At 65.0% G+C, this 57,671-nt stretch carries 45 protein-coding genes (2 of these 45 cut by a window edge); 20 read left to right on the top strand and 25 right to left on the bottom strand.

The genetic code is table 11. The annotated features are described in order from the left end of the window. From AC1Q7F_RS15400 to AC1Q7F_RS15335, 14 genes are all read right to left on the bottom strand, one after another. On the bottom strand, positions 1–517 hold the 5' portion of the coding sequence (locus AC1Q7F_RS15400; RefSeq protein ID WP_492508337.1) for an aldo/keto reductase. 497 nt of this gene lie to the left of the window's left edge; only the first 517 of its 1,014 coding nucleotides appear in the window; its start codon is at positions 515–517; the stop codon falls past the left edge of the window. Positions 518–847: 330 nt separating this feature from the next. Then, a complete protein-coding gene (locus AC1Q7F_RS15395; RefSeq protein ID WP_492508336.1) occupies positions 848–2,935 on the bottom strand; it encodes a TonB-dependent receptor in 2,088 nt (695 codons plus the stop codon). A gap of 193 nt (positions 2,936–3,128) precedes the next feature. Beyond that, positions 3,129–4,229 carry an S-methyl thiohydantoin desulfurase family protein gene (locus tag AC1Q7F_RS15390; RefSeq protein WP_492508334.1) on the bottom strand — a complete coding sequence of 367 codons (1,101 nt, stop codon included), beginning with the start codon at positions 4,227–4,229 and terminating at the stop codon, positions 3,129–3,131. A gap of 12 nt (positions 4,230–4,241) precedes the next feature. Then, complete coding sequence (locus AC1Q7F_RS15385) at positions 4,242–5,801, bottom strand: hydantoinase/oxoprolinase N-terminal domain-containing protein (RefSeq protein ID WP_492508332.1); 1,560 nt, start codon at positions 5,799–5,801, stop codon at positions 4,242–4,244. A gap of 127 nt (positions 5,802–5,928) precedes the next feature. Next, positions 5,929–8,634, bottom strand: a complete 2,706-nt coding sequence (locus tag AC1Q7F_RS15380; RefSeq protein ID WP_492508329.1) for a winged helix-turn-helix domain-containing protein — start codon at positions 8,632–8,634, stop codon at positions 5,929–5,931. A 224-nt stretch (positions 8,635–8,858) separates the two neighbouring features. Next, positions 8,859–9,845, bottom strand: coding sequence for an acrylyl-CoA reductase (NADPH) (gene acuI / locus AC1Q7F_RS15375; protein WP_492508327.1), 987 nt, complete (start codon positions 9,843–9,845; stop codon positions 8,859–8,861). 32 nt (positions 9,846–9,877) lie between these two features. Continuing rightward, the gene (locus AC1Q7F_RS15370; protein WP_492508326.1) at positions 9,878–10,651 is read right to left on the bottom strand and encodes a DUF1295 domain-containing protein; all 774 of its coding nucleotides are present in this window, start codon (positions 10,649–10,651) and stop codon (positions 9,878–9,880) included. 17 nt (positions 10,652–10,668) lie between these two features. Further along, on the bottom strand, positions 10,669–11,142 hold the full coding sequence (locus AC1Q7F_RS15365) for a DUF3237 domain-containing protein (RefSeq protein ID WP_492508324.1): 474 nt from the start codon (positions 11,140–11,142) through the stop codon (positions 10,669–10,671). Between the two features lie 36 nt (positions 11,143–11,178). Then, entirely contained in the window at positions 11,179–11,952 is a 774-nt protein-coding gene (locus AC1Q7F_RS15360) for a glucose 1-dehydrogenase (RefSeq protein ID WP_492508322.1), read from the bottom strand. Between the two features lie 13 nt (positions 11,953–11,965). Then, positions 11,966–14,530: a TonB-dependent receptor gene (locus AC1Q7F_RS15355; RefSeq protein WP_492508320.1), complete on the bottom strand. Its 2,565-nt coding sequence runs from the start codon at positions 14,528–14,530 to the stop codon at positions 11,966–11,968. A 116-nt stretch (positions 14,531–14,646) separates the two neighbouring features. Next, positions 14,647–15,756, bottom strand: coding sequence for a saccharopine dehydrogenase family protein (locus AC1Q7F_RS15350; protein ID WP_492508318.1), 1,110 nt, complete (start codon positions 15,754–15,756; stop codon positions 14,647–14,649). After that, positions 15,753–17,375 carry an AMP-binding protein gene (locus AC1Q7F_RS15345; protein ID WP_492508316.1) on the bottom strand — a complete coding sequence of 541 codons (1,623 nt, stop codon included), beginning with the start codon at positions 17,373–17,375 and terminating at the stop codon, positions 15,753–15,755. Before AC1Q7F_RS15345 ends, AC1Q7F_RS15350 begins: the two co-directional genes overlap by 4 nt. After that, on the bottom strand, positions 17,372–18,595 hold the full coding sequence (locus AC1Q7F_RS15340; protein WP_492508314.1) for a thiolase family protein: 1,224 nt from the start codon (positions 18,593–18,595) through the stop codon (positions 17,372–17,374). Before AC1Q7F_RS15340 ends, AC1Q7F_RS15345 begins: the two co-directional genes overlap by 4 nt. Positions 18,596–18,744: 149 nt before the next feature. Next, complete coding sequence (locus tag AC1Q7F_RS15335; protein ID WP_492508312.1) at positions 18,745–20,070, bottom strand: acyl-CoA dehydrogenase family protein; 1,326 nt, start codon at positions 20,068–20,070, stop codon at positions 18,745–18,747. A gap of 146 nt (positions 20,071–20,216) precedes the next feature. Between AC1Q7F_RS15335 and AC1Q7F_RS15330 the strand changes: the two genes are divergently transcribed. The 3 genes from AC1Q7F_RS15330 (at position 20,217) to AC1Q7F_RS15320 (ending at position 22,879) form a co-directional block, all read left to right on the top strand. Continuing rightward, the gene (locus AC1Q7F_RS15330) at positions 20,217–21,260 is read left to right on the top strand and encodes an AraC family transcriptional regulator (protein WP_492508310.1); all 1,044 of its coding nucleotides are present in this window, start codon (positions 20,217–20,219) and stop codon (positions 21,258–21,260) included. Positions 21,261–21,320: 60 nt separating this feature from the next. Then, positions 21,321–21,443, top strand: a complete 123-nt coding sequence (locus AC1Q7F_RS15325; protein WP_492508307.1) for a hypothetical protein — start codon at positions 21,321–21,323, stop codon at positions 21,441–21,443. 137 nt (positions 21,444–21,580) lie between these two features. Further along, the gene (locus AC1Q7F_RS15320) at positions 21,581–22,879 is read left to right on the top strand and encodes a hypothetical protein (RefSeq protein ID WP_492508305.1); all 1,299 of its coding nucleotides are present in this window, start codon (positions 21,581–21,583) and stop codon (positions 22,877–22,879) included. A gap of 124 nt (positions 22,880–23,003) precedes the next feature. Here AC1Q7F_RS15320 and AC1Q7F_RS15315 read toward each other — a convergent pair whose 3' ends face one another. The 3 genes from AC1Q7F_RS15315 to AC1Q7F_RS15305 are packed head-to-tail and all read right to left on the bottom strand — an operon-like array spanning position 23,004 to position 27,066. Then, on the bottom strand, positions 23,004–25,370 hold the full coding sequence (locus AC1Q7F_RS15315; protein ID WP_492508303.1) for a beta-glucosidase H: 2,367 nt from the start codon (positions 25,368–25,370) through the stop codon (positions 23,004–23,006). 29 nt (positions 25,371–25,399) lie between these two features. Further along, positions 25,400–25,960, bottom strand: a complete 561-nt coding sequence (locus AC1Q7F_RS15310; RefSeq protein WP_492508301.1) for an NADPH-dependent FMN reductase — start codon at positions 25,958–25,960, stop codon at positions 25,400–25,402. Then, positions 25,960–27,066, bottom strand: a complete 1,107-nt coding sequence (locus tag AC1Q7F_RS15305) for an LLM class flavin-dependent oxidoreductase (protein ID WP_492508299.1) — start codon at positions 27,064–27,066, stop codon at positions 25,960–25,962. The genes AC1Q7F_RS15310 and AC1Q7F_RS15305 overlap by 1 nt, the downstream gene beginning before the upstream one ends. 284 nt (positions 27,067–27,350) lie before the next feature. On the opposite strand from AC1Q7F_RS15305, the gene AC1Q7F_RS15300 reads away from it, so the two are divergent. From AC1Q7F_RS15300 to AC1Q7F_RS15290, 3 genes are all read left to right on the top strand, one after another. Beyond that, the gene (locus AC1Q7F_RS15300; RefSeq protein WP_492508297.1) at positions 27,351–28,586 is read left to right on the top strand and encodes an MFS transporter; all 1,236 of its coding nucleotides are present in this window, start codon (positions 27,351–27,353) and stop codon (positions 28,584–28,586) included. Between the two features lie 111 nt (positions 28,587–28,697). After that, positions 28,698–29,465, top strand: coding sequence for a hydroxypyruvate isomerase family protein (locus tag AC1Q7F_RS15295; RefSeq protein WP_492508295.1), 768 nt, complete (start codon positions 28,698–28,700; stop codon positions 29,463–29,465). A gap of 20 nt (positions 29,466–29,485) precedes the next feature. Further along, complete coding sequence (locus AC1Q7F_RS15290; protein ID WP_492508293.1) at positions 29,486–30,805, top strand: MFS transporter; 1,320 nt, start codon at positions 29,486–29,488, stop codon at positions 30,803–30,805. Positions 30,806–30,882: 77 nt separating this feature from the next. Here the strand turns inward: AC1Q7F_RS15290 and AC1Q7F_RS15285 are convergent, their stop codons facing one another. From AC1Q7F_RS15285 to AC1Q7F_RS15260, 6 genes are all read right to left on the bottom strand, one after another. Continuing rightward, entirely contained in the window at positions 30,883–31,275 is a 393-nt protein-coding gene (locus AC1Q7F_RS15285) for a C-glycoside deglycosidase beta subunit domain-containing protein (protein WP_492508291.1), read from the bottom strand. 12 nt (positions 31,276–31,287) lie between these two features. Then, on the bottom strand, positions 31,288–32,292 hold the full coding sequence (locus AC1Q7F_RS15280; RefSeq protein WP_492508289.1) for a sugar phosphate isomerase/epimerase family protein: 1,005 nt from the start codon (positions 32,290–32,292) through the stop codon (positions 31,288–31,290). Positions 32,293–32,586: 294 nt separating this feature from the next. Then, positions 32,587–33,639, bottom strand: coding sequence for a sugar phosphate isomerase/epimerase family protein (locus tag AC1Q7F_RS15275; RefSeq protein WP_492508287.1), 1,053 nt, complete (start codon positions 33,637–33,639; stop codon positions 32,587–32,589). Positions 33,640–33,746: 107 nt separating this feature from the next. Continuing rightward, positions 33,747–34,898 carry a Gfo/Idh/MocA family protein gene (locus tag AC1Q7F_RS15270; protein ID WP_492508285.1) on the bottom strand — a complete coding sequence of 384 codons (1,152 nt, stop codon included), beginning with the start codon at positions 34,896–34,898 and terminating at the stop codon, positions 33,747–33,749. 12 nt (positions 34,899–34,910) lie between these two features. Beyond that, complete coding sequence (locus tag AC1Q7F_RS15265) at positions 34,911–36,377, bottom strand: MFS transporter (protein ID WP_492508283.1); 1,467 nt, start codon at positions 36,375–36,377, stop codon at positions 34,911–34,913. A 91-nt stretch (positions 36,378–36,468) separates the two neighbouring features. Next, complete coding sequence (locus tag AC1Q7F_RS15260) at positions 36,469–37,149, bottom strand: TetR/AcrR family transcriptional regulator (RefSeq protein ID WP_492508281.1); 681 nt, start codon at positions 37,147–37,149, stop codon at positions 36,469–36,471. Between the two features lie 284 nt (positions 37,150–37,433). Between AC1Q7F_RS15260 and AC1Q7F_RS15255 the strand changes: the two genes are divergently transcribed. The 10 genes from AC1Q7F_RS15255 to AC1Q7F_RS15210 all read left to right on the top strand — a co-directional run bounded on the left by AC1Q7F_RS15255 (position 37,434) and on the right by AC1Q7F_RS15210 (position 50,928). Further along, positions 37,434–39,716 (top strand): TonB-dependent receptor, encoded by a 2,283-nt coding sequence (locus AC1Q7F_RS15255; RefSeq protein ID WP_492508279.1) that lies wholly within the window; start codon positions 37,434–37,436, stop codon positions 39,714–39,716. Between the two features lie 100 nt (positions 39,717–39,816). Next, positions 39,817–41,379, top strand: a complete 1,563-nt coding sequence (locus tag AC1Q7F_RS15250) for a carboxylesterase/lipase family protein (RefSeq protein ID WP_492508278.1) — start codon at positions 39,817–39,819, stop codon at positions 41,377–41,379. A 26-nt stretch (positions 41,380–41,405) separates the two neighbouring features. Continuing rightward, entirely contained in the window at positions 41,406–42,017 is a 612-nt protein-coding gene (locus AC1Q7F_RS15245; protein ID WP_492508276.1) for a gluconate 2-dehydrogenase subunit 3 family protein, read from the top strand. Beyond that, a complete protein-coding gene (locus AC1Q7F_RS15240) occupies positions 42,014–43,699 on the top strand; it encodes a GMC oxidoreductase (RefSeq protein ID WP_492508274.1) in 1,686 nt (561 codons plus the stop codon). The genes AC1Q7F_RS15245 and AC1Q7F_RS15240 overlap by 4 nt, the downstream gene beginning before the upstream one ends. A gap of 4 nt (positions 43,700–43,703) precedes the next feature. Then, on the top strand, positions 43,704–44,147 hold the full coding sequence (locus tag AC1Q7F_RS15235; protein WP_492508272.1) for a nuclear transport factor 2 family protein: 444 nt from the start codon (positions 43,704–43,706) through the stop codon (positions 44,145–44,147). A gap of 333 nt (positions 44,148–44,480) precedes the next feature. Beyond that, positions 44,481–45,515, top strand: coding sequence for a magnesium chelatase ATPase subunit I (bchI, locus tag AC1Q7F_RS15230; protein ID WP_492508270.1), 1,035 nt, complete (start codon positions 44,481–44,483; stop codon positions 45,513–45,515). Then, the gene (locus AC1Q7F_RS15225) at positions 45,502–47,310 is read left to right on the top strand and encodes a VWA domain-containing protein (RefSeq protein WP_492508268.1); all 1,809 of its coding nucleotides are present in this window, start codon (positions 45,502–45,504) and stop codon (positions 47,308–47,310) included. The genes bchI and AC1Q7F_RS15225 overlap by 14 nt, the downstream gene beginning before the upstream one ends. Further along, the gene (gene bchO / locus AC1Q7F_RS15220; protein WP_492508266.1) at positions 47,307–48,215 is read left to right on the top strand and encodes an alpha/beta fold hydrolase BchO; all 909 of its coding nucleotides are present in this window, start codon (positions 47,307–47,309) and stop codon (positions 48,213–48,215) included. The genes AC1Q7F_RS15225 and bchO overlap by 4 nt, the downstream gene beginning before the upstream one ends. Next, the gene (locus AC1Q7F_RS15215) at positions 48,212–49,762 is read left to right on the top strand and encodes a phytoene desaturase (RefSeq protein WP_492508264.1); all 1,551 of its coding nucleotides are present in this window, start codon (positions 48,212–48,214) and stop codon (positions 49,760–49,762) included. The genes bchO and AC1Q7F_RS15215 overlap by 4 nt, the downstream gene beginning before the upstream one ends. Next, positions 49,762–50,928, top strand: coding sequence for a phytoene/squalene synthase family protein (locus tag AC1Q7F_RS15210; protein ID WP_492508262.1), 1,167 nt, complete (start codon positions 49,762–49,764; stop codon positions 50,926–50,928). Before AC1Q7F_RS15215 ends, AC1Q7F_RS15210 begins: the two co-directional genes overlap by 1 nt. Positions 50,929–51,060: 132 nt before the next feature. Here the strand turns inward: AC1Q7F_RS15210 and AC1Q7F_RS15205 are convergent, their stop codons facing one another. Both AC1Q7F_RS15205 and crtD read right to left on the bottom strand, forming a co-directional pair. Beyond that, on the bottom strand, positions 51,061–51,912 hold the full coding sequence (locus AC1Q7F_RS15205) for a carotenoid 1,2-hydratase (protein ID WP_492508359.1): 852 nt from the start codon (positions 51,910–51,912) through the stop codon (positions 51,061–51,063). Between the two features lie 14 nt (positions 51,913–51,926). Next, entirely contained in the window at positions 51,927–53,513 is a 1,587-nt protein-coding gene (gene crtD / locus AC1Q7F_RS15200) for a 1-hydroxycarotenoid 3,4-desaturase CrtD (RefSeq protein WP_492508260.1), read from the bottom strand. Between the two features lie 110 nt (positions 53,514–53,623). On the opposite strand from crtD, the gene AC1Q7F_RS15195 reads away from it, so the two are divergent. The 4 genes from AC1Q7F_RS15195 to AC1Q7F_RS15180 form a co-directional block, all read left to right on the top strand. Then, positions 53,624–54,493: a polyprenyl synthetase family protein gene (locus tag AC1Q7F_RS15195; protein ID WP_492508258.1), complete on the top strand. Its 870-nt coding sequence runs from the start codon at positions 53,624–53,626 to the stop codon at positions 54,491–54,493. Between the two features lie 44 nt (positions 54,494–54,537). Continuing rightward, positions 54,538–55,641, top strand: coding sequence for a methyltransferase (locus AC1Q7F_RS15190; protein ID WP_492508256.1), 1,104 nt, complete (start codon positions 54,538–54,540; stop codon positions 55,639–55,641). 108 nt (positions 55,642–55,749) lie between these two features. Beyond that, entirely contained in the window at positions 55,750–56,688 is a 939-nt protein-coding gene (gene bchC, locus AC1Q7F_RS15185; protein WP_492508254.1) for a chlorophyll synthesis pathway protein BchC, read from the top strand. Between the two features lie 35 nt (positions 56,689–56,723). Continuing rightward, positions 56,724–57,671: the 5' portion of a chlorophyllide a reductase iron protein subunit X gene (locus tag AC1Q7F_RS15180; RefSeq protein ID WP_492508357.1), read on the top strand. The gene runs 24 nt beyond the window's last position; only the first 948 of its 972 coding nucleotides appear in the window; the start codon lies at positions 56,724–56,726; its stop codon lies beyond the right edge, outside the window.

Genomic DNA, 57,671 nt, shown 5'->3' with positions numbered 1-57,671 from the left:
CCTCGTCACGCAACCGGTCCAGCACCGGAAAAGCACCCTTGCGCGCCGTCTCGAACACGCTCAGCCATTCATCGCCATAGAAATCCTGGGCCACGTCATGCACCCAGACGATGTCGATATGGTCGGTCTTCAGGCGCTTCAGACTGTCCTCGATCGACCGCAGGGTGGCGTCGGCGGAGTAATCATTGACGATCTTGTTGGGCAGGCCGTGCTTGAACACCTCGCCCTTTTCGCCCAGGTCACGGGCGCTGACATCCTCGACCTCGTCCAGGATCAGGCGGCCGACCTTGGTGGCGATGACATAGTCGCCGCGCGGACGGCCCGCCAGCGCCTCCCCCATGCGGATCTCCGCCAGGCCGGCGCCATAGAAAGGTGCATTGTCGAAGAAGCGGATGCCATCATTCCAGGCAGCATTCACGGTGGCGTGCGCTTCGCTTTCCGGGATATCCCGGAACATGTTGCCCAGCGGGGCTGCACCGAAGCCCAGACGGCTGGAAAGAATGTCTTGGAGCGCCATTGTCCTGTCCTCTCGCATTCGGCGGGGGACAAGGCATTCCTGACATTGCCGCCCCCTGATTGGATGAACAGATGATGCGCTCGGCGAATACATTCTTAAAATTTATTGTTTTGATTTTAGATATCACAATAGAATTATATCTAGAGCCGGCGCCAGTCGTGACATGGGGTGCGTTCCAGACGTCGGTTCGGTGTCCCTGCCGCACGCCGAACCGACGACAGCTCCGGGCGTGTTGAGGGCCTGCCCTGCTTGCATGCCTGTCCCGGCCCCAAATCGAAAAAACTCCCCGCCTACCGGGCGGGGAGATCAGTCAAAGCAGTCAACCCAAGATCAAAACCTGGCCTTGGCCGTGACGCCATAGGTACGCGGGCGGGACAGCTGGCCCAGGTCCTGGCCCGTGGCGGAGCCGGACCATTTGGCATCCGCATATTCGCTGAAATACTGCTTGTCCGTCAGGTTCTTGACATAGGCGGTCAGCGACCAGTCCTGATAGGTCAAACCAGCGCGCAGGTCGATCAGGGTGATCGACTTGCGGAAGTCGATATTGTCGGCCGTGTAATATTGCTTGCCACGATGATCGATATCGAAGCGCAACAGGCCGCCGACGCTATCGGTGATATCGAAACTGTACTGGCTGCCGGCATTCAGGGTCATCTTGGTGTTACTGGGAAGCTGGTTGCCCTTGTAGGCGGCGGTACCATCGAAATTCTTGATCTCGCTGTCGGTGATGCCCAGCCCACCGAACAGATCCCAGCCGAGGGCTAGGCGCGCCTGCATCTCCAGTTCCAGGCCGGTCAGGTTGGCGCGGCGGATATTGTCGATGATCTGGGCGCCGGCCACCAGATCGACCTTGAAGATCTGGGCATTCTTCAGCTTGGTGTGGAAGGCCGATCCGTTCAGCACGACCCGACCGTCCGCCATGGTGGCCTTGAACCCGGCCTCGTAATTGGTCGTGGTTTCCTTGGCGAAGATGGCCGGGTTGACGGTGGGCGCATTATACCCGCCCGACCGGAAGCCGGTGGACAGGGTGGCATAGGTCATCACCGCATCAGTCCATTTGTATTTGGCGGTGACTTTCGGCTGCCACTTCTTGAAGGTCCGCTCGCGCACAGCATTGTTGCGCAGCAGGTCGGTCTGCTCGCGCTGGTCGCTGTCGAAGCGCAGGGCGCCAGACAGTTCCAGCTTCTCCGTCAGGTCGACGGCACCCTGCCCGAACAGGGCATAGGCGTCGTTGGAATTGCTTTCGTTACCGAAGACGATCAGCGGGGCGAAACCGGGAATGGTGCCGTTGGTATCGGCAAACACCGTGGTGGTCAGGTCGCGGTTGGTATGCAGGTAATAGGCGCCGGCGATCCAGCGGAAGGGCTGGTCGTTGGGGGACGTCAGGCGCACCTCCTGGCTCAACATCTCCACATCCAGATCCTGGCCCTGGCCCACGGCCTGCGCGGAGGAGAAATCCAGGTCGCCGCGATAGATCTCCTCCACCGTGCTGTAGGCGGTGATGGCGGTCAGGGTGGCGGCCCCGAAATCCCAGTCGATCTTCAGCGACAGGTCATCCATGTCGCGCTGACTCTCACCCAGCACATTCTCATTGGGCTTGATATAGGTGGCGTTCGACAGGCCGGTGGTGCCGAACTGGCTATAGAGCACGGCCCCGCCCTCGGTGCGGGAGACGGACGCGCGGGCATCGACGGAGATGTTCTCCGTGGCCAGCCAGGTACCCTGCAGGCGACCCGTCTTGTCCTGGTAGAAATCGGCCTTGCGATCCAGGAAGGTGTTGGTGATCAGCCCGTCGCTGTCCTGATAGGAGGCGGCGGCGCGGAACAGCAGCTTGTCCTTCACCACCGGCCCGCCCACGGCCGCTATGGCCGACCAGGTATCGCCATTGCCGTACCCGATCTCGGCCGAGCCCTCCATCTTGTCCTTGGGCTGGCGGGTGATGATGTTGATGGCGCCGCCGATGGAATTACGGCCATAGAGCGCGCCCTGCGGGCCCTTCAGCACCTCGATCCGTTCGATATCGAAGAATTGCTGGGTCAACTGCTTCTGGTTGGACTGCGGCACGCCGTCAACCACGACCGCCACCGACGGGTCGTTATTGTTGATCTGGGAGATGCCGCGCACGGTGACGAAGCTGTTGCCCACCGTGAAGGACTGCACCATGCGGATATTGGGCGTCAGCGACAGAAAATCCTCCGCCGTCTTGATGCCCGCATCCTCGATGGCCGTGGCGGAGAAGGCGGTGACGGAGACCGGCACCTCCTGCAATTTTTCCGCACGCTTCTGTGCGGTGACGATGATTTCCTCCAGCACCAGCCCTTCCTGGGCCGCCGCCGGTATGGCCAGGGCCAGGCCCGCCACGGAGAGGGTGAGAAGCCGCCGCGCCGCCGCAGCCCGTCGATCAAGAAGCCGTCCCATGATGCATCCCCATTCCGATTGGTTTGTTTTGCGGCTTAACGATCATGGGCAATCCACATCTTAGCGTATGGCTTGCCTGGAAGCTTTTGATCTTGCCGCGTTCCACTATCATCTTCCTGAAACAACCGCCCGACCGTCAAAGCGGGGGGTGGGTAGCGGCCGGCGCGAAATCGGGTAGCGCCGGGTGGGTGGGTCATCCCGGCACCAGCCCCTCGATGGCCAGGTAATCGCTGTCGATGCCGAAGGCGCGCGGGCCGAAAATGGCCAATGCCGCGTCGGTGCGCATGACCGGTGGCACGCTGACCCCCACCACCTTCACCCGCGCGCCATATTTCAGCGTCTCGGTGGTGATGGGCTCCGCCGTCTCTGCATCCAGCACGCAGACCAGGTCCGGCACCATGGCCAGAAAGGCATCGCCCCGCTTCACGGTCAGATATTCGTTGCGGAAGACGATCTCCGCCGGGGTGGCCCCGGCATCGCCGAAGGGCTGCACCAGCACGCGGCCGAAATTGAAGCCGTCGCGCGTCTCCCGCTTGATGTCGGCCACCTTGCCCTCGGCCAGCACCACGGCATGGCGCGGTTCCTTCATGCAAGACAGAAAGTCCAGCAGGCCCTGTACCGGGTCGGCCCGGCCCCGCCGCGCCTGGGCGATGGCACGACCGATATCCAGCGCCAGCGACAGGGTGCCGGGCACGCCCGCTTCCTTCAACTGCCGGCCCGACATGGGGTAGATGGCCAGGTGTGCGGCACCCGCCATGGCCATGACCGTGGACCGGGCCAGCTGCTCGGCGAAATGGTTGCTCTCCACCTCGAAAGTCACGGTCTCGCACCGGTCATTGGTCATCACGAAGGGGGATGCCTTCAGCCCGTAGATGTTGAAGGTCACCATCTGCAATTCGGGAAAGGCCCTTCCCATGCCGTCGGCATCGACCACAGGCAGGCCCGTGCGCGCCGCCAGGATCAGCGGCAGGGTGGCATTGATGCCGCCGCTTTCGATGCAGGACAGCGCATCGGCCTTGCGGCCCAGCTTGGCCTCCAGCGCCGACAGCGCCTTTTCCAGCGCCTCGATCTTCGGCGCGCGTTCCAGCATCACGGACGGGGCGCCGATGGCGGCGATGGGGATGACCAGGGCGTCATCGGCCACCTGGTCGGGCGGGATGATGGTGATGGTCCGGCCATTCTCCATCTCCTGCTTCAGCAACAGGCGGCCGACATAGGGATCGCCGCCCCCGCCCGTGCCCAGGAAGGCGGCACCGCGCGTGAAATCGACCAGGTCGTTGATGGTGATCTGCATTTTCGGTTCCCTTCAGGCGGCGGTCACGGTGGCCAGGTCGCCCACGGCCTTGGCGCGCACGCGCATGGCATTGCCGGGCATGTAGGCGACGGGGGTTTCCTCCACCTCCATCACCCGCACGGTTGCGGGGTCGGCACCGGCCGCCTCTGCCGCGGCCATAGCCTCCTGCTTGGCGCTGGCCAGGGCGGCGTCGCGGCCCACGCGGTCATAGAAATGGATACGGTCGGCCTCGCCCCCCACCTGGGCCATGGCGGCGCCGATAGCGTTGGCCACGCCGGCATGTTCTGGGATATGCAGGTCCGACACGCCCGCCAGCGGTCGGGAGATCAGCACCCCGCCGCCTCCCACCAGGATGACGGGAACGGCCGTGGCGCTGGTCTTCATGCGGTCGATGGCGGCTTCCGCCAGGGCATGGATGGCGTCGACGGCGCCCGCGACCAGGGCCCGGTCCAAACCGGCTACGGCAGACGCATCGCCGATGCCGCCGCGACCCGCCGCCACCGCAATATCGGTGGCCGTCAGCACGTCGCCGCCGAAGACCAGCCCCTTGGTGATCAGGTCATAGCCGACGCTGCGCGGGCCGACGGTCACGCGACCATCCGGCTGCTGCACCACCAGGCTGCCGCCGCCCAGGCCGATGGAATGGAGGTCGGGCATGCGGAAATTGGTCCGCACCCCGCCGACATCGATGGCCATGGAGGTTTCACGCGGATAGCCATGCGCCAGCACGCCGACATCGGTGGTGGTGCCGCCAATATCGACGACGATGGCATCCTGCAGCCCCGACAGCCAGGCCGCCCCCCGCATGGAGTTGGTCAGGCCCGACGCGAAGGTCAGCACCGGGAACCGTTCCACATGGTCAGCCCCCATGATGGTCCCGTCATTCTGGGAGATATAGAAGGGTGCCGCGATGGAGAGTTTCTGCAGCGCCGAGCGGAAGGCGCCGACCACCGTGACCGACATGGCGGACAGGGCGGCGTTCATGATGGCCGCATTCTCCCGCTCGATGATGCCCATGCGACCCACCTCGCAGGACAGGGTCACATGCACATCAGGGATCATCTCCCGCAGGATGGATGCTGCCCGCTGTTCCATCGCGTCATTGATGGGGGAGAAGGCGCAGGAAATGGCGACATGGCGCAGCCCCTTGCGCATTATGTCGCGGGCCGCCGCCTCGATCTCCGCCGGACTGAAGGGCGCGATCTCCCGCCCGTCGAACTCGTACCCGCCATGGGCCCAGTAGATATGGTCGCCGATGACGGATGTGAGGTCCGACGGCCAGTCGATCATGGGCCGGACCGAAGTGTTGGACGGCAGCGACAGGCGCAGCACCGCCACTTCCATCAGCCGTCGCCGCTCGATAAAGGCGTTGGTGAAATGGGTGGTGCCGATGGTGACCTGGGTGATGGCGGCCGGCGGCACGTCGGCCTGGGCCAGCACGCCCCTTATCGCCAGCACCACGCCCGTGCCCACATCATCCGTCGTCGGCGTCTTCAGGGCCGCGATCACCCGCCCTTCATGAATGATCACGGCATCGGTATTGGTTCCCCCGACATCCACCCCAATGCGCATTGCGGACACTCCCTTCGCGGCCTCTGTGTTGTGCCTGATCATGGCGAAGGGGAACGGCGGCAGCGACAGGGGTCGGGGGTAGGGTGGGAAACGGCGTTGGGTAGCGGGCGCGCAACCAGGCAGGGAGTTACCCCAGCAACCCCTGCCGCTCGGCAATAGCCAGGGCCAGCTTGCGGTCATTGGCGCCCAGCTTGCGGAAGATGTTCTTCAGATGGAACTTCACGGCATTGTCGGTCATGTCCAGACGGCGCGCGATCACCTTGTTGGACCCGCCGCCGGTCAGGGCCAGCAATATCTCCCGCTCGCGCGGGGTCAGCAGCAGGGCTGGCAGGCTGCGTTCGCCCGTCCCATCATGTTCGCCCAGCGCCACCAGCAAATCCGCGATCCAGTCCAGATTGGCGCGCGCCAGGCCAGCCGCTCCCACCTGCGCCACCAGTTGACGCAGCAAGCCGACCACGGGGGCGCCCTGGTCCACGAACAATTGCCGCGCCCCCTCCTCCCGCGTCATGGACAGAAGCTGGCGCAGGTCGGGCACCGCGTCGGCCAGCCGGCCCAGCGCCGCCAGCGCCAGACTGCGCAGCAACTGGATGCGTGCCGTCCCCCGCTCGAACCCGCTGGTCCGCGCCGGCTGTTCCAGTGGGGCGAGGATGGCCAGGGCCGCCTCCGCCTCGCCTTCCGCCAGGGCCAGGGCGGCCAGTGTCAGGCCGGCCTCCACCGCTTCCAGCCGCTGGATCAGCGCCGGCTGGGCACAATGAGCACCGGTTACGGAAAAGCCCGTCTCCGTCACCAGGGCGCGCGCCGCCGCCAGGTTGCCGGCCCGGCGCAGCAGGTCGATGCGCATGCCCAGCAGCAGGGCCGACAGGCGTGGCAAGGCGCGGTCGCGGGCCACATGGTCGCCCCTGTCCAGAATGGCCAGGGCCGCCGCCAGACCCGCCCGCGCAAAGGCCAGGCCGGACGCGGTGCGGTAGCCGATGGCGAAGACCTCCACCCAGCCCTCCCCCTCCTCCACCCCGCGCAGCCCCTCCAGGATCAGCTCGTCGCCCGGCTCCCGCTCGCCGCGTTCATGGTAAAGGGCGGCGCGGAAAAGCTGGATGATGGCATGCAGGCCGCGATCATCGGGGATATCGGCATTGAGCAGCGACTGCGCCCGGTCCAAAGCCTCGGCCGCCGCCTCCAGCCGCAGCCGCTCGATATGGAAGAAACCCTGGTGGATGGCGATGAAGATGCGGCCATAGATGGAATTGACCTTCACGAACAGCCGGTCGGCGGTGGCCGCCGTGGCGGCGGCGAAGGCCACGTCGCCCTGCCGGTAATGCATGATGCACAGGATGTTGTTCACGAAGCCCTGGTAGTAATCGCTGCTGTTCAGCCGCGCCCCCACCTGTTCCAGCACCTCCAGCCGGGCCGGCAGCAGGGGAATGTCCTGATAGGCGGACAAGAGCCCCTCCATGACCAGCAGGTCGGCCTCCACCGGGTCGGGGCGGGCGGGGCCGGCCGCCTGATGATGGGCGCGAATGGCGTCCGACAGGCTGCGCGCTTCTGCCAACTGCCCCCGCTTGGCGGCGCGCAGGGCCTGGGCCACCTGGATACGCGGCTCCCGCGCGGCCACGGCCGGCGGCACATGCGACAGGATGGCATCCACCACATGCGCACCGCGCGACAGCAGCACCAGCAGACAATCATTGCCGCCGATCAGGGCCACGACCCGGTCCATATCCTCGGCCAGGGCGGCATGGCGCACGGCATCAACCAACTGTCCCTTACCCTCGTACCAGCGCGACGCGGCGCCATGCAGGGCGGGCAGGTCGCGGCCCCGGTGCCGGCGCAGCCAGCCGGACAGGAATTCCCTCAGCAACTGGTGATACCGGAACCAGAGCCCCTCCCGGTCCAGCGGGAAGATCAGGGAATTGCGCCGCGCCAGCTCCTCCAGCCGCGACCAGCCGTCGGTGGTACCGCAGACCGCATCGGCCAGATCGCCATTCACCCGCTCCAGGATGGCGGTCGTGGCCAGGAAGGAGCGCAGATGGTCCGGCAGGCCCGCCACCACCTGTTCGGCAATATAGGAAGCCATCTCGTCGCGCGATCCGGTGAAGGCGCGCACCCATTGCGCCACATCGCCCTGCTGGTCCAGCCACAGGCGCGCCAGTTGTACCGCCACGGGCCAGCCTTCGGTGCGTTCCACCAGATGGGCGATGTCATCGGGGCCCAGGCGGCCGGCGAAATAATGCTGCACCTGGGCGGCGGTGAAACGCAGGGCCGCCTCCGTCACCTCCGCCAGGGTGCCGGCCAGACGCAGGGCCGACACGGGAAAGCCGGGCCGCGACCGCATGGCCACCACCAGATGCAGATGGTCCGGCCGGTTGCGCAGCAAAAAGCCCATCAGCGCGTCATTGTCGCTGCTTTCCACCAGATGGTAATCATCCAGCATCAGCAGCACGGGCCGATCCGCCGCCTCGATATCGCGCAACAGCAGGCGCAGCACGAAATTGGGGGACAGGTCGCGCATGGTGCGCTGGGCGTTCGACGCCACCTCCCCCACCGCCAGACCGCCGCGGCGCAGGGCGGCCGTGATTCCGGACAGGAAGGCAAGCGGTTCCCGGTCCTCCAGTTCCAGCGTGACCCAGCAGCGATGGATCTCCGCCTCCGGCAGTCCCGCCCACCATTGGGTCAGCAGCGTGGTCTTGCCGTAACCGGCGGGCGTGCGGACCAGGGTCAAGGCGCGGTTAACCAAGCCGGCCGCCACGGGCGCCAGCTCCGGTCTTTCCACCAGGGCCACCATCTGGCGCGGCGGCGTCAGCTTGGCGGCAAGTTGGATATCGTGGATCGGGTCCATGGGCCTCGACGGTTCCGGCAGTCGATATCCGCAGATACCATCAATGCCACGCCCCGTCGCCCCCGCCATGCCCCTGCCAGGGTAGGGTGCGGCAAAGATGCGGGTAGGACGACGGCGTTACCCCCGCGCTGGGCCGCCGGGATCGCTTGTGCCGCTGGCCCTAAAACCGGTCGTCTGTGGCGCGAATCCCAGGGGATACATGCGGACATCACACGAAAGCTCGGTTAAATTCTGACAATGACACGGCCCCGGATACGTCCACCCAGGATGTCGCCGGCCGCCGCCAGGGTGTCGGCAAGGCCGATCTCCGTCGATAATCCCTCCAGAATATCCGGGGACAGGTCCGTGGCCAGCCGGTCCCAGGCCCGGCGGCGCAAGGGTCCGGGGGCATGGACACTGTCGACACCGCACAGGGTGACATTGCGCAACACCAGCGGCAGCATGCTGGCCGGCAGGTCCACGCCCTGGGCGATGCCGGTGGCCGCCACCACCCCGCCATAGCGCAGACTGGCGCAGATATTGGCCAACGTGTGGCTGCCGGCGGTGTCGATGGCGGCGGCCCAGCGTTCGGCCTGCATCGGTGCGCCCGGTTGCGACAGGGCGGCACGGTCGATGATCTCCGCCGCCCCCAGGCGATGCAGATAGTCTGCCTCGTCAGGTCGGCCGGTGGACGCAACCACGCGGTGACCCAGGCGGGACAGAACCGCGATGGCGATGGAACCGACGCCACCGCCTGCCCCGGTCACCAGCAGGTCGCCGTCGCCCGGCGCCACCCCCTGACGCTCCAGCGCCAGGATACAGAGCATCGCGGCATAGCCTGCCGTGCCGATCGCCATGGCCTGGCGGTTGGTGAAGGCCGGCGGACAGGGGATCAGCCAGTCGCCGCTGACCCTGGCCATGCCGGCATAGCCGCCCCAGTGCCGTTCCCCCAGGCCCCAGCCATTGGCGATAACCCGGTCGCCGGGCGCCCAGCGCGGGTCCCGGCTATCGACCACGGTGCCGGCCAGATCAATGCCGGGCACCATCGGGAAGCGCTGGATCAGCGGGATGGCGCCGGTCAGCAGCAGACCATCCTTATAGTTCAAGGTGGAATATTCCACGGCGACCGTAACCTCGCCATCGGGCAGGTCGGCCGGCGTCAGGCGGGTCAGGGTCGCATGCTGGCGGCCGGCTTCATCCTGATCGATCAGGATGGCTTGAAAATCGGACATGGGTCCGGCTCCTTGGAACAGTTTGTTTCGGGTCAGGAACGACGCAGGCGCTCAACCAGCGCCCGGCCGTTCAGCAATCCCCACGGGATCAGCAGGCCGGTTCGCGCCTTGTAATCGGCCCAGCCGGGATGGCGCGAGATGGCATGGTCCTTCTGATACATGCGGGGCAGGAAGGTCGACAGCGTGGCCCAGCCGACGATGGCCCAGGCCAGCCAATGGTCGGCCAGCAGGGCGAAGGCTGAATAGAGCATGATCTCGCCCAGATAATTGGGGTTGCGCGTATAAGCGTAGAGCCCGACCGTGAACAGGCCCGCCTTGTGCTTCAGCGTGAAATGCCGTTGCCCGTCGGCGGCGATCATGGTGACCACGCCCAGCGTGTGCAGGGCCACGGCGGCGGCCAGCACCGGTCCCGACGGCTCCACATGCCGGGCGATGAACAGCCACGGGATCAGCCAGTACCAGGCGACCAGCGCCAGATACATGTTGAGCGCCCCCCACCAGGCCGTATCACGGTCAAGCTGATGGTCGCGGAAGCCCAGATCCTTGATCAGCCAGCAATAGCCGTAGACGCCGTGCAGGGAGAGATAGATCCAGGCGCCGGTGCTGAAATTGTCGTAATGGTCCATCATCGCGTAGATGATGAAAACGGTGAATATCTTGTGCAGATTCACCGCGTGGGCGATCTTGACACGCGGCCGGCCCGCCGCCTCGAAGATCAGATGCTTGTGTATCCACAGCATCAACCGGGCCCAGGCGGGGATCGGCGCGCGCACGGGTGCGGCGGCGGGCATGATGGTATCGACCATGGCTGTCTTTTCCCCCCTCAATCGATGGCGTAGACGCGATAGGCGACGCCGCCCGTGACCACCCGGCCGATACCCACGGCGCAGATGCCATTCAGCCAGGCGTAGGCGGGGCTGGCCGTTTCGAACAAGGGCAGCACCCGAAAATAATAGAGCGACGGGTCCACCGGTTCGGGATTGCCGATATCCAGCACCCGGCCCTGTAAGTCGGGCGGAATGATGATGCGGCCGCCATAGGTCAGGTGGATCAGGGCGCCGTCATCGGTTTCCACCAGTGCGCGGACATCCAGGGCCACCGATCCGTCGGGACGGATGCGCGCCCAGTCCCCTCCCCCCTGTGGCAGGAAGCGCCCTTTCAGGCGTGGTCCGGCGAGGGTACCGCCGGTGACGGGAAAGATCGCCCGCACCCCCTCCGGCGTCGGGCCGACCATCAAGGGTGTGCCCAGATCGACATGGGCATCATAGAGCCAAGTGCCGCGCAGTTCCGGGGTCATGGGCTTCCTCCTTCATTGTTGTTCGCCGGTTGAACATCAGGCCGCCAGATAGCCGCCATCCACCACCAGTTCAGCACCTGTCATGTAGCTGGCATCGTCGCTGGCCAGGAACAGCAGGGGACGGGCAATTTCCCTGGGCTCCGCCATGCGGCCCATGGGGATCCTGGACAGCACGGCAGCGGAGAAGCTGGCCGCCTCCCCTTCCGCCAGACTGGCGATGGCATCGGAGACCAGGCGCGTCACCGTGTATCCCGGATGCAGGGAGTTGACGCGGACCGGATATTTCTGTGCTGCGCAATGCAGCGCCGCCGCCTTGGTCAATTGCGCCACCCCGCCCTTGGACGCGTTATAGGCGGCCAGCAGCGGTTCGCCGACATTGGCGGCGATGGAGGCGACATTGACGATGGCGCCGCCGCGCCGCTTCATGGTCTGGATACCGATGCGAGTGCCCAGGAACACGCCTTCCAGGTTGACCGCCATGGTCCGCCGCCAGACATCCAGGCTGGAATGTTCGGCATCAGCCATGATGCCGATGCCGGCATTATTGACCAGCACGTCCAGATGGCCATGCCGGCTGACGATATCCTGGATGAGGGTGTTCCACTGCCCCTCGTCCGTCACGTCCTGCAAGCAACCCTCCACCGTTCCGCCACCGGCCCGGATGGGGGCGAGCGCGCGGTCCAGCGCCATCGCGTCCCGGTCGCTGGCGATGACACGCGCCCCTTCGCGGGCGAACTCGGCGACGGCGGCCAGCCCGATGCCGTTGGCGGCCCCCGTCACCAGCACCACCTTGTCCTGAAACCTGTTCATGACCTGACCTCCTTCAGAACCGCGCCGTGAATTCCACGCCATAGGTGCGGGGCATGCCCCGGTTCAGATAGTCCAGGCCGAAGACGCTGATGTTCAGCCCGTAATTGTAATAGTACTTGTCCGTCAGGTTCTTGCCCCACAGGGCTACCGACCAGTCGGGCGTGTCATAGGTCAGCCGGGCGTTGAACAGCCAATATCCCGGATTGCCGCAGGCGATGGCGGGGCCGGCCTGAAGCGTGTTGAAGCCGGGCGCAGGCTTGTCGCAGGGGCTCTGGCCGTAATCCTTGAACGGATCGAAATAATATTTGCCCATGTAGGAGGTGTCGCCGCGCAGTTTCAGATCACCCGGCCCGAAACTGGCGATATCCCAGTCAAACCCGCCGGAAAAGGTGATCTCCGGTGCATTGGGAAACGGGTTGCCATTGACATTGATGGTGGGACTGGCCGGGTTCGCCGCGTCGATGCGGTTGCCCTTATATTTGGTGTTCAGCAGGCCCAGCGTGGCGTCCAGGCGAAGATCGTCTGCCGCCTGCACCGTCACCTCGGCCTCCGCCCCGAACAGGCGGCCATTGGCGCTGCGGGTGAAGGCGGTGGCGCCGATGATCTGCGTCACCTGATGGTTGGCGTAGTCGTAATAGAAGGCCGACAGGTTGGCCTGGGCACGGCCGGCGAACAGGCGGGTCTTCAATCCGGTTTCATAGGCGTCCACCTTCTCCGGATGAATGTAATAGACCTGATTGGTGCCCTGGTACGCCAGACCGTTGAAGCTGCCGGAACGGTAGCCGCGGCTGTAATTGACATAGCCCATCACATCGTCGGTGAAATCATAGCTGGCATTGGCGCGGCCGGTCAGCCGGTTGGCCCCTTCCACCTGGTTCACGGCCGGCAAAGCCGCGTTGTAGGGGTAGCTATAGGGGATGGTGCTGGCGATCACGCCATTGCCCGACAGGTCGCGGATGGTGGTGCGGCCGTTCAGGTATTTCACCTTGTCCCAGGTATAGCGCAGGCCGATGGCCAAGGTCAGCTGGTCGGTGACGTCCAGGCTGGCGTCGCCATAGATGGCCTTGGACGGGCGTTTGACGGTGAAATACTGGTCACCCAGGATGGGGCCGAAGGGCGGTGCGCCCGCCGAGCGACAGGCCGCCGACAGCGCCCCGCCGAACCCGCCGCCGCCGCTGTTGTTGGCGGCGATATCGCCCAGCAGGGCGATCAGGGAGCGGGCGTCCAGGAACCCGGTCGGGTTCACCACCACCGGGGCGCAGAAGCCGGGATCGGTGGGCGCCAGCGAGGGGTTGACGGCGAAGGCCGGCACGATGCCGATGCTGTCCGGCGTGGCGATGGCCGGGTTGCCGTAGGAGCCCGGTAGCCCCGCCCCCAGCAGCAGCGGCCGCAGCACGCCGAAAAAGTCCGGCTGGTTATGGGTATAGACCTTGTCCTGCCCGTAATAGGCGCCGCCGATGACGTTCAGACCATCGCCCTCGTAGGCGAAGCGGAGATCCTGATTGACGTTCTTGCTGGAAGAATAATAGCGGATGGAGCAGAGGTCATTGGGCGACCCGTCGCAATCGAACGGGGCGTTGCGGTACTTGCCCGTGTCATAGCCGGTGATGGAGGTCAGCGACAGCGCGTCCGACAGGTCGTACTTCACCGTCAGCGAGGCCCCGCGTGAGGAGGTGAAGTAATTGCCGCCGGTATCGGCCGCCACCTCATCCTCGCCCAGCCGCCGCCCGCCCAGCAAAGGCTGCGGATCGAACCTTGAATAGCCCAGCGCGTCCTGTCCGCCGCCCAGCTGCCCCTGGGCATAGGGGGTTGCGGCCACCGGATTGTCGCGGGCGGCAAAGGCCTTGAAGGTGATGTCCAGATCCTCCGACGGCTGCCAGCGCAGGGTGGCGCGGCCGGCGGCGGAATTGGTGGTACCGACATCCCGGTCCTGCACCGGATTGAACAGGAAACCGTCGCCCTTGGCGATGGTGCCGGCCAGCCGGATGCCCAGTTGGTCAGGCACCAGCGTCGCTTCGACCGCACCGTCCGCCGTCTTGGTGTCGAAATTGCTGTAGCCCAGGGTCAGGTTGCCCTCGCTGCCCGTCAGCGACGGACGCTTGGTGAAGAAGCTGACGGCACCACCCGTGGTGTTGCGACCATAGAGCGTGCCCTGCGGCCCGCGCAGCACCTCCACCCGATCCAGGTCATAGAGCTGCTGGCCATGGCTGGCGCGGAAGCTCTGGTACACCTCATCGACATAGACGCCGACCGGTGACGCCGTGGAGGCGGAGAATTCATTGGCCACGGAAATGCCACGCAGGGAAAAGTTGGGCTGCGTCTTGCCATAGGGCGTCGTCACCTGCAGGCTGGGCATGGCGCCCATCAGGTCGGACGTTTCCGTGATGCCCCGGCTTTCAAGCGTTTCGGAGCCGACGGCCGACACGGCCACCGGCACCTCCTGCAAATTCTGGGCGCGTTTCTGCGCCGTCACCACAATCTCCTCCAGCGTCAGCATTTCCTGGGCCGTGGCGGCGCCAGTGACCAGCAGGGCCAGCAGCAGCGCCGTGCCCGAACTGGACAGCAAAGATGCCTTCATGGTTGAAACCTCCCGTATGATTGTTTGACCGGGACACGCTTCTCCGTTCACTGCGACAGCCTGGTCGCGGTGGGGCGTCCGGTTTGGTTCAGTTCCGCAGGCGGCAGTGGCGGGCGTTACGTCGGCCGTGCTTCCCAGGCGTGGTAGCCGCGTTCGGCCCAGCAATTCAGGATGGCGCGGGCGCCGATGGCCTTTGCCGGGGACTGGAAGCCCGCGGCCAGCAGGCGTCCATCCAGGATGCGGCGGCAGGCTTCGGCCGCCAGCGCGCCTGTCTGCATATAGGGTGAATTGCCCCGCAGAATGACGCTGACGCCCGCCATGTTGCCGCGACCGATGCAGGAAATGACCGAGCGGTTGCGGTCCGGGTCCTCACGCCCCGGTTCCACACTGGTCAAGGCCCCGCCGATCTCATTCGTCAGGCGCTCCTGCTCCTTCAGGCTCAGGTGCCGGTGCTTCTCCTCGAATTCCTGCAACACCGACAGCACGGCCCCGAACATCGCCTGGTTCTTGAAGGCGACCAGCGTCAGGCAATTGGTCACGCGCGGGTCCTGTTCGTACCAGACCGGCTCGCCACCGCCCGACCAGGGCAGGGCCTTGAACAGCCGATGCTGATCCGGCCCACGCACATCATAGGCGGTGGCATAGGGCCACATCACCCTCTCGCCATGTTCCAGATAATATTGCGGCTTGGTACACATGCGCAGGAAGGATTTGGTGGACGCCACCGACGTGTTGCTGTCCGCCAGATACAGGATGTCCAGGCTATCCACGCCCGGCGTTTCCAGGGCGATCTCCGCCGCGATGTTGCCAGCGGCCCACATGTAGGACGCGGCGGGGCAGAGCAGCAGGCCCCTGGCTGCGAACGCCTCTCCATAGGTGTCGCGGATGAAGGTCATCCAGTCCGCCTCGCCGGTGGTGTCCAGGTAATGGCAACCGGCGGCCAGCGCCGCGCGGACCACCGGCTCTCCCAGCTGCATGAACGGGCCGGTCACGTTGTAGACGATGCGCGCACCCCGGAACAGGTCGGTCAGGGCCGCCTCGTCATGGTTGACGGCGCGGATCTCGTACTGGGCGCCGGCCAGCTCGGGCACCAGCGCCACCTGCTCGCGCAGTCTTTCCAGGCTGCGACCGGCGGCGATGAAGGGGATGCGGGCCTCGGCCAGATGCCACATGATCAGCTTGCCGGTATAGCCGCTGGCCCCATAGACGACGACAGGTGCGCTCATTTCGAATTCCTCCCGGTCACGGCCACTGTGCAGGGCCCGTTCTTGTCGAAAACCACCGCGTCCTCGCCGCCCAGCAGGGCGATCAAATGACGGGCCTGCGGCTTTTCCGATGCCGTCTTCGGTATTTCCCCAACCACCTGAACATAGCTGGGTATGCTGGTCGATCCCAAGGCCGTGGCGCAATGGCTGAAGATGCCGATGGGGTCGATATCGACACCCGGCTGTGGCACCAGGGCCACCACCACCTCCTTCTCCCCCGGCGCATTGCCGTCGGTGGCGACGCCATAGACATGGACGTCAGCCACATCGGCCCGGCGGGCCACCGCCGCCTCGATCTCCACGGCATTGATGAAGTCGCCATTGCGGCGGATGCTGTCCCCGGCGCGGTAGCAGAAATAGACCCAGCCATCGCCATCCCTGAACCCGACATCACCGGTGCGGAACCAGCCGCCGCGTGTCTTGGCGGCGCTGGCGGCGGGATTGCAGAAATAGGCGACGGGGGCGACGCTGCCATCCTCGTTGCGAAAGCAGATTTCCCCCTGCTCGCCGGCCGGCACCTCCCCCCCGTCCTCATCCAGGATGGCGCAGACGGTACCCGGCGGCGGTTTGCCGATGGAACCGACAGGGCCGGTATCCGGCGGGTTCAGGGTCAGCCCGCCTTCGGCAGCGCCATAGAATTCGAACACCCGCAGGGCGAACCGCGCCTCGAACTCCCGCCACATGGCGGCGGGCATGCCCGCACTCAGCACATAGCGCACCTTGTGGCCGCGATCATGGGCGGCCGGCGGCTCGGCGAAGATCGCCGTGGCCATGCCGCCCAACAGGTTGAACATGGTGCAGCCATAGCGGTGCAGGATGGGCCACAGCCGCGACTTGGTGAATTGCCGACTGATCACCAGCCGCAACCCCATCGACAGGGCATTGCCCAAGGTGATCAATTGCGCATTGGCATGGGTCAGCGACAAGCCGGTATAAGGCCGGTCGCCGGGCTGCAAGCCGATGACCGGCCCCAGCGACGCCACCCCGGCGAACCGCGCATAGGGTGCCAATATGGCCTTGGGGTCGCCCGTCGTGCCGGAGGTATAGAGCATCTGCATGGGATCGGTCAGCGGCCGGGGCTGCGGATCGGTCCAGGGGGCGGCGGCGGCCAATACCGCCGCCAGCGGCCTCTCGATGCCGGCCGCCTGCACACCGTCCAGCACCCAGACCCAGTGCAGATGCCGCAGATTGGGCAGCAACGGCACCAGTTCCGGCAGAACATCGGCCGTGACGATGGCCCCCCGGCAATCGGCGAAGCGCAGCATGAAGGCCAGCTTGTCGCCGCGGGTGCGCGGATCGATGGGCACGAAGACCGTGCCGGCGATTTCCGATGCGACCATGGCATCGACGAATTCCGGATGGTTGCGCATGACCAGGGCGAAAGCGTCGCCTTCCTGCATCCCGGCGGCACGCAGGGCCCCGGCCATTCGCTTTCCATGGTCCAGCAGGCCCGCATAGGTCCGAACCTCCTCGGCCAGGGTCCCGTCGGGCCGGACGTCGACGAAGGTCAGGACATCGCGGTCCGGAAATGAGGCCACGCCGTCCAGCACCATCTGCAAGGGGGATCGAAGCGCGCTCATCGGGACAGCACCGTCATGACGATGGCGGCCGCATCCGTGCCGATCCAGCCGCCGCCATTCTCCGCCACGGCGACCTTCGCCCCCTCCACCTGCCGTGCGCCCGCCCTTCCCTGCAATTGCCGGGTCAGTTCGTGGATTTGCGCCAGGCCGGTGGCCCCGATGGGGTGGCCCTTGCGCACCAGCCCGCCCGACGGATTGACCACGATACGCCCGCCCAGTTCCGTCGCCCCGCTGCGCAACAGGTCGGGCCCGCCGCCGGGTGGGCACAGGCCCAGCGCCTCGTAGTAGATCAACTCGGCAGGCGAGGTGGCGTCGTGCAACTCGATACAGTCGATATCGTCGGGCGTGATGCCTGCCAGGGCGAAGGCATTGCCCGCCGTTTGCGCCGTCACCCCGGCCCGGCCGGGCTCGGGGTCGAAGCCGCTGTTCAGCACGCAACTGCGGATATGAACCGGCGTCGACAGGCCCAGTTCGGCGGCTGCCTTTGGTGACACGATCACCGCCGCCGCTGCCCCGTCGCCGATGGGCGAACACATGGGCAGGGTCAGCGGAAAGGCGATGGGCCGGGCCGCCAGCACCTGTTCCACCGTCAGCACCTCGCGGAACTGCGCATTGGGGTTGAGGGCGCCATGGCGGGAATTCTTGGCCGACACGGCGGCGAAATCGGCCTGGGTGGCACCGCTGGCGGCCATATAGTCGCGCGCCATGCGGGCATAGATATCCATGAACACCGACCGCCGGTCCTTGGGTGCCGCGTCGCGTTCCGTTGCCGACAGGTCACCCGTCAGATAAGCGTCCAGCCGCTCGGGATGGTCGATGTCGGTGGCGCCCATATAGACGCGCATCGCCCGCTCCTTGTCGGCGTGGTACAGCTTCTCCATGCCCACGGCCAGGACGATGTCATAGGCGCCCAGCGTCACCATGCTGGCCGCCTGATGAAAGGCGGTGGATGCCGTGGCGCAGGCATTTTCGACATTGACCACCGGTATCCCGCCCAGGCCGATCTGGCGCAGAGCCACCTGTCCGGCGACCAGCGCCTGGCCGGTGACGATGGCGGCCCCGGCCGTGCCGACCCAGGCGGCCTGGATGCGGGCGATGTCGATGCCGGCCTCTGCCACGGCTTCGCGGATGGCCTCATGGGCCAGATCGGGCAAGGTCCGGTTCAGATGCCGGCCGAACGGGGTCATGCCCACGCCGGCAATAAGGGCGTGCTGCTTCATGGGCGGAATCCTTCTTGAAGGTCCGTTGGTCTTTTGGAAAATTGGGACAGCAGGCCGCAGTGCGGACTGGCAACGCCGTGATCCGCGGGCAAACGTCGAACGGGTTTTCCGCGGGATTACGCCTTGCTAATCCGTGCTACGAACAATTCTCACACCGTGGCCGGCAGCAGATCGGGATCGACCATCAGTGTGCCGCCCTTGATGGCCAGGATTTCGTTGCAGCCATCCTCGATCAGCGAGGAGCGGGCATCGCGGAAAATCTTCTCCACCGGATATTCCAGGGTGACACCATTGCCGCCGAACATTTGTACCGCGTCGCTGGCAACCTCCAGCGCATGCTGGGTGGATGTCACCTTGGCGAACATGGCGGCCTGCAGGGCGGGCATGTCGTTGACCATGTTGAAGCTGGTGACGCGGCGGGTGATGGCCCGCGACAGCTCCACCTTGCGAGCCATATGGAACAGGCGCTTGGCCACGTCCTGATGCCGGATGATCGGCACGCCGCCCTGTTTACGCTCATGCGCATATTGGAACGCCAGTTCATAGGCGGCCCGCGCGCAACCGGTGAAGGTCGCCCCCATCAGAGCGTTGGCTTCCGTATGGATGGCATAGACGCCCTTCTTGTAATCCTCCGGCGCCAGCAGCAGGTGGTCGATATCCAGTTCCACCCCGTCAAAGAACAGTTCGCCCTGCGGCAGGGCGCGCTGGCCCATCTTCTCCAGCGGCTTGCCCCTGGTTACGCCCGGCAGGTCCAGCGGCACGATGATGACGGCCCCGCGCTGGGGGTCGACAATGCCATCCCCGGTTTCGGCAGCGCAGTACAGGATGCACAGGTCGGCAATGGGGCCGTTGGAGACCCAGGCCGATTTCTGGCCCCGGATGGTGACCTTGCCGTCGCCGATGCGGGCCACGCAGTTGGGCCGTCCATAGACGCCCCGCGCATGGGCGATGGCGCCATTGCTGTCCAGCATGTCCGATCCGTGGTCGGGCTCGGTGATGCCCCAGCATCCGGTCAGCGTTTCCGGATAGGTCCTGGCCACGAAATCATTGCCGAACTTGGCCGCCATATAGTGCGGCAGCATGCCGGCCCCGATGGAAATGGCCAGACCGGCATCGCCCCAGCCCAGCTCCTCGAACAGCACGGTGAACAGGGCGGGCAATTCATCTGCCGGGAAATCGGCCAGGCCGGCGACATCGATGCCCAGTTTGGCGTATTCACGCCGGAATTCCCAATAGCGGGAGCCCTTGTCCACCACCTGTTCGGCTGTCAGCCGGTCCAGATGGCGGCCGATGGGACGCATCACCTTGTCGGCCAGGCCGTGCAGACTGTCGCGCAGGGCGTCGACGGTGGCCGGCAGGGGCGCTTCCGCCCCCAATGGCCCCAGCTTCACCGAGGGCGGGCTGTCCCATTTCGCAAAGGGGCGCGGGCCGGACGTCGCACCATGCACGTCGGGCAGCGTCAGGCGCTGATCCATCTTTTCCTCCCTGCCTCGCTCCTCTTGCCGGGAGCGGTGTCATTGGCGGATCGGAGTTTGTGCCCAAACACGGCAAAAAAGAATGGCTGTAACTGCCAAAAAATTGTTTTTAACTGCCATGCATGCAACGCCAGCCGTGAGGGGCCATGAAAAGCGATTCGATGCTGACCGTGCGGTTTTCCAACCAGAGCATCCGCATCATGTCGGCGGTGCTGACAGAGGTCGGGATTCCGCTGCTGCCGCTGTTCCGGCAGGCGGAACTGGACCCCCTTCTGGCCCATGACCCGCATGGGGAGATCAGCGGACCGGAGGAATTGCGGTTCCAGCAGGTATTCGTGGCGGCGACCCGGCACTTGCCCGGCCTGTGGCTGAAAACCGGGTTGCGCTATCGGCTGATGTCTTATGGCCCCCTGGGTCTGGCCGTCATGGCGGCGGCCAATATTGCGGAGGGGTTGCGGGTGCTGGACGCGTTCCAGGCGCTGACCTATTCGCTGATGATCTATCGTGTGGAGACGCAGGATGGCGCGCCCACCGCCATGGTCGCCGACGACAGCATGGCCCCGCCCGACCTGTGGGAATTCCTGCATGAGCGGGCGTTGGGATCGGCCACCATGTTCCTGCACGACATGCGCCAGCAACCCTTTCCCCTGGAACGGATCGAAAGCGTCCTGGTCCGCCCGCCCAACTGGATGGAGTGCGAGCGGTTGCTGGGCGTGCCCGTGGCCTTCGGCCAGGGACGGACACGATGGGTATTCAAACCCGGCATCGGCGCGGAACCCCTGCCCATGGGCAGCCCGTTGCTGGAGGAAACCTATCAGCGCATGTGCACCCAGTTGATCGGGCAGGCTCGCGTGACGGACCCGTTCGTGGCCCGTGTCTATGCGGTGCTGGTGCGGTCGGCCCGCACCATGCCCAGCGTTATCGACACCGCCCGGCAACTGGCCGTGTCGGAACGGACCCTGCATCGCCGGCTGGAGCAGCAGGGTCTGCGCTTTGGCGACATCATGGATCAGGTGCGGCAGCAAAGGGCCTGCGACCTGCTGCAACGGTCGATGCTGACGGTCGAGCAGATCGCCGACATGCTGGGTTTTCAGGAACCGGCCAGTTTCTCGCGCGCTTTCAAGCGCTGGACCGGGACGACGGCTCTGAAATGGCGCCACCAGGCGGTTGGACGGCGAACAAAACCATGATCCGACAGGGGTAGATCGCCCAGGGCCGGCCTGTAGCGCGAGTTGTTGCCGGCAGCAGTGATGACCGGCAGCCTGGCGCTGATCCTCTCCGGCGCCTGGGCCTTCGCGGTGTTCCCGCTGATCAATGCCGGGTCCCCCGTGGCGGTGACCAAAGCCGGCAGTCCTGATAGCTTGTCTGGGTGATCGCCATCGATCGCCGACTTCAATCGCCGGTGCCCATAGCCATGGGCTTGGCTAAGCGGCCGTCGCCGCCAAACCCGGTCCCGCTGGCAATGTCATCGGGACCGGGTTTCACCTTGTTCACCAGGGGGGTATTTTTGATGTTCACGACCAGCAGACGCAGCTTCCTGAGGGCCGGCGCCGCCCTTCCTGCGGCGTCGGCCGTGACCAATGTGCAACCGGGGCAGGAGGAGAGGGTCGCCGCCGATCTTGCCAGATATATCGGATTCGGCAGCAAGCAGGCCGGCGGTGCCGGCGATAATGCCGCCGGCGAGTGGCTGGTGTCGGAGCTGGAACAGCTAGGCTTCACGGTCCAACGGCAAAGCGTGTCCACGCCCTTCTTCCAGACGCAGCGGGCCGAGTTGCTGTGCGGCGAGGTCAGAACCAGTGTATGGCCACAGCCGATCGTGACGCCGACAGGGCCGGGCGGGGTCACCGGTCCGCTGGTGCGCATCAACGCGAATGGCCAGGCGGATGGACCGCTGACTGGGGCGGTCGCATTGGTGGACCTGCCCCATGGCCGCTGGTCCAGCGCGCTGGCCAAGCCGATCCGTGACCCGATCAATGCCGCCTTCGCCGCAGGGGCCCGGGCGGTGGTGGTGATTACGAACGGCCCGACCGGCAAGGTGATCGCACTCAATGCCGATGGCCAGAAGCCAATGTTCGCGGGTCCGGTCGCCCTGCTGGCGCCGGAGGATGCCCAGCCTTTCCGTGCAGCGGCGATCGGCAGGCAGAGCGCCACGCTGCATCTGCAAGGTGAGACCGGGCAGCGGCCATCCTTCAATTTCATTGGCCGCATCGATCGCAGCAAGGGGCGCTGGCTGGCGGTGTCGACGCCACGTTCGGGCTGGTATATTTGCGCCGGTGAACGCGGGCCCGGCATCGCAGTCTGGCTGTGGCTGGCACGCTGGGCCAGCCGGGCGGTCACGGACCATGATCTGGCTTTCGTCTGCCACAGTGGCCATGAATATGAGAATTTGGGCGCGTCCGAGGCGCTGAAGGCCATCGCGCCCAAGCCTGCCCAGACCCGCTTCTGGCTGCATCTGGGTGCCAATGTCGCCGCCCGCGACTGGCAGGAGTTGCCGGGCCAAATGCGGCCGCTGCCCAGCGCGGACACCCAGCGCTTTCTGTCTGTCAGCCCGGCATTGCTGCCCGTGGCACGCGCGGTGTTTGCCGGACATGCCGGGCTGGAAGCGCCCTGGACCACCGACGAACTCACCGCCGGGGAGCTGACCGAGATCGTCGCCGCCGGTTACACCCCGGCCGCCGGCGTGTTCGGCGTCCACCGCTATCACCATGTTGCCGAGGATGATGCGCGCTGTGTATCCGCGGCCAGCGTCGTCACGACCGCCGCCGCCTTTCAGCGCCTGGTCGAAACGCAGCTCCAGAACGGGCGATGATCGAACTCTGGCATTGTACCGATAAGCACTCCTTCCGTGCTCTGGGCGCTGGAGGAAATGAAATTGCCCTATCGCCTGCACCTTCTGCCCTTTGCGCCGCGCATCCAGCAGCGATCACACGCCCTCACCCAACCGGTAGCCTGAAGGCCAGGTCCCGGCTGTTCCAGCCAATCAGGACATGGTGTCGCCCCGCCGCTTTGGTCCAGCCGCCGTCCCAAGACTGGAATGCGCGCGGCGGGACTGAAAGGGTAAAAGAATGGGTTTCACCGGCCGGAACGGACAAGGCGGCGAAGGCCCAAAGATGGCGCACACCATCGGCCGCGGCGACATAGATCTGAGGCACCGCCTTGCCCGGCCGGTCTGACTGGTTGCGAACACGGCCTGTCACCTGGACACCCTGGGCCGGATCGCCGGAGACGCCGACATCCAGCAACTCCAGGCATGCATAGCCGAACCCGGCGCCGAACGCGTATAGCGGATCGGTGCCGGCCGCCTGCATGCCCTTGTAGCCGATCAAGGGGCCTTCCCGGTACGGTACATCACCGCCGGCCTGCGGCTTCAAATCAAAGGCCGGGTAATCCACATCGCGCGCGGCGATGCTGACCGGCAGTCGCCCGCCGGGCTCGCGGTCACCGGCCAGCACCTGGGCCAGGGCCGGGCCATATTGTTCGCCCGGATACCAGGTGATCATCAGGCCCCGCACCTTGTCCTGCCAGGACAGGTCGAAGGCATGGGCGACATTGCAGATGGCGATGATGTTGGTGTTCACATGCCGGATACCGTTGATCAGATCGACCTGCGCCGCCGGCAGGGCCGTGCCCGTGCGGTCCTTGCTTTCCACGCCGGCATCCGCCGTCTCCCCCAGCATCAGCAACACAAGATCTGCCTTGGCGGCGGCGGCCACCGCACGGGTCAGCATCGCCTCGGGCAGGTCCGGCCCGCGCACCCCATACCAGAGGCCCTGCGCGCGGGCGGGGCTGTAGGTCAGTTCAAAACACAGCAGCACCGGCTGCCCCGCCGTAAGATCGGTAACCACGGACTGGCTGTCGCCACCCTTTAGAATGCCCATCAGGTCGGACGGGGATACCGGGCCGCCGCCAGCAAACACCTGTTCGCCATCGACCGACAGCGTGACGGTCCCCGTGCCGCCGACATGCAGCCGGTGCGGGCCAGTGCGTTCCGGGGTGATCCAGCCGGTGGCGCGGATACGGCCCGGTTGCTTCAATGCATCCGTGCCGGGAAGGCCCACGAACCAGGTCAGGGAATTGGTGTCGCGGGTTTCGGCATGGACGGGCGTATCACCGTCTGCCGTCAGCCATTCCACCGTCAGGCCGCGCGTGGCCCCATCGCCCAGGTCGCGGGCCGGCGTGGCGCTGATTGGCGGCAGGCGGTATTCCGGCTCCACGCCTTGTTCATACAGCACCTCGCACCTGTCCCCGAACCGGTCACGGATGGCCTGCAAGGGCGTGATGAAGTCGGGACGGACGGCGATCTTGGCGAACGTGCCGCCCTGCAAGCAGGGGCTGGCGGCGTTGGGGCCGATGATGGCGATGCGGCGTACCCGCTTGGGCTGTACCGGCAGCACCTCGCCATCATTTTTCAGAAGGACGAAGCCGGCGGCCGCGGCCTCCAGCAATGTTGCATCAGGGTCGGCGATGGGGGCCTGGCGCGGCAACGCGTCGATACGGGCGACCGCGTTTGCCACGCGGCCTGTGGCATCGACCAGCCGCTCCAGCGAGACCTGGCCATCCCGCACCGCTGCCGCAAACTTTGTGCCCAGCACACGGTCCGGCCCCGGCATGTCCAGATCCAGGCCGGCCTGGGCCGACCGCAGCGTGTCGCGCCCACCGAACCAGTCCGACACGATGAAACCGGTGAAGCCCCAGTTGCCCTTGACGATATCGGTCAGCAGTTCCTTATGCTCGACACAATAATCGCCGTTCAGGCGGTTATAGGCGGCCAGCATGCCGACGCAGCCCGCCGCCGCCGCCATTTCGAACGGCAGCAGATAGCATTCATGCAAGGCCCGTTCGCTGGCTACGGCATTCATGCTGTCGCGGTCGGTTTCGCTGTCATTGCAGACCAGATGTTTGGCAACGGAGCCGACACCTTGGCCCTGCAAACCGCGGATCCAGGCGGCCCCCAGGCGACCCGCCAGATACGGGTCCTCGCCATACAGCTCGAACGCGCGACCGCAGAGCGGGCTGCGTTGCAGGTTCAGGTTGGGGGCCAGCACGGCATCGACACCCAGGCGCCGTGCCTCCATGCCCACGATGGCCCCCACCCGCGCCACCAGATCGGCGTCGAAGCTGGCACCCAGTGCCGTGCCGCACGGCGTCAGCACCGCGACGTCGCGTTCATCGACGCGGCCGGACGCGATACCCATCGGCCCATCGGCCATCATGATGGAACGGATGCCCGGCAGCGCGGCCGTGGACCACATGTCGCGGCCACTGGTCAGCGCCGCACGATCAAGCGGATGGGTGGACATGGGGCTTCTTCCCTGAACCTTATGATTGATCAGCGCCGTGCCAGCGCCATGACCTGGGCGGCCTGGGCGTTCACCTGCGCGATGATGTCGGCATCGACCAGACGGCCATCGGCATCGAACGGCTTTTGCGCGATGGTGTTGATGGCGATACCCAGCGGCGTCGGCCAGCCGCGCATGGCATGGGTGATGCTGCGCAGGGCCGACAGGGTGACCCCGCCCGCCTGCCACCCCGCCGCCGTGACGATCAGGCCCACGGCGCGCCCGTCAAAATAGACGCGGGCGTCGGTGCGCAGATCCTCCAGCAGGTCGATGGCGTTCTTGACCAGACCCGACACGCCGCCATGGTAGCCAGGGCTGCCGATGACGATGCCGTCGGCGGCGCGTATGGCCTCCACGAACTCAATCTGCTCCACCGTCCGGCCAGGGTTCTCCGGCGCGAAATGCGGCATGGCGGCCAGCGAAGCACCCCCGAACAGGCGGGTTTGGGCGCCCAGTTCCGCCGTTGCGGCCAGGACGGCCGCCACCATCCGCTCCCCGGACGAACCCGGCCGGGTGGTGCCGCCGAAGCCGACGATCAGCGGCTTGGCCATCACGCACCTTCCTTCAGAGCAGGCATGACGATGCGCGACAGGAAGTCCATCGTCTGGTTCGCATAGGCCTTGCGCTTGGCCGTCAGCGGACCGGTCAGCAGGCCGCACAGGATATTGCCGATGCCCAGCTCCTGATAGGGCTTCAGATGCCCAATCACCGTCTCCGGGCTGCCATACAGGCACCAGGTACCGATCCAGTCCTCGGTCAGGGCGTTGGGCGTATGGTCGGTCTTCTTGTTGGCGGCTGTGGCTTCCGCCTTGGCGTTGAAGACCGCCTCACGGTTCACCGCCGCCTGATAATCGGTCAGAATGTCTTCCAGCTCTGTCCGGGCCTGTGCATCGGTTTCCGCGATATGCACGCACTGATAGGAATGGGTGGTCCAGGACAGGGCATCGGCGACGCGTTCGGCGGAATGGCCGGCGGCCAGCAGCAGGTCGCGATAAATCGTGAAGAATTTCTGCACATGCTTGAACGGCTCCGTCCCGCCGATCTGCGGCGGGGTGAAGGCGGGGATGAAGGCAGGCCAGCCGAACTCGGCAGCCCGGCGGGCGCTACTTTCCTTCATTGCCACCGGCATCAGGCGGGCATGGCCGGGCGTATAGGCCACGGGCGCGATACGCTGCACCACCTCGCCCTTATAGTGGCCATTGTCGAAGGCGACGGGCGCGTCGTCCATCTTCTTGGCCCACAGTTGTTCAGCAATGGCCAGGTTCTGTTCCGCCAGACGTGAGGCGTCCTTGTAGTTCACACCGAAGCCGATCATCTCCTCCGGCGTGGTGCCGCTGCCCACACCGATCAGCAGACGCCCTTCCGTCAACTGATCCAGGATGTTCACGCGTTCCACGAAGCGCACGGGATGGTGCAGCGGCACCGTCGTGACGGAAAAGCCGAAATGCATGCGCTTGACCCGCGCCACCAGATATGACGCGAACATCATGGGATCGGACGCGATCGGCATATAGCCGGTAAAATGATGGTCGGGCAGGAACACGGCGTCGAATCCCGCCGCCTCCGCCCGCTCCACATGCTCCACCAGATCCAGCATCAGATCGCGGTCCTGTTCCTCACCCGTGCAGCGGGCATTCAGAAAGGTCGAAAAACGCATGGGTTTCCTCCTGTGGCGGCCATCGGTCCGTTCCGGCTTCGCTGCGCATCGGGCTGCGTTTGCGGGGTCAATGGCTTTCGAATTAGAATTGCTATTCTGAATAGCTAACGGACCAAATAGCTTGGTGTCAACCGAAACCCGCGCCGGGCTGTCGCATTTTTCCCGTGCCATGTCAGACCGTAGGCGATGCAATTACCGCATTGACAAAACAGTTCCACCACCAGCATCATTATTGGAATCATAATTCTGTTATGGCGTCACCTGCGCCATCGGGGAGGAAATCCATGGCTGATCAGGCCATCGCGGCGCCGGCATCCGGCGACGTGCGCAAGGCTGGCATTGCCCAGGCCATCATTCTGGTGATCAGCGGCTTCCTGCCGATTCTCGCCATCGTATCGCTGACGCCTGCCGTGCCCACCATTCTTGATCACTTCAAGGATGTGGCGAATGCTTCCCTGCTGGTGCCGGTGCTGGTCTCGGCCCCCGGTCTGGCCATCGCCATCCTGGCACCGTTCGCCGGCATGCTGGTGGACCGGTTCGGGCGCCGGCGGCTGCTGGTATGGGCGACTTTCTTCTACGGGATCGCCGGTTCCCTGCCCTTCTTCCTGGACAGTCTGCATGCGGTCATCGCCTCGCGCCTGCTGCTGGGCGTGACGGAGGCGGCGATCCTGACCATCGTCAACACCCTGATCGCCGACTATTACGACGCCAAGGGTCGGCGCCGGGTCCTGATGATCCAGGGACTGGCGGGGCCGGCCATGGCGTCGGGCGTCATTGCCCTGTCAGGCCTGCTGACGACATTGAGCTGGAACGGCATGTTCCTGATCTATCTGATCGCGCTGCCCATTTTTGTGGGCATGCATTTCATGATCTTCGAACCGGGCAAGACCGCTGGCGGTGCACCGGTTGCCCAGAAGGCCGATGAAGGTCCCACGCCCCCCTTTCCCACCCGCGCCGTGGCGCTCTATGGCGTTGTGACCCTGTTTGCCTCCACCCTCTACTATGTCTTCATCATCCAGGGTGGTCTGGCCTTCCGGGAGGTCGGGGTGGACAGCCCGGCCCGCGTCGGTTCCCTGATCGCGCTGGCCAGCCTGGGCGTGCCTGTAGGCGCCCTGATTTTCGGCTGGATCGGCAAGCGCGTCATGTCTTTGCAGATTTTCTGCTTCTTCGCCTTCCTGGGTGTCGGTCTGGCCGGTATCGGGCTGGCCCCGGATTATGAATCGATGATGGTGGTGCTGGTAATCCAGCAGATGGGCGCTGGCATGACAATCCCCATCCTGATCGCCTGGGCGCAGAGCAAGCTGCCCTTTGCCCATCGCGGTCGCGGCATGGGTATCTGGGCCTCCTGCTTCTTCCTGGGCCAGTTCACCAGCCCGTTCTTTGTGGCCGGTGCCAAGTCCGTCACGGGTGGCACGGTGCAGGCCGCCTTCCTGACCATGGGCATCGCCGCCCTGATCGGTGCCGCCATCGCCCTGCTGGCCCTGGCAAAGGGCAAGGCCGATACCGGCACCCGGTACTGACCCCGTCCGCGGGCCCTGTTTTAGCGCTTTGGCGCCAGGTTCGCATGCGCGGGCCGCCGGCGACCGCCCTTTGGCGGTCGCCGGTCAAACATGTCCCATCCGGAGGACATCATGCACCTCGCCGCCTGTATCGAGTGGCTGTTCGCCGCCGAACATCCAACCTTTGTTGACCGCATCCGTGCCGCCAAGGCAGCCGGCCTGACCGCCGTGGAATTCCACCTGTGGCGGGATAAGCCGCTGGCCGATATCCGCCGCACCATTGAAGAAACGGGGATCAAACTGGCCAGCTTCGTGGTCGAACCGCGCCGCAGCATCGTGGACCCGGCCCAGCTTGGGGAATTCCTGGCCGCCGTCCGCGACAGCCTGATCGCCGCCAAAGAAGCGGGATCACCGGCGCTGGTCATCGCATCCGGCTTTACCCGGCCCGACGTGCCGCGACAGGATCATTTCGATGCCGCCGTCACGGCGCTGCGTCAGGCGGCAACCCTGGCGGAAGAAGCCGGCATCCTGCTGCTGCTGGAACCGCTGAACGACCGTGTCGAACATCCCGGCATGTATCTGGTCAGCACGACAGAGGGGCTGGACATGGTGGAGGCCGTGAACAGCCCCAATCTGCGCCTGCTCTATGACATGTATCATTCCACCGTGATGGGGGAAGACCCGGCCGCCGTGCTGGCGGGGCGGTTCCATCTGGTCGGGCATGTGCAGGTGGCCGATGTGCCGGGCCGGCACCAGCCCGGCGGCGGCACCATCGACTGGCCCCGCTATATCGGTATCCTGCGCGACCTGGGCTATCAGGGGGCCATCGGCCTGGAATACAAGCCGACAGGCCCGACACTGGACGGACTGACCCAGGCGCGACAGACGCTGGGCCTTTAAAAAACGCGGAGGGGACGTCGATGTCGATCAACCAAGAGCGGGGCGGCATCGCCGCCCCGCCGCTTTCCTGGCGTGCCAAGCTGAGCTATGGCGCGGGGGATTTCGGTTTCGGCCTGACCTGGAACATGGTCGGGGCCTTTTTGCTGTATTTCTACACCGATGTGGCGCTGCTGCCCGTGGGCGTGGTGGGGACGCTGTTCCTGCTGTCACGCCTGCTGGATGCGGCGTTCGATCCGCTGGTCGGGTTGGCCGTGGACCGGACACGCAGCCGCTGGGGCCGGGTGCGCCCCTATTTCCTGTTCGGGGCGGTTCCGTTCGGCCTGTTCTGTGTGGCCAGTTTCTATGTTCCGCCGCTGGATGGAACGGGCACATTGCTCTGGGCCTGCGTCAGCTTTGTGGTGCTGGGGCTGCTCTATTCCATCGTCAACATCCCCTATGGCGCCCTGATGCCGATGATGACGGTGCGGCAGGATGAACGGGTGCAGTTGGGCAGCCTGCGGGCCGCCGGCACCGCCCTGTCGGTGATCGTCGCGACAGCCGCGACCATGCCGCTGGTCCAGACGCTGGGCAGCGGGGATCAGGCCCAGGGCTTCCTGTGGGTCTCGATCCTGATGGCGGCGGTCACCGTACTGCTGACCCTGAACCTGTTTGCCAGTTGCCGGGAGGTGGTGCCCCCGCCCGCAGGCCAGCAGGAAACCAGCCTGTCCTCTATCCGCGACATGGCTCGCAACCGGGCCTGGCTGGTGGTTTTCGGCTTTGCCTGCCTGAATTTCATCCGGTTCGGCGCGGTTCTGTCGGTCACCGCCTATTTCGCCATCAATATCCTGCGGCAACCCTGGATGATCTCCATCCTGCTGCCCGCCGTGTCGGGCACCTTGCTGATCGGGTCGGCCATCGCGCCACCCTTCCTGAAGCGGCTGGGTATGCGCAATGGCAACCGGGTGGCGCTGGCGGCGGCACTGGTCCTGTATGCCGCCCTGCCCTTCACCGAGGCGGTGCCGGCCCTGTTCCTGACCGTCTATATCCTGTCCTCGATCCTGATCAGCATTTCCATGACCGCCATCTTTGCCATGGCGGCGGAGGTCGTGGATTATCACGAGGCGCAGTTCGGCACCCGCAATGAGGGGCTACTGGCTGCGGGCGTCAATCTGTCGATCAAGATTGGCATGGCGCTGGGCGGGGCGATTGTCGCCTTCGGTCTGGCCCAGGCAGGCTATGACCCGGCCAATGTCGGCGATGACGCGCGCCGCATGGTCCATATCCTCTATTACGCGCCCGCCATGCTGGCCATCGCGGCCCAGATCGTCTGCATCGGCTTCTGGCCGGAACGGCGGGGGTGATACCCAAACAAAACGGGGCACAGCGATGATCGCTGTGCCCCGCAGTTTACCGAACCTGGGGGATATGGAGGGGAGGTTCAGGCCGGGATCACCAGTTCCTTCGTGTCGCGCGTGGTGGGCACGAAGGGTAGATAGGAGACGCGGATACGCTCGGACAGCTGGACCTTGTGCCGGCCCGGTGTCAGGCCGCCATCACGCAGCACCGTCACCAGCGCCTTCTCCGCGAAGTTCCAGCGGTCGGTATATTCCGTTTCCATCTCATCCAGGGTCCAGGTGCGGCCCCGGACGGTGAAGCGGATATCCTGGCGGGGGACCGGCTCGCCATCGATGATGACGCCGATATCTTCCACCATGGACAGGCCGATGCCCCGGTAATAGGGCAGACGGGCCTGGAAGGCGAAACCGATGGTGCGGCCATCCTGCTGGACATTGCCGTAACCATCTTCACAGATCATGTATTTATCGAACATGGGTACGGCTCCTCAGGCGGGGGTGGCGGCGGGTTCGCCGATCAGCTTTTTGAACATTTCCTGCTGACGGCGGACCTGTTCGATGCTGTCCACGGGGAACGCATCCTGGATCCAGCGGTTGCCCTCATACTCGGAGCAGATATAGCCCTTGTAGCCGCCCTTCTTCAGCACCCGGATGATCTCGTCATAGGGGATGCAGGGTTCCACCAGGTCCTCGTCCATCTGGTAGAACTTGGCATGGATGTTCCAGATGCGGTCCATATGATCCAGCATGCGCTTGGGCTCGAACGCCGCATTGTGGCGCAAGGTGGTGGCCATGCCGATGGCCGGACCGACGCCGCCCATCTTCTCCACTTCCAGGATCACATATTCGCTCAGCGTGCGGTCCTCGTACGCCTTGCAGATATAGTCGGCGATATGCTGGGGAACGCCGTCACGGATGAACTTCTCCTTCCAGACGGGCGGGAACTTGAACAGGAACATGCCCATATCGGGCAGGAAGCCCAGATATTTCGACCCCGACTTCTCGAACGCCTCGGCGTGGCGGATGATCCAGGGATGGTCGAAATGCAGGGGGGCATGCACCTCGATCAGAATGCGGACATTCCGGCTTTCCGCATAATCGGCGCAGGCGACCAGCACGTTCGGATCGATCGACACCAGCGCGCGGGTAAACGGGCAGCCCAGGCGGGCGGCAAAGTCGATATCGACTTTGCAACTGGCCACCTGCTCCTCGAACGGCATGGGCCGGTCCTTGTACTTCTTATAATCCAGCATGAAGTCGTGGCAGACAGGCGTAGTGCCATACTTGGCCATCAGCGCATGCCAGTTGTCATAGACGGACTGGTCCTGCGGATTGGGATAGTTGGGGAAGGTCTGCTCGCCGATGAACTCAATCCCCTTGGCACCCATCTCGGCGGAAACCTTGATCAGGTCCTCCAGCGACTTGGTGCCCAGGAAATATTCCTCCTGGTAACTGTAGAGGCTCACACCTCTCTTGATGTCATAGTTCGACATGGAACCGGTCCTGTCCTGTCAGGTGCGGCCCCGCCGGGGGCCAAGGATGGCGGCGGTCTCAGGCAAAGCCCGATGGGGGAAGAGCGCTGCCGGTCCGACCTGGCAAAATCATCAGGACAAGACCGCAGCAGCGCCTTTTATTAGTATAAGAATTATCATTCTTTTTTTTACAAATCAATCGCTGACCAACGGAGTTCGGCATTCACCGCGATTTTATACAACTGTCTGATATAAAATAAGGAACCGCTCCCCAACCCGATCTATGAAGTTGGGGAGCTGCTTTCGGGTCTGCGATCACAAACCCAGCAAGCGGCGGTTCAGATCGTCATCCACGCCGCTGGCCGCGAAATCGTCGAAGGCATGTTCGGTGACACGGATGATATGGTCGCGGATGAAGGTGGCCCCTTCCCGCGCGCCGTCTTCGGGATGCTTCAAGGCGCATTCCCATTCCAGAACGGCCCAGCCGGCATAATCATAGGCTGTCAACTTGGAGAAGATCGCCTTGAAATCCACCTGTCCATCCCCCAGTGACCGGAAACGACCGGGACGATCCACCCAGCCCTGGTAGCCACCATACACGCCCGATTTGCCATTGGGCCGGAATTCCGCGTCCTTCACATGGAAGGCGCGGATTCGCGTGTGGTAATGGTCGATGAAGGCCAGATAATCCAGCTGCTGGAGCACAAAATGGCTGGGATCGAACAGGATGTTGGCGCGCGGGTGATTGTCCACCACGCCCAGGAACCGCTCAAACGTGACGCCGTCATGCAGGTCCTCGCCCGGATGCAGTTCGAAACAGACATCCACCCCAGCCTCGTCAAACGCGTCCAGGATGGGACGCCAGCGGCGACCCAGCTCGGCAAACGTCTCCTCAATCAGGCCGGCGGGACGCTGTGGCCAGGGATAGACATAGGGCCAGGCCAGCGCACCGGAGAAGCTGGCATGCGCCGTCAGCCCCAGATTGGCGCTGGCCTGTGCCGCCAGCCGCATCTGTTCCACGGCCCAGGCCTGACGTGCGGCCGGATTGCCGCGCACCGACGGGTCGGCGAAGGCGTCGAACTGTGCGTCATAGGCCGGGTGAACAGCCACCAGCTGGCCCTGCAAATGCGTGGACAGCTCCGTCACAGCTAGTCCCCTGGCCGCTAGCTTGCCCGTCACTTCCTGCGCGTAGGTCCTGCTTTCCGCTGCCAGACGCAGGTCGAACAGGCGGCCATCCCAGGACGGGATCTGGACGCCCTTATAGCCCAGGCCCGCCGCCCAGTCGGCGATACTGTCCAGGCTGTTGAACGGGGCGGCATCGCCCGCGAACTGTGCCAGGAAGATGCCCGGCCCCTTGATTGTGCGCATTTTTTCCTCCCTTTCGTAGGTCAGGTCGAGAGCGAAAGCCCAAGCCCTGACATTCATGGGCACCGTTGCTTGTCAGGGCTCGCCTGCGGCTCGACCTGACCTACGGTTCAAATCTCCAGGCGGACCCAGCCGGGGCGGGCGGCAGAGTTGGCGACCGCCGTTTCGATGAAACCCATGCCGCGCAGGCCCGCCTCCAGCCCCGGCAGGCTGCCATCAGCGGGCATGGCACCGGCACGGATGGCAGAGGCGAAGTCCCGGTAGAGGTTGGCGAAGGCCTCGATATAGCCCTCTGGATGACCGGTCGGCAGGCGCGTGGCCTTGCTGGCGGCAGTACCAAGATTGCCGGCGCCGGCATGCAACACTTCCGTCCGTCCATCCAGGCCATGAATGGTCAGGGTGTTTGGCGTCTCCTGTGACCAGTCCAGGCCAGCCTCCGTCCCATAGACGCGCAGGCGCAGGCCGTTGCGGTCACCCGCCGCGATCTGAGAGGCGTTCAGCACACCCGGCACGCCGCGTTCGCTGCCATCCTCAAACCGCAGCAGGATGTTGCAATCATCGTCCAGCCGGCGGCCCGGCACCAGGATGGACAGGTCGGCGCACAGTTCCCGCACGGGCGCGCCGCTGACATATTCGGCCAGATTGAAGGCATGCACCCCGATATCGCCGATGCAGCCGCCGGCCCCGGACCGGGCGGGGTCGGTGCGCCAGCCGGCCTGCTTGCTGCCCGTCTCCTCAAGGGCGGTGGACAGCCAGCCCTGGCTATACTCCACCACCACCTTGCGCAGGCGGCCGATGCGGCCGGCGGCCACCAGCGCCCGCGCTTCGCGGACCAGCGGATAGCCGGTATAGGTGTGGGTCAGGGCGTAGAGCCCCTTGGCCCCCGCTGCGACTCCGGCCAGCGTCCTCATCTCCGCAAGCGATATGGCCGCTGGCTTGTCGCACATCACATGCAGCCCGGCTTGCAGCGCGTCGATGCTGGCCGGCACATGCAGATGGTTGGGGGTGACGATGGCGACAAGGTCGATGCCGTCCGGCCGCGCGGCCTCCGCCGCGATCATGGCCTGATGGCTGGCATAGGCGCGGGCGGGATCAACACCGTAACCGGCGCCGGCCTGACGGGACCGATCCGCATCGCTGCTGAAGGCACCCGCCACCAGTCGGATTTTACCGTCCAGTTCCGCCGCCATGCGGTGAACCGGGCCGATGAAGCTGCCGGGACCCCCGCCGATCATGCCCAGGCGCAGAACAGGCTCACTCATCATTTCCTCCCGTCATTTCTTGAACAGTCGCAGATCGCGCGGCAGACACGTGATCAGAAAGCCGACCACCACCAGCAGCAGGACCAGCAGCGGCATGGTGGTCAGGAACGCGTTGCGTGCCCTGTCCGCCGTCAACCCCTGCACCAGCGCGAAATAGGTGCCGCCGATCAGGGCTGCACCCGACGCCGCCCCCAGTTGCTGCACCGCCTTCAGCGTGCCGGATGCCGATCCGGCATGGATCAGTTCCACATCCGACAGGGTGATCGGCCCCGTGGGCCCGCCGACCAGGCCCATGCCGGTGCCCGTCAGCAGCAGGGCAACGCCCAACGGCACAAGCCCCCCTTGCGCCCAGATAAGGGCTGCCAACGCCAGCAGGCCGGACAGCATCACCGCCACGCCCAACAATGGCAGGCGCAATCCCATACGGGGCAAGGCCCGCCGGGCCACGCCGCCGATGGCAACGGAGGCGCCCAGCGCATAGGGAACATGGACAAGCGCTGTTTCCAACGGCGTGCAGCCCAACCCATATTGCAGTGTCAGCGTCAGGATGAACAAAAGCCCCGCCGTCGTCGCCTGGAAACAGAGCGACATGCCCAGCCCGATGGAGAAGCCGCGGTTGACGAACAGGACAGGATCGACCAGCCCGGTGCCGGCCCCAGCCCGCAGCCGGATATGGCGGATGAACAGCAGCGCCAGCAGCGGCGCGCAGGCCAGCAGGATCAGGCACCAGAGCGGCCACCCCGCCTCCCGCCCCTGCAAGAGTGGCAGCATCAGGGCCAGCAGGGTGGCGGCGATCAGGGCGGTGCCGGGCAGATCGACACCGCCGCCATGCGGCGACCGGCCGGAAGGCAGCAAACGCCAGGCGGCATAAAGGCCGATCAGGCCCAGCGGCCCGTTGATCAGGAAGATGGGCCGCCAGCCCAGACCGAACAGGTTCGCCTCGATCAGCAGACCGCCAATGACCGGCCCCAGCACGGCAGCAACACCACCCAGCACGCCGAACACCGACAGGGCCGCAATCCGTTCGGCCGGCGGGTACATGACCTGGATCAGCGACATGACCTGCGGCAGCATCAGCGCCGCCGTCGCCCCCTGCGCCAGCCGTGCTGCCACCAGCATCGGCCCGCTGACCGACAGGCCGCACAGAAGCGAGGTCAGGGTGAAGCCCGCCATGCCGATCATGAACAGCCGGCGATAGCCATGGGTGTCGCCCAACCGCCCGCCGGTGATCAGCAGGATGGCAAAGGCTACGGCATAACCGGCGACCATCCATTGCATCTGGGCGGTGTCGGCGGACAAATCACGCTGGATCGACGGCAAGGCCACATTGACGATGGTCAGGTCGATCAGGTCCATCATGAAGGCGCCGGCCACCACCACCAGCGCCATCTGACGCCGTTTCGGCGTCAGGGCGGCGGCCTGGTCGATGGCGGATAGGGCCGGCCCCCGCTTGCCCTCCGGGCTGGCGGCGGATGCCATGGGATGTGCCTTTCCGTTAGGTCTGACCATGAGTCGGTCAGAACAGAATCATAATTCTGTTTATAAACGGAAAGCCATCCTCGTCAACCGGTCATCGGTTGCCGTTGCGCAGATAGGTGGAACACATCACACCCACCTCGGTCTTCAGATTCTTCCAGTCGGCCTTGGTGCCGGTATCGCCGACGGTGCCGAATCCCAGGTAACGGGCAAAGGCGGAATAGGCCACCCGCAAGGTCATTTCACAGGCCAGTTCCGGCAGGTTGTGGCCGATCTCGTCTCGCCGCGACAACAGGGTCGCCATCACCTTTTCGACCAGCGTGTCATATCCCTTGCGCCCCATGGCGCGCACTACGGGATCGGACGACGCACGCAGCATCATGGGCCGCAGTACCGGTGCGTTACGTTTCAGGAACTCCGCCAGTTCATCCACGAAATTGCGGACAAGGACATCCAGGCTGGTGGATTTCTCGGTCAGACGGGCAATCATCTCCGCCTCTTCTTCCGCCATCCTTTCCATCACGCGGCGCTGGACCGCCTGGATCAAGTCGTCCTTGCTGTCGAATCGGCAATAGATGGATCCGATGGAGACCTTGCCGCGCTTGGCCACATCGGTCAGGGCGAAATCATCATTCCCGCGTTCGATCAGCAGATCCGTGGCGGCGGCCAGCATCCGTTCGAACGAGGCACGGCTTCGTCCCTGTTTGGGTTCGCGGCCCGCCGGGTTCAGCAACGGTTCGACTTCCTGATCCTCATCCACCATCGACACTTTCACGCCCCATCATTCCGCCCGATCGTCCGACAACGTCGCGATCTGAAAACAAAGTACTGATTCTATATGGTTTATCATAGGCTGCGTGCCTCCGTGACGCCAGCGGAAAAACCCCTGCCAGGCCCTTGCCCGCCCTTGCGCATACATCTGTCGCTGAATCTCTCACAGAATGGCTTGACGCCCAAACGATCCTGCGATTACATAGTTTCAGAATTAGGGTTCTAGTTTTAGAAATGAACCCAGAGCCTGGCCGGTCAACAGTGCCGGCCTCATCGGGAGGAAACAGAATGCGCATCCGTTCGATGCTCCTGCTTGCCGCAGGGGCCACTACCTTTCATGCCGCCTCCGCCATGGCCCAGGCCGAGAACAACAGCACCCTGGTGCTGGAAGAAATCGTCGTGACGGCAACCAAGCGCGCGACCAACCTGCAGGATACACCTATCGCCATTCGCGCCTTCACGGGCGATGACCTGGTCAAGTCCGGTGTGTCGGATGTGAATGGTCTGGCGCGTCTGGCGCCCGATCTGAACGTCACCAATGACACGATCTTCACCAAGATTTCGGTGCGCGGCGTATCCAGCCAGGACATTTCCGAGGCGTCCGACCCCGCCCTGACCATCGGTATCGATGGCGAGTATGTGAACCGCCCCGTCGCCCTGAATGCCAGCTTCTTCGATCTGGAGCGGATCGAGGTTCTGCGTGGTCCGCAAGGCACACTGTATGGCCGCAACGCGACGGCCGGCGCCATCAACATCATCGCCGCCAAGCCGCAGTTGGGCAGGACCGCCGGCTTCCTGACCCTCGGCTATGGCAATTTCGACGCCAAGCGGGCCGAAGGTGCAGTCAATGTACCACTGGGGGATACGGTTGCCGTCCGCGTCGCCGGCATGCATACCGATCACAAGGGCTACCGCAAGCATGGCGCCGTCGGCCGCGGCGAGGATCAGAATGTCGATGCGGCCCGCCTCGCCATCGCCTGGGAGCCGACGGAAAACATCCGCACCTATCTGGCCGGAGAGTACGTGAATGTTGACCAGTTGCCCCCGTCGCAGTTCGGCATCCTGGTCGCCCAGAACGGTGTGCTGACCAACGCCGCCTATGCCTCCGGCGTGATCGATGCCATCCCGTCTACCGCCGCGCTGGAAAATAATGGCATCCCCGCCAACCTGACCTTCAGTGGCATCAATACCCGGAATTATCCGCTGGGCGACCTGGGCAATTTCAACAGCGAACAGTTCGCCCTGCGCGGCCGGGTCGAGTTTGATTTCGATCTGGGCACGCTGGCCTATCTGGGGGGTTACCGCGACAATGACACCAACAGCGCCCTGCCGCTGAACGGCTATCTGCCCGCAACCTTCACCTTCCGCAACAACAAGCTGAATTCGGAAACGCAGAGCCATGAACTGCGTCTGTCGAACACGCTGGACAGCGGCCTGTTCTATCAGCTCGGCGGCTTCTATTTCCATGAGAAGGTCGATCTGTCGCGCGGTCTGTATCTGGAACTGCCCCGCGCCTTCCTGAACTATTTCTACCGCCCCGATATCCTGTCCAAGTCCAAGGCCGCCTTTGGGCAGGTCACGGTGCCGGTGGCGGGTCCGGAACTGACGCTGACCGGTGGTCTGCGCTATACCGACGACGCCAAGAGCGCCACCTTCTATAATTACGGTCCGCGTTTCGGGCGCGGCGAAGGCACCACGCCCCCGGCTCTCGGCTCTGCCGGCGCCTCCATCCTGAACCCGCGCTCTTCCTCTGATCAGGTGACGGGCAATATCGGCGTCGATTGGAAGCCGGCGCGTGACAGTCTGGTCTATGGCAAGATCAGCACCGGTTATAAGAGCGGTGGCTTCGACAGCGTCGGTGCCTATGAGCCCGAAGAACTGATCGCCTATGAGGTGGGAACCAAGAACCGGTTCAATGGCGGGCGTGTACAGTTCAACGCCTCGGCTTTCTACTATGACTATAAGGACCAGCAGATCCAGGTGTTCGTCGACAATAATATCGGCGCCCGCACCCTGAATGCCGGCAAGTCGCGCGTCTGGGGTATCGAGACGGATACCAGCATCCTGCTGACGGAGAATGACGAACTGTCCTTCACCGTCAACTATCTGGATGCCAAGGTGCAGAGCTTCGCCACCTCGCTGATCGGTGTCAGCGGCAATCCGATCAATGATGCGGACCCGGTGACCTCTGGCATCCAGCAGTTCGACCTGAAGGGCAATCGCCCGCCGCAGGCGCCGAAATGGACCTTGTCCGCCGGTTACAGCCATACGTTCGACCTGGGCGACGGCGCGAATGTCGTGGCCTCGGCTTTCAGCCGGTACAAATCGGCCCATTATCTGTCGGTCGTCAATTGGGCCGCCCTGCGCCAGAAGGGCTATATGATGACCGACCTGTCGCTGGAATATAATTCCGCCGACGGCAACTACACGGTCCAGGCCTATGTCCGCAATCTGGAGGACAAGCAGCCGCTGGCCTTCGCGAACTTCAATGCTGCCGCCGGTTCGCTGATCTACAACGCCATCTACGGTCCGCCGCGTACCTTCGGCGTCCAGGGCACCTACCGGTTCTGATCGCCGACAGGCCGTCCTGGTCGTGATGACGGATGCCGGGGGGCACCCTCTCCGGCATCCCATCCGGCTTTGACGGCCTTCAGTACAGGGGAGGTGGAAAGTGCGGTGGAATTTCTCCATTCTGCGGGTCGGTGCATCATTGCTCGCCCTGTGTGCCAACCCGGCAATGGCGCTGACGGCAGCACCGGAAGCGTTGACCGATGCGGGGCGGGTATCAGGCGCTACCCAGAACGGTATCGACCGGTTTCTGGGCATTCCCTATGCCGGTGACACGGGCGGCGCCAACCGCTGGCGTCCGCCACAGCCGGTCATGGCATGGTCTGGCGTCCGTGATGCCACGCAGTTCAGTGCCGATTGTCAACAGGATCCGCCATACACACCACCGGGTGGTTCCCCCTGGTCGGCGGAGTATTTTCCGACCCGGCCGATGAGCGAGGATTGCCTTACGGTGAATGTCTGGCGCCCATCAGCGGCCAGCAGTACCGGCAATCCCGTCATGGTCTGGATCCATGGCGGCGGCTTCGCCGGAGGTTCCGGTTCGGTGCCGCTTTATGATGGTGAGAAGCTGGCCGCACGCGGCATCATCGTCGTGTCGATTAACTATCGCGTCGGCATCTACGGCTTTCTCGCCCATCCGGGGCTCACCGCCGAAGCCGGATCGTCCGGCAATTACGGCCTGATGGATCAGGTGGCGGCCCTGCGCTGGGTCCAGAAGAATATCGCGAATTTCGGCGGCGATCCGACACGGGTGACCATCGCCGGGCAGTCGGCGGGCGCCGCCTCCGTGCATGCATTGCTTTCCACACCCCAAGCAGACGGGCTGTTCATCCGCGCCATCGCGCAAAGCGGGTCCGGCATGGGCATTCCCAGCCTGACGCTGCCCCAAGCCGAGGCACGGGGACAGAAGGTCATGGAGGCCGCTGGTGTCACCAGCGTCAGCGCCCTGCGCGCCCTGTCGCCGGACCAACTGGCAAAGGCAGCAAAGGACCCGTCCGTCGGACCGCCGGGCCTGCGCTTTGCCCCCATCACGGACCCTGCTTTTCTGCCAGCCCCGGAGCGGCAGCGCCCGGACATCCCGATTCTGACCGGCCTGACCAGCGATGAAAGCAGCAATGGCCCCGACTGGCGCCTGACCACAACGGCACAGCTGAATGACCTGATCGACCGGCGTTTCGGCGCGCAGGCGGCGTTGTTCCGGCCATTCTATCAGGGGAGCGACGGGGATGCGGCGTCAAACGCGGCCAAGGCCCTGTTGCGGGAACAGGCGACGGCATCCATGCTGATCTGGGCGCAGGCGCGGCAGCCGGGTGCGGCCCCTGTTTACGCCTATCTGTTCCAGCATGCGCAGCCGGGCAGCGATCCGGCGCGGTTCGGCACCTTCCATTCCGCCGAACTGCCCTATGTTTTTGCCACGCTGGACAAGTCCAGCCGCCCCTTCACAAAGGCGGACCATGACATCGCCGCCGCCATGGGCGCCTACTGGACCCAATTCGTGAAGACCGGCAATCCGAACGGCGCCGGACTGACCGCATGGCCGGCACTGGTCAATGGCCGGGTGATGAGCCTTGGCGACAAGGTCGCGGTGATTGAGCCCCTGTCCCCGGCCAAGCGCCAAGCCTACAGTGACTTCGCTGCCAATGGCGGGAAGCTCGGCCTGTTCTGACCTTCGGTGGAGAAGGAGAGGTATTGATGCGGAGCGAGATATCACCCATCGGCGTCGGCCGCCGAAACCTGCTTCTGTCAGGAATGGCGCTGGCTTTAACCCCGGCGGAGGTGTGGGCGCAGGTGGCAGCGGGCGCCACCCCTCATCCCGACCGGCACCATGCCCTGATCACCCGTGTCTGCGATCTGGTCATTCCGGATACCGATACGCCGGGGGCGGTGAAGGCTGGTGTTCCCGCCTTTCTGGCCCTGGCCATCGCGCATGGCATGTCTGGATCGAAGGCGCCGGTCGCCGCCACCCTGTTCACGGGCGGCCAGGCCCGGGCCGATGCAGGCATCCTGGACTGGCTGTCCTTCGAACTGGACCTGAAGGCGGGCGTTCCATTCCTGTCGGCCAAGCCAGAGGCGCAGTTCAAGGGGCTGACCGCCCTGGATGCCCAGGCCTATACGCGCGGCAATGAGAAATCGCCCTGGCGCACGTTGAAGGGCCTGATCGTCACTGGCTATTACACGTCCGAAATCGGCGCCAGCCAGGAACTGCGTTTTGAACTGGTGCCGGGCCGTTTCGACCCGGACATCCCCGTCGGCCCCCAGGATCGGGCCTGGTCGAACGACTGGACAGCGGTGGAATTCGGATGAGCACAGATTTCGACGCCATCGTCGTCGGCTCCGGGATCACCGGCGGCTGGGCGGCAAAGGAACTGACCGAAAAGGGCCTGAAGGTTCTGATGGTCGAACGCGGCCGCCATATCGAACATGGCGCCGATTATGTTACCGAAATGAAATCCCCGTGGGAGATGCCGTTCCGCGGCGTCGGTGATCCGCAGCTTTATGCGAGCGATTTTGCCGTCCAGTCCAGGAACCGGCACTTCACCGAATATACCCAGAACCATTTCGTCAATGACCGCGAAAATCCCTATTCCGTGGCCGGGGGCACGGAATTCAACTGGTGGCGCAGCTATCAGCTGGGGGGCCGCTCACTGACCTGGGGCCGCCAATCCTATCGGATGAGCGACCATGATTTCGGGGCCAACAAGAAGGACGGGCATGGCGTTGACTGGCCTATCCGCTATGCCGACCTGAAGCCCTGGTACGATCATGTCGAACGGTTCATCGGCGTGTCCGGGCAGAATGAAGGTCTGTCATCCCTGCCCGACGGCATCTATCAGCCGCCGATGGCGCTGAACGTGCTGGAAAAGCATGCCAAGGCCGTGATCGAAAGCCAGTGGCCCGACCGCCGCCTGACCATCGGCCGCACCGCCAATCTGACCCAGGAGAAGGAAGGCCGCAGCGCCTGTCAGAACCGGATGATCTGTCAGCGCGGCTGTTCCTATGGCGCCTATTTCAGCACGCAAAGCTCCACCCTGCCGGCAGCGCAGGCCACGGGCAACCTGACCCTGATCACCGACACGGTCGTCGAAACGGTGGATTACGACGCCAAGACAAAGCGGGCAACCGGCGTTTCCGTTCTGAATATCAAGACGGGTGAACGGCGCCGCTACACGGCCCGGATCATTTTCATGAATGCCGGTGCTTTTAACACCAATCATGTGCTGCTGCGCTCCCGCTCCAGCGCGTTTCCCAACGGGTTGGGTAACAGCAGCGGTCGGCTGGGCACCCACATCATGGACCATGCCAGCACGGTGGGCGCCATCGCCCTGTTCGACAGTTTCCAGGACCGCACCACCTTCGGTAACAGGCCGGCCGGCATCGTCATCCCCCGTTTCCGCAATCTGGGCAACCAGGCGGAGGGCGACTTCGTCCGTGGCTATAGTTTCCAGGGTGGCGCACTGCGCAGTGCCTGGACGCGGGGCAAGCGGGAAGCCGGGATCGGCGTGGGTTTCAAGGAGAACCTGCGCAGTGTCGGCGGCTGGCGCATGGTGCTGGTCACCTTCGCCGAGAGCCTGCCACGGGAGACGAACCGCCTGCGCCTGGACCCGGTGAAGGTGGACCCGTTCGGGGCGCCGCTGCTGCAGGTGGATTTCACCCATGGCGAGAATGAGCAAAAGGCCCTGACCGACGCCGGGAAGGAAGCCAGCGCCATGCTGACCGCTGCCGGCGGCAAAGTGATCCTATCGCTGAACCGTCCGGGCGTGGGCGGCAGCGCCATCCATGAAATGGGCGGGGCGATGATGGGCCACGATCCACGCACCTCGGTCACCAACCGCTGGAACCAATTGCATGACGTGTCCAACGTCTTCGTCACCGACGGTGCGGCCATGGCATCGTCCGCGTGCCAGAACCCGTCCCTGACCTATATGGCGATGACGGCCAGGGCCTGCGACACCGCCGTAAAAATGCTGAAGGAAGGCCGGATCTGAAACCATGCTGGACCGCAAACAGTTCCTGACCCTGGCCGGTATCCTGCCCGTGGTGTCGGCCGGCAGGGCGCAAGCCGCAGCCCCATCGGGTTTGGAAGCGTTCTGCACCCTGTTCTACCGTCAAAAGCAGGTTCGCATCGCCTTCGAACGCTATGTCGCCGCCGATTACATTCAACACAGCAATGGCATGGCCCAGGGACGGGAAGCAGCGATCACTGTGTTGGAACCGATGTTCGCGCGTCCGCACTTCACGGCAAATCCCGTCAGCGCCATCACGCAGGGCGCGCTGTCCATTGTGATGCTGGATGTGCGCGTCGGCGCCGATATACGCGCCGCCGTGGTGGACATATTCCGCTGGCATAACGGCTTGATCCAGGAACACTGGGATCTGAAGCAGGAACTGACAGCGGCCCAGGCCATCACTTACTTCGATCATCTTCACCCGTAAACCTGCCGACCGGTCGCACGCTGCGGATCACGTCGCCTGGGGTGGCTTGCCCAGGCGGCCCTGTCGGGCGGCATGCGGACTTTGACCATGTGCGCGCGGGCAAAGATCACATGGCGATCTGGTGTTCCTCAGTCTTATCCCTGGCTCGCAGCGTACGCTGGAAGACAAGCAATTCGCGCTACCCTTTGCCAGGGCATGCAGCCCTCAGACCAGCGACGGTTCACCGGCGGGGGCCGCGGCCGCGTCGCAGTTAAGGAACTGTCAATTTCCCCTTCGTGCGGACGCAAAATAGTGTCAATATATGTTGACACATCCCCATAGGGAACGCGCCCCATGCCCAGCCCATTTCCATTCTCTGCCATTGTCGGCCAGGAGGATATGAAGAAGGCCCTGCTGATGGCAGCGGTGGAGCCGCTGCTGGGCGGGGTGCTGGTCATGGGGGACCGTGGCACGGGCAAATCGACCGCTGTCCGCGCACTGGCCGAGCTTCTGCCGAAGATCGAGACGCGCACGGGCTGTCGATACAATTGCCTGCCCCATGATCCACAGCCCGCATGCGCCCGTTGCAGCGCAATCGGCGCGAACAAGCCCGCCATGGTCAAGATCCGCACACCCATGGTGGACCTGCCCCTGGGCGTGACGGAGGATCGGGTCTGCGGCTCGCTCGACATTGAAAAGGCGCTGGTGGCGGGGGAAAGGGCGTTTGAGCCGGGCCTGCTGGCCACCGCCAATCGCGGCTTTCTTTATATCGATGAGGTCAACCTGCTGGAAGATCACCTGGTGGATCTGCTGCTGGACGCGGCGGCATCCGGGGTGAATGTCGTCGAGCGCGAGGGAATGAGTGTGCGTCACGCCGCGCGCTTCGTGCTGGTCGGCAGTGGCAATCCCGAGGAAGGCGACCTGCGGCCACAATTGCTGGACCGGTTCGGCCTGTCCGTCGAAGTACACACGATCATGGACCTGAAAATGCGGATCGAGGTGATCCGCCGACGGGATGCCTATGAAGCCGATCCCGATGGTTTCGTCGCCGGAAGGGCCAAGGATGAGGCCGCTATCCGCAACAAGGTTGTCGCCGCACGCAAGATCGTGAAAAAGGTTGAGGTGCCGGACGCGATCCTGTTCCGCATGTCCCAGCTTTGCATGCGGCTGGGCATTGATGGCATGCGCGGCGAGTTGACCTTGCTGCGCGCCGGGCGTGCGGCGGCGGCACTGGCCGGACGCCTGATGGTGGACTGGACGGATATCGAAGAGATTGCCCCCATGGTGCTGTGCCACCGGCTGCGCCGCGACCCGATGGACGAGGCGGGCACCGCACCGCGCATTGAACGGGCGATGGCCACACTGGATGCCGGACATGGCCATGCATGAGGCGGATGATCGCAACATCTGTACCAGCATGCGCCGTCAAAGCGAGGAACGGTGGCAACGGGCGCTGATGGCGGCCCGGATTCTGGCGGTGGGCGGGACGGCCATCGGCGGGCTGCGGTTGACCGCCCGCGCCTCCGGCATACGCGACGCCTTTCTGACGCATCTTAGGTCGCTGATCCCGTCAGGGCCCAGCGTAAGGCTGCCGCCGGGAAGCAATGCTGCGACATTGGGCGGCCGGCTGGATATCGCGCGGTCGCTAGCCGACAGCCGGCTGGTCTGGGACAGCGGCATCCTGGCCACCGCCGATGGCGGCATGCTGATCATCCCGATGGCCGAACGGTTGCAGCCGGATACCGCCGCAGTGATCGCCGAGGCGATGGACAATCATGTCTGCCCCGGCCGGCACTCCGGCCCGGATACGACGGCGGGGCGTACTCCCTGCCGCTTCATACTCGTCGCCCTGGATGAAGCGGCCAATCCCGAAGAGGCGCTGCCCACCGCACTGGCGGATCGGCTGGGCCTGCATGTCACCCTGGACGGGGTGGCGCTAGCCAGCAGCGCTGTACCAGCAGTCCCCTTGCAGCCCGGCGCCGACTGGCGATCCGTGGGCATCGCGGACATTGTGCTGGAACCGTTGGGGGCCATCGCGGCGGCAGCGGGTTACCGGTCGCTGCGCACCCTGCATCACTTGGCGCGGGTCGCCCGCATCCACGCCGCCATCGCCGGCCGTGAGGATGCCACGGCCGAAGATGCGATCGCCGCGCTGCGGCTGTGCCTGGGCCTGGAACCACCCCCGATCCAGCCCAAACCCGATCAGCAGGCCGCCCCGCCGCCGCCATCCCCTCAGCATCAAGACGCCGCCGACCCGGCCCCGCAGGATACAGAAACGGGGGCGGAACAGGCGCTGGACAGTCTGACGGAACTGCTGGCCGCTGTTGAGCAGGGACGTGTCGACGGGCTGTCGCTGACCAGTGGCGAGCGCGCCGCCCGCCAGGGACGCAAGGCCGGCAAGGGCGGTGCAACAGCACGCAATACCAGGCGCGGCCGGCCGTTTGCCGCCAGCAGCAGCCCCCCCTTCCCCGACGCGCGGCCCGATCTGGTGGAAACAGTGCGGGCGGCCATCCCCTGGCAACGGTTGCGGGCACGCGTGGCCGCCGGTTCGAGGGGCACGGCGCGGCTGTGGATCTGCAAGGAGGATTTCCGCTATCGGCGGCGGCGGCATGAACAACCATCCACGGCCATCTTCGTCGTGGATGCATCGGGATCGACCGCCCTGGAACGGCTGGGTGAGACCAAGGGCGCCATCGAGCACTTGCTGGCCGAATGCTATGTCCGACGTGACGAGGTCTCCCTGATTGCCTTTCGCGGCAAGGCGGCGGAAATCCTGATGCCGCCGACCCGGTCGCTGGTGTCGGCCAAGCGCCGGCTGTCGGCCCTGCCCGGCGGGGGGCCGACGCCGCTGGCCTCAGGTCTGGAGCGCGGGCTGGAGATGGCCCTGTCGGCGCGGCGGCGCGGCAGCACCCCCATCGTGGTGGTGATGACCGATGGCAGCGGCAATATCGCGCTGGATGGCACGGCCGACCGCGCCCTGGCCGGACGCCAGACCGAAAGGATCGCCGGGCTGTATCGGCAACATGGCCTGACCTGCATCTGCATCGACATCGCGCGGCGGCCGCGCGACGGCGTGACAAGCCTGGCCGGGATGCTGGGGGCCGAGTTGCATCTGCTGCGCCAAGCCGACGCCGCCCGCATGTCGCAGATTGTGCGGACCACGATGCATAAGGGGCTGCCATGATGATGGGCAGGGCCTGGCTGGACTGGGAAAGGGATGGACAGGATTGGCCCCACCGGTCGGCCAGCCGCTTTATCGACGCCCCCGACCTGCGCTGGCACATACAGGAAATGGGGCCGGAAGGGGCACCGCTGCTGTTGCTGCTGCATGGAACAGGGGCGGCCAGCCATTCCTGGCGGCACCTGATGCCCGCCCTTGCCGGCACGCACCGTGTCATCGCCCTGGACCTGCCCTGTCAAGGTTTCAGCCGCCCGCGCCGCCCCTTGGACCTGTCGCTGACCGGCATGACCCGGTCGGTGCAGAGCCTGATCGCCGCACTGGACCTGAAACCGGCCGCCATCATCGGCCATTCCGCCGGGGCCGCCATCGCCGTCAGCCTGGCGGTGACAGGCGGGCGACGGCGGGGGCCGCTGGTCATCGCCTTCAACGGCGCCTTTCTGCCCATCCGGGGCGACACGCTGTTCTCCCCTCTGGCCAAGGTGCTGTTCGCCGCCCCCCTTACGGCGACGATGTTCTCCCTGGCGGCGCGGGGGCGGTGGTTCGGGGACAATCTGCTGGCCGCCACCGGGTCCGACATCGATGATCAGGGGGCGGCGCTGTATCGGCGGCTGCTGACATCGTCGGGGCATGTGCAGGGCGCGCTGGGCATGATGGCGGCCTGGGACCTGAGCCGGTTCGGCCGGTTGCTGGCGGCCCTGCCCGTCCCGCCGACCCTGATCGCCGCGAAGGATGATCCCATGGTGCCGTGCCAGGACAGCCGCAAAGCGGCGGAGCATGCCAGGGGGTCACGCCTGATCCTGGTGGATCGCGGTGGCCATCTTCTGCATGAAGGACGGACCGATCTGGTCAGCGGTCTAGTCGCCGACGCCATCGCCGCCCGCCCTTCCACCACGGTGGACGCGGCATGAACATGATCTATCCATGGCCGCGAACACAGGCCCAGGCCCCCGATCCGTCGCGACCGCAAGCCGTCGTGATCGGGGCCGGCGTGGGCGGCCTGTCCACGGGTGCCCTGCTGGCCGCCCGCGGCTATGGCGTGACCATCATCGACCCGTTGGATGCACCGGGCGGACGGGCCTATGCCCACCGGCTGGACGGGTTTGTCTTCGATGCGGGCCCGACCATCATCACCGCGCCCTGGATGTTCGAGGAGCTGTGGCGGGATTGCGGGGGGCGGCTGGCCGATGATGTGGAACTGCGGCCCTGCATCCCGTTCTACCGCATTCGTTTCGATGACGGAGCCTGGTTCGACTATTCCGGCGATCCGGCCGCGATGGAGGCGGAGGTCGCCCGCTTCAACCCCGCCGATGTGCGGGGTTACCGCAGTTTCATGGCGGAAAGCCGGCGCATCTATGAGGTGGCGTTCGAGCAGCTGGCCCATCGCCCCTTCCACAGCCTGACCTTCACCGCCCGCACGCTTTTGTCGCTGGCGCGGCTGGGTGGCTATCGCTCCGTACATTCGGTCGTTTCAAAGCATTTCCGCAATGATCGGCTGCGCACCATCTTTTCGTTCCATCCGCTGCTGATCGGGGGCAACCCCTATTCCGCCACCTCCTTCTATTGTCTGATCGCGCATCTGGAGAGCCGGTATGGCGTGCATTACGCCATGGGCGGTACCAATGCCCTGGTGCAGGGCATCGCCGGGCTGGTCCGCCGCAATGGCGGCGTCATCCGTCTGGGCGAAACGGTCGAGACGATCCTGACAGAGGGGCGACGGGCCGCGGGTGTGCGCCTGGCCAGCGGCGAGATGATCGCGGCCGATATCGTGATTTCCAACGGCGACCCGGCCACCACCTATGGAAAGTTGCTGCGCCATCATCCAAGGCGACGCTGGACCGATGCCAAGATCGCCCGGGGCGATTATTCCATGGGGCTGTTCGTCTGGTATTTCGGCACCGACCGGCGATATGACGACGTGCATCACCACACGATGCTGTTCGGGCCTCGGTATCGCGGCCTGTTGGACGATATCTTCTGCCTGCAGCGGTTGGCCGATGATTTCAGCCTGTATCTGCATCGGCCCAGCGCCGTGGACCCCAGCGTGGCACCCGATGGCTGCGATGCCTTCTATGTCCTGAGCCCGGTTCCCAATCTGGGCGGGGATGTCGACTGGCAGGAGATGGCGCAGACCTATCGCCAACGCATCGCGGCGCATCTGTCACGCACCATCCTGCCCGACCTGGAGCGCCATATCACTGTTTCCCACATGGCCACACCGCTGGATTTCCGCGACCGCCTGCTGTCCTGGCAGGGGGCCGCCTTCGCGCTGGAGCCGAAATTGCTGCAAAGCGCCTGGTTCCGGCCCCATAACCGCAGCGAGGAACTGGACAATCTGTTCCTGTGCGGGGCGGGCACCCATCCGGGCGCAGGCCTGCCCGGCGTCCTGTCGTCGGCCCGCATTGTCGCCGGTCTGGTGCCGGAACCTGGCGCCTTGGCCAGGGGGAGTATCCCGTGATGAATGAGCGGATGGCCGAGAAAACCGGCGGCAACCCTATGGAGCGGCCCTTGTTGAGCCGGTCCATCCAACAGAATTACGGGTTCAGCGGCGACAGGATTGATCTGGACACTTGTACCGCCTCCATCCGGCGCGGGTCGAAGTCATTCCACATCGCTTCTCTTCTGCTGCCCCGCCGCACCCGGCAGGCGGCCCACGCGCTCTATGCGTTCTGCCGGCATTCCGATGATCTGATCGACGATCCGGAGCGGCGTGCCGACGCGCTGGATCGGCTGCGTGATCGGCTGGACCGGCTTTATGACGGGGTTCCGTGTGACTATGCCTGTGACCGGGCCTTTGCCCGGATCGTGCAGAAACATGCCATCGCCAAATCCATCCCGCTGGCCCTGCTCGACGGGTTCGCCATGGATATGGAGGGGCGGCGGTTTCAAACGATTGGCGAGGTGAAGGATTATGGTGCGCGGGTGGCCTCCACCGTCGGCCTGATGATGTCGCTGGTCATGAATGAAGGCGATGCCTGGACGCTGGCGCGGGCCGCCGATCTGGGGCTGGCCATGCAATTGACCAATATCGCCCGCGATGTGGGGGAGGATGCGCGCAATGGCCGGCTGTATCTGCCGCTGGACTGGTTGCGGGAGGCCGGGATTGATGCCGACGCCTTCCTGGCCGCCCCGTGTTTCACCCAAGCGCTGGGCCAGGTCGTGCAGCGACTGCTGACCACCGCCGATCATCATTATCAGCTGGGTCATGCCGGGATCAACCGGCTTCCCGCCGATTGCCGCCATGCCATCCGCACCGCCGCCCTGACCTATCAGGATATTGGCCGCAGCATCGCGCAGAACGGGTTTGACAGCGTGAGCCAACGCGCCCGTACCACCCTTCCCCGCAAGCTGTCCTTGGTGCTGCAGGCGATGAAACCAGCCTTGCTGCCCCCCGATATCGCCCGCGCGGCGGCAACCGCACCGGCCGACCCCGCCGTGCAGGGTCTGGTGACGGTGGCGGCAGCGTCCTCCCAGGATACCGGGGCCATGGGGAAGCCGCGCCCATACAAGCCTTCAAGTCTGGACAATGTGGCGTCGATCATCCTGCGCCTGCAGCTTCGCAGCCGCCAGGAAAGGCGGGCGCAAAGGCAGGAACGATGGCAGAAAGTGGGGCGCCTTGTTTGAGGATTATTTCGGACTGATTGAGGCGGGGTTCGTCTTTGCCCTGGCTGTCGGATTTTACATCTGGCAACGGCGGGACTTGCGCCGGTATGAGCAGCAGGACCGCGAGAAGCAAAAGCCGGAGGATCGCCAGGACTAGGGTCCAAGTGCCCGCCGCGGCATGCGGAAGGGCAGCATCAACCGCACCAGCGGATGGGACAGCCGCCGGCAATCCAGCGTTTCCTGCATCATGTCGAACCGCTGTCCACCGAGGACCGTCTCCACCCGCGACCGTATATAGAAGGGTGAATCCTCCAGCCGGTTCAGCCGTCGCGGGCTGCTGCCAGGGTCGCAGGCGATACCGGCCCGCACCCCCCAGAAGCCACGCGGCAAGCCCTGACGGTCGGGCATGTCCAGCGGCTGCGGCCCCTGTCCGACGTCATAGCGCAGGGCGAGGCGGCGGCGGGTGCCCTGACACAAAAGCGCGTCATACAGGATCACGGTATCGCCATCGGCGCCTTCAGTGCCGCGCGCCCAATCCCAGCAGATAAAATCCTGCTCAAGCGGGCGGTCCCCATAATTCATGTCGTGATAGGCGCGCCCCTGCCATCCCCCGCCGGGCAGCGCGTCACAGGTAATGGTGGCCGTGGCGCGGGGCATGCGGGGCGACCAGACATGGCGCCCCGCCGGGTCCAGATCGAACAGCCGGTCCGCGCAGATGTCGGGGATCAATTCCACCCGTCCCGACACCATCTTCGGCCACAGACCCTGACCCGGCCAGGGCAAAGCCGTTTCCGTAAAATCGATCAACAGCCGATCACCGCGCATCGACAGGCCGCTGGGCCCAATCCGCAGATCTTGGGCACAGCGACGCAGGCTGCCGCTTCCCCGCTCCGTCATGCACCAGACATTGCCGCCGGGACCGTACAGCGCGATGTTGAACGCCACATGATCATCCGGCCGCCCCCGCCCGGACCATTGATAATAGGGCGAGAAGACGGAGCCGATGAAGGCGATGATGGTCAGCGCGTATTGTCCGCAGTCGCTGACCGCATCGACATACCACCAGTGATAGCCACCGGGCGTGACCGGCCGATCAAAGCCCGATCCGCCATCAGCCTGGCGGCCGCAATCTTGCCCGACAGGGCCGCCATCGGCACCCCCGGCCCTGGATGCACACTGCCGCCCGCCAGATACAGGCCCCGGATCGGACCCGCCGCCGATGGGCGCCGGAACGATGCCATCGCACCGTGCGACGCCATCCCGTACAAGGCCCCACCCGTTCCCGGATATAGCTGGTGGAATCCGTCCGGCGTCGTCACCGACAGGGCCCGCCGGTCGTAGCTCAGCGTCAACCCGTTGGTGGCGAGGCGGCGTTCCATTGAGGACAGACATCGGTCGATCTCGCTTTGCGTATAGGCATGGCTGTCGCCGTCCGCCGGCATGTTCATCAGACTGTAGAGTCGTTCCCCCTTCCCAGCCGCTGGCGGATCCGCCAGATCGCCCCGGTCGGTTCGGTCCTGGGCACAGAGATAGACGGTGGGATCGGCCGGTGGTTGGCGGTGGCGCCGGATGGCATCGAATTCCGCCGCATAATCATCGCTGAAAAATACCGTATGATGCGCCAGCGCCACCCCGTCGGGCCTTGCCAGACCGCAAGCCACAAGGGCCGACAGCGACCGTTCCGCCGGTCGGCGCGGCGGGGATGCCGTCGGGGCCAGCATCGGGTCCAATGCCGCGACATCACCATTGTAAATGACCGCACCGGCGCGCAGATGCTGTAGCTGATCCGTCGTCACGCCGGTGACGGATCGCCCAGACCGATCACGGCTGATGGACACAACCCTTTCACCAAACCGGAATTCCACGCCGGCCGCCTGCGCCAAAGCCGTCAGACGCCGGGCCAGGGCGGCCATGCCCCCATCGATGATCCACACGCCCGCCTGTTCCACATGCGCCACCAGCATCAAGGTGGCCGGCGCCAGGAAGGGAGACGACCCGCAATAGGTGGCATAGCGGCCGAACAGCTGCTGCAGCCGTGGATCGGTGAAGTAACCCGATAGCGCCGACCAGAGCGTGGTGTAGGGCCGCAACGCCATCAGGGCGGCCGGCCGGTGCAGGCCGATGCGGGCCGACAGAGACAGCGGATTGGGCCGCGGCGCGTCGATGAAACTGCGTTCCAGCAACCGGTAAATCCGGGTGGCATCCGCCGCGAAGCGGGCGAAACCCGCCGCCGCCGGCGCGCCCGCAAAATCGCCAATCGCATCCTCTGTCCGGGCCGGGTCGGTGAAGAGGTCCAGTTGTTGACCACCCCGCCAATAATGCCGCGCCAGAGCATCGCAGCGGGTCAGGCGAAGTTCGGCTTCCAGCGCGGTACCGTACCGGGCCAGCAAATCATCGAAGACCCATTTCATGGTCAGGACCGTGGGCCCGGCATCGAACATCCACCCGCCCGCCACCACCTGCCGCAGCTTTCCACCCGGTTCCGCCGCCGCATCAACCACGGTGACACGGTGACCGGCATGGGCCAGCACCAGGGCCGCCGCCAGACCGCCCATCCCGGCCCCCACTATCACAACGGCATCCTCTGTCGCGGTGCAGAAGCCCATAGCGTCCCGCCCCTTCCTCGTGGATTGACATTTCATATCTATGTGTCAATTTATGTTTACACATTTTATTGTCCAGTTGAATTGACAATTATGTGCACGGAGGTCAGCCAATGGATTTGCCTGAGCGCATTGAAGCCGGACTGCAGCTCGCCCTGCGACTTGCGACCGCCAATGGCTGCCCGCCGCTGCTGGCCGAGGGGCTGCGCCACGCGGTGTTTCCCGGGGGCGCCCGCATCAGGCCGCGCCTGTGCCTGGCCGTCGCCACAGCCTGTGGCAACCGGGACCCACAAGCGGCCAATGCCGCCGCCGTCGCCATCGAACTGCTGCACTGCGCCTCGCTGGTCCATGACGACATGCCTTGTTTCGACAATGCGGCGACCCGCCGGGGGAAAGCATCGGTGCATGCGGAATTTGGTGAGGAGATCGCCTTGCTGGTCGGTGACGGTCTGATCGTGGCGGCCTTCGAAACGGTGGCGCGGGAAACAATGCACGCCCCCCGACTGACCGCACCGCTGATCGCCACCATCGCCAAGGCTGTCGGCTCTCCCTATGGGCTGGTCGCGGGCCAGGCCTGGGAGGCGGAGGCGGACATCGACATCTGCCAATATCACCGGGCCAAGACCGCATCCTTGTTCGCCGGTGCCGTATCGACCGGTGCCTTGGCCTCTGGCGGCAACCCGCAGGATTGGTTGACGTTGGCCGATGCGCTGGGCTCGGCGTATCAGGTGGCCGATGATCTGTATGACGCGATGGGCACTACCGGCAGCATGGGCAAACCCGCCGGTCAGGACGGGCGCAACGGCAAGCCGAACATCGTCGCGGCATTGGGCATACCCAAAGCCCTGCATCATTTGCGCACCCTGGTGGAGACGGCCGCCGACAGTGTCCCGGACTGTGCCGGACGCGGGCCGTTCCGCGCCATGATCCTGAACGAGGCGACGCGGCTGATGCCGAAGACCCTGTCTGTCAGCGCCGCCTGACACGAGGCATGGCAACGCACGCGCCCGACGCGGGAAGAATGCCTTTGGCGCTGCGCCTTCGGCTGTGGCGCAACCGGATGGTCGCCGCGCCGGGGGTCCGGCGATGGATCGCGCAGCTGCCGCTGTTGCGCACCATCGGCAACGCCAAGGCCAACACGCTGTTCCGCCTCACCGGTGGCTTCATCTTCTCCCAGGTGCTACTGGCCGGGGTACGGCTGGGCCTGTACAGGGCGCTGCTGAATCAGGCGCTGAAGACCGCCTCCCTGGCCGACCGGCTGTCATTGCCGGAAGAACGGGTACGCCTGTTGCTGCGCGCCAATGCCGCGCTGGACCTGCTGATCGAGATCAGCCCTGACCTGTGGGTCCTGGACGATGCCGGCGTGATCCTGGCGGCCGACCGGGGGCTGGATGCCATGGTGCGCCACCATGCCATGCTCTACCGCGACCTGACCGATCCCGACCAGTTGCTGCGCACAGGCGGGGCGCAGACGGAGTTGCGCCAGTACTGGGCCTATGTGCGGGAGATGGGTGCCGACGGGCCAATGCCTGTGGAGGTGGAAGGCTATTCCACCTTGATGCGGGAGAGCCAGGCCATGATGGCCGATTGCATCCTGGCCAGCCATGATTTCAGTCCCTACCGCGTGCTGTTGGATGTGGGCGGCGGCGATGGCGCGTTTCTGGCCGCCGCGGCCGATGCCCATCCCGGCCTTGGTCTGCGTCTCTTCGACCTTCCCGCCGTGGCCGCACGCGCGGCAAAACACCTGGACACGCTGGGCCTGGGCGGACGGGCGCAGGTCCATGACGGCGATTTCAGCCGCGACGCGGTGCCGGGCGATGCCGATTGCGTAACCCTGGTCCGGGTGCTCTGTGATCACGACGATTCGCGGGTGGAAACCATCCTTGCCAATCTTCACCGATCGCTGCGACCCGGCACCACCCTGATCATTGCCGAAGCCATGGACGGGCCCAGCGAGGGGGCCCGGCTGTCAGCGGCGTATTTTGGTGTTTATTTCCTGGCCATGGGATCGGGACGCTGCCGCAGTGCGCGGGAAATCGCCGGTTTCCTGTCAGCAACCGGCTTTCAATCCATCCGCATCCTCGCCACGCCAAACCCGCTGATCGCCACCATTGTGACCGCGCGCCGATAAGCCCAAGCACCGCTAACTCGAAAAGTGTAAATATTAATTGACAGCTTTATGTGTCAACTTAATATGACATCAACATAATCGGATCGTTTGCCCTGGAGAAGCGCCGGAATGTACGCGACGGCTGTGGTGTTCGAGAAACCGGGAGAGGTCGCCATTCGGCGGCTGGCTCTCCACGCTCCAGGCCCCGGAGACGTCGTGGTCGAAACCATCGCCAGTGGTGTTTCCACGGGCACGGAGAAGATGCTGTTCCAGGGCACAATGCCTCGCTTCCCCGGCATGTCCTATCCGCTGGTACCGGGTTATGAGACGGTCGGGCAGATCATCCACGCCGGTTCGGACTCCGGCCACCGGATCGGCACCCTGGTCTTTGTTCCCGGTGCCAGCTGCTATGCCGATGCGGCGGGCTTGTTCGGGGCCAATGCCTCCACCCTGGTCGTGCCTGGCGCACGGGTGTTCGAGATCGGTTCCGACCTGCAGGATAACGGGGTGCTGCTGGCCCTGGCGGCAACGGCGCACCGTGCGGTGCGGCGGGCGCAGGGGCCGGTTGGCTTGGTCGTGGGCCATGGCGTGCTGGGCCGCCTGATCGCCCGCACGGTGATGGCCTTGGGTTCTGCCGCCCCGGTTGTCTGGGAAACCGCCGCCGCCCGTCGCACGGGCGCCACCGGCTATGCGGTGGTGGATCCCGGTGATGATGGCGACGCCCGCTATGGCACGGCCATCGATGCCAGCGGTGATGCCGACGCCATCGACGCCATTATCACCCGGCTGCGCAAGCCGGCGGAACTGATCCTGGCCGGGTTTTATGGGGAGCGGGTCGGTTATGCCTTCGCCCCCGCCTTCATGCGGGAACTGACCCTGTCCATCGCGGCGGAATTCCGTCCCGAGGATGTTTCCGCCGTTATCGGCCTGGTGGAAACCGGGCGCCTGTCCCTTGACGGGTTGCTGACGCACCGGGCCGCGCCGGCCCAGGCGTCATCGGCCTACGCAACCGCGTTCAACGATTTCGGCTGCCTGAAAATGGTGATCGACTGGAGGAAAGCCGCATGAGCCTTGATCTGGACGTCCGCAGCAGCCCGAAAACCATGAGCAGGCGCCTGCGTGAAGAGGCGGCCATCGAACCCGATGCGCCGCATGTCGGCAAGGTCACCAAGCAAACCCAGATCATCGCCATCTATGGCAAGGGCGGCATCGGCAAGAGCTTCACGCTGGCCAACCTGTCCTACATGCTGGCACAGCTGGGCAAGAAGGTGCTGCTGATCGGCTGTGATCCGAAAAGCGACACGACCTCGCTGCTGTTCGGCGGTCGCGCCTGCCCCACCATCATCCAGACGGCGTCGCGCCGCAAGGATGCGGGCCAGGAAGTGTCCATCTCCGACGTCTGCTTCAAGCGCGATGGCGTCTTCGCGATGGAACTGGGCGGGCCGGAAGTGGGCCGCGGCTGCGGCGGGCGCGGCATCATCCATGGGTTCGAGACCCTGGAAAAGCTGGGCTTCCATGAATGGGATTTCGACTTTGTCCTGCTGGATTTCCTGGGCGACGTGGTCTGCGGCGGCTTCGGCCTGCCGATCGCCCGCGACATGTGCCAGAAGGTCGTGGTGGTCGGCTCCAACGATCTCCAGTCGCTCTATGTCGCCAACAATGTCTGCTCGGCGGTGAAGTATTTCCGCAATCTGGGCGGCAATGTCGGGGTGGCGGGGCTGGTCATCAACAAGGATGACGGCACCGGTGAGGCGCAGGCCTTTGCGGATGCGGTCGGTATCCCGGTCCTGGCCTCCATCCCGCAGGACGAGGATATCCGACGCAAAAGCGCCAATTACCAGATCATCGGCACGCCCGACAATCGCTGGGGTCCGCTGTTCGAAGCGCTGTCGATCAATCTGGCGGAAGCTCCGCCGGTGCTGCCGCGCCCGCTGGACCAGGACGGCCTGCTGGGCCTGTTCGATGCCAGCCAGACGGGCGGCAGTTTCCAGCTTGAGCCGGCGACGCCGGAGGATATGTGCCCTGCGGGTGCGCTGAAACGCGCCTCGCTC

The organism is Niveispirillum sp. GW835-FHT14G11 (assembly GCF_058793615.1).
The sequence above is the reverse complement of the archived record's forward strand: the minus strand, read 5'-3'. Positions and strand labels throughout refer to the sequence as shown.

Excerpts from the sequence above, each read along its gene's own strand:
- AC1Q7F_RS15195 (WP_492508258.1), top strand. The coding sequence starts at position 53,624 with ATGGATTTGCCTGAGCGCATTGAAGCCGGACTGCAGCTCGCCCTGCGA.
- AC1Q7F_RS15340 (WP_492508314.1), bottom strand. The coding sequence starts at position 18,595 with ATGAAGCAGCACGCCCTTATTGCCGGCGTGGGCATGACCCCGTTCGGC.
- crtD (WP_492508260.1), bottom strand. The coding sequence starts at position 53,513 with ATGGGCTTCTGCACCGCGACAGAGGATGCCGTTGTGATAGTGGGGGCC.
- AC1Q7F_RS15395 (WP_492508336.1), bottom strand. The coding sequence starts at position 2,935 with ATGGGACGGCTTCTTGATCGACGGGCTGCGGCGGCGCGGCGGCTTCTC.
- AC1Q7F_RS15265 (WP_492508283.1), bottom strand. The coding sequence starts at position 36,377 with ATGGCATCCGCCGCCAGCCCGGAGGGCAAGCGGGGGCCGGCCCTATCC.
- bchO (WP_492508266.1), top strand. The coding sequence starts at position 47,307 with ATGATGATGGGCAGGGCCTGGCTGGACTGGGAAAGGGATGGACAGGAT.
- AC1Q7F_RS15320 (WP_492508305.1), top strand. The coding sequence starts at position 21,581 with ATGTTCACGACCAGCAGACGCAGCTTCCTGAGGGCCGGCGCCGCCCTT.
- AC1Q7F_RS15240 (WP_492508274.1), top strand. The coding sequence starts at position 42,014 with ATGAGCACAGATTTCGACGCCATCGTCGTCGGCTCCGGGATCACCGGC.
- AC1Q7F_RS15335 (WP_492508312.1), bottom strand. The coding sequence starts at position 20,070 with ATGGATCAGCGCCTGACGCTGCCCGACGTGCATGGTGCGACGTCCGGC.
- AC1Q7F_RS15360 (WP_492508322.1), bottom strand. The coding sequence starts at position 11,952 with ATGAACAGGTTTCAGGACAAGGTGGTGCTGGTGACGGGGGCCGCCAAC.
- bchI (WP_492508270.1), top strand. The coding sequence starts at position 44,481 with ATGCCCAGCCCATTTCCATTCTCTGCCATTGTCGGCCAGGAGGATATG.
- AC1Q7F_RS15365 (WP_492508324.1), bottom strand. The coding sequence starts at position 11,142 with ATGACCCCGGAACTGCGCGGCACTTGGCTCTATGATGCCCATGTCGAT.
- AC1Q7F_RS15370 (WP_492508326.1), bottom strand. The coding sequence starts at position 10,651 with ATGGTCGATACCATCATGCCCGCCGCCGCACCCGTGCGCGCGCCGATC.
- AC1Q7F_RS15300 (WP_492508297.1), top strand. The coding sequence starts at position 27,351 with ATGGCTGATCAGGCCATCGCGGCGCCGGCATCCGGCGACGTGCGCAAG.
- AC1Q7F_RS15310 (WP_492508301.1), bottom strand. The coding sequence starts at position 25,960 with ATGGCCAAGCCGCTGATCGTCGGCTTCGGCGGCACCACCCGGCCGGGT.
- AC1Q7F_RS15325 (WP_492508307.1), top strand. The coding sequence starts at position 21,321 with ATGACCGGCAGCCTGGCGCTGATCCTCTCCGGCGCCTGGGCCTTCGCG.
- AC1Q7F_RS15275 (WP_492508287.1), bottom strand. The coding sequence starts at position 33,639 with ATGCGCACAATCAAGGGGCCGGGCATCTTCCTGGCACAGTTCGCGGGC.
- AC1Q7F_RS15355 (WP_492508320.1), bottom strand. The coding sequence starts at position 14,530 with ATGAAGGCATCTTTGCTGTCCAGTTCGGGCACGGCGCTGCTGCTGGCC.
- bchC (WP_492508254.1), top strand. The coding sequence starts at position 55,750 with ATGTACGCGACGGCTGTGGTGTTCGAGAAACCGGGAGAGGTCGCCATT.
- AC1Q7F_RS15245 (WP_492508276.1), top strand. The coding sequence starts at position 41,406 with ATGCGGAGCGAGATATCACCCATCGGCGTCGGCCGCCGAAACCTGCTT.
- AC1Q7F_RS15215 (WP_492508264.1), top strand. The coding sequence starts at position 48,212 with ATGAACATGATCTATCCATGGCCGCGAACACAGGCCCAGGCCCCCGAT.
- AC1Q7F_RS15285 (WP_492508291.1), bottom strand. The coding sequence starts at position 31,275 with ATGTTCGATAAATACATGATCTGTGAAGATGGTTACGGCAATGTCCAG.
- AC1Q7F_RS15305 (WP_492508299.1), bottom strand. The coding sequence starts at position 27,066 with ATGCGTTTTTCGACCTTTCTGAATGCCCGCTGCACGGGTGAGGAACAG.
- AC1Q7F_RS15315 (WP_492508303.1), bottom strand. The coding sequence starts at position 25,370 with ATGTCCACCCATCCGCTTGATCGTGCGGCGCTGACCAGTGGCCGCGAC.
- AC1Q7F_RS15330 (WP_492508310.1), top strand. The coding sequence starts at position 20,217 with ATGAAAAGCGATTCGATGCTGACCGTGCGGTTTTCCAACCAGAGCATC.
- AC1Q7F_RS15385 (WP_492508332.1), bottom strand. The coding sequence starts at position 5,801 with ATGCGCATTGGGGTGGATGTCGGGGGAACCAATACCGATGCCGTGATC.
- AC1Q7F_RS15350 (WP_492508318.1), bottom strand. The coding sequence starts at position 15,756 with ATGAGCGCACCTGTCGTCGTCTATGGGGCCAGCGGCTATACCGGCAAG.
- AC1Q7F_RS15295 (WP_492508295.1), top strand. The coding sequence starts at position 28,698 with ATGCACCTCGCCGCCTGTATCGAGTGGCTGTTCGCCGCCGAACATCCA.
- AC1Q7F_RS15290 (WP_492508293.1), top strand. The coding sequence starts at position 29,486 with ATGTCGATCAACCAAGAGCGGGGCGGCATCGCCGCCCCGCCGCTTTCC.
- AC1Q7F_RS15225 (WP_492508268.1), top strand. The coding sequence starts at position 45,502 with ATGGCCATGCATGAGGCGGATGATCGCAACATCTGTACCAGCATGCGC.
- AC1Q7F_RS15390 (WP_492508334.1), bottom strand. The coding sequence starts at position 4,229 with ATGCAGATCACCATCAACGACCTGGTCGATTTCACGCGCGGTGCCGCC.
- AC1Q7F_RS15345 (WP_492508316.1), bottom strand. The coding sequence starts at position 17,375 with ATGAGCGCGCTTCGATCCCCCTTGCAGATGGTGCTGGACGGCGTGGCC.
- AC1Q7F_RS15255 (WP_492508279.1), top strand. The coding sequence starts at position 37,434 with ATGCGCATCCGTTCGATGCTCCTGCTTGCCGCAGGGGCCACTACCTTT.
- acuI (WP_492508327.1), bottom strand. The coding sequence starts at position 9,845 with ATGTCCGATTTTCAAGCCATCCTGATCGATCAGGATGAAGCCGGCCGC.
- AC1Q7F_RS15210 (WP_492508262.1), top strand. The coding sequence starts at position 49,762 with ATGAATGAGCGGATGGCCGAGAAAACCGGCGGCAACCCTATGGAGCGG.
- AC1Q7F_RS15380 (WP_492508329.1), bottom strand. The coding sequence starts at position 8,634 with ATGGACCCGATCCACGATATCCAACTTGCCGCCAAGCTGACGCCGCCG.
- AC1Q7F_RS15280 (WP_492508289.1), bottom strand. The coding sequence starts at position 32,292 with ATGTCGAACTATGACATCAAGAGAGGTGTGAGCCTCTACAGTTACCAG.
- AC1Q7F_RS15270 (WP_492508285.1), bottom strand. The coding sequence starts at position 34,898 with ATGAGTGAGCCTGTTCTGCGCCTGGGCATGATCGGCGGGGGTCCCGGC.
- AC1Q7F_RS15235 (WP_492508272.1), top strand. The coding sequence starts at position 43,704 with ATGCTGGACCGCAAACAGTTCCTGACCCTGGCCGGTATCCTGCCCGTG.